Source organism: Acrocarpospora corrugata, from assembly GCF_009687845.1.
Lineage (GTDB): Bacteria > Actinomycetota > Actinomycetes > Streptosporangiales > Streptosporangiaceae > Acrocarpospora > Acrocarpospora corrugata.
Map to the genome: position 1 here is coordinate 1 of NZ_BLAD01000096.1, position 48841 is coordinate 48841.

The following is a 48841-nucleotide window of genomic DNA, read 5'->3' on the forward strand; positions in this document are numbered from 1 at the left end:
CTGAGCCGACGTACATCGAGATCATCCGTGCTCAAGGTGCCTACGCGGACCCGACAATCGCGGTAGAGGTCAGGATTGCGAATGCCACTGCGGCTGCTGCACTTCAAGTCGGCGACCGGAACATTTAATGGGGTTTGTGGTTTCGTGGCCGATCGGCTGCCCTTCGCCAGGGTTGTTGCGAACGTCAAAACTGTGCTGCCGGAGCAGATCCCGGTCGGTAGCGTCGGTGAGGCGAAGAGGCGAGCCGAGCAGATGAACGCGGCACACGAGGAGCATGTGCCCTGGTCGCGGCGAGATCCCTACACCGATGTTCATGCCTTCGTTGAGCATGGCCTCGGGATTCGGTCCTACTGAACGGACCTGCGGGCTCGTAGGGTTCTCTAAGCGCGGGCGGCGATGACGTCGTCGGCGTCGCTGGAGAAGGCCAGTTCCTGCTGGGATTCGACGGCGGCGAGGCGTTCGGTCAGGGCCGCGTGCACGTTGGCGTAGGCGTCGCTGCCCAGCAGCAGCCGCTTGGGCGCCGGGGTTTGGTCGGTGGAGTCGATGATCGCCTGGGCGATCTTGATCGGGTCGCCTGGCCAGGCGGTGACGCCGGCGAGGGTCATGAACTGGCGCATCTGCCCGACCACGCCCTCGGTGTAAGCGTCGCTGGGCGGGGCGACGGCGAGGCTGGTGCCGGCGAACTGGGTACGGGCGCCGCCCGGCTCGACGAGGGTCACCTCGATCCCGAATGCGGCGATCTCGGGAATGACCGACTCGAAGAAGCCTTCGATGCCCCACTTGGTGGCGTGGTAGAGGCTCGCGCCGGGGAAGGCGATCTGGCCGCCCATGCTGGACAGCTGGACGATCCGGCCGCCGCCGTGGGCGCGCAGGTGCGGGATGACCGCGCGCGCGAGCTGGATCGAGCCGACGAGGTTGGTGTCGATCTGGCGGCTGATCTGCTCGTCGGAGAGCTCTTCGGCGGCGCCGAACAGGCCGTATCCGGCGTTGGAGACGATCGCGTCGATGCGGCCGAGGTCGGTGAACGCGGCGGCGACCACCTCCCGGACCTGCGCGGTGTCGGTGACGTCGAGGGCGCGCACCCACAGCTGCGCGCCGTACTGGTCCGCCAGGTCCTTGATCGCTTCGGGTTTGCGCAGCGTCGCGGCGACCCGATCGCCACGCTCCAGAAGCAGCTGCGTCAGTTGGCGGCCGAAGCCGCTGGAGGTGCCGGTGATGAACCAGGTCTTGGTGGCCATGGCCTGCCGCCTTCGTAGGTAACTATCTGGATAGATTCAGTCCCACAGTAGAGACGGGACCTCCGCTAGTCAATATCCAGATAGTTACCTACGATGTGGCAATGCCGCCCGACGCCACCGCGACCAAGACCCGCATCCTCGACGCGGCCTTCGCCGAGTTCGCCGAGTACGGCCTGGCCGGCGCCCGAATGGACCGGATCGCGGAAAAGGCCGACGCCAACAAGCGCTCCATCTACGTCCATTTCGGCCACAAGGAAGAGCTCTTCGACCTCGTGGTGGCCCGCACCCTCGCCGCCGTGTCCGAGGCGGTGCCATTCAACCCCGCCGACCTTCCCGGCTACGCCGGCGCCCTGTTCGACTACATCCTCACCAGCCCCGACCTGGTACGGCTGGCCACCTGGGCCCAGTTCGAACGCCCGGAAGCAACCACCGCCGAAATCAACGCGTACCGGAAAAAGGTCGAGGCCCTGGCGCAGCACGACGGCCGGGCGACCACCCACACGAACCCGGTCGACGTCCTCGCCCTGGTGCACGCCCTGATCTTCGCCTGGTTCACCACTTCCCCCGCTCTGCGCGGGCTCGCCCCCGAAGAACAGTGGTCCCCCGAACGACTCGCCGCTCATCGCGCGGCAGTGATCGCGGCAGTCCAAGCCTTGGTCGATCGCTGAGACATCAGCGCTGGCAGGGCACAGCTCACCACGGTCGGCCAGCCGCGGCTGATGTTCGCACGAAGCTCCTGGCTCCGACGGGCCTGGAGGTGACGATCAAACGGTCGGCGGTCAGAAAGGAAATGTTCGGGGGGTGGAGCGGAGGGTGGCCCATTGGAGTTCGGTGAAGTCCTCGGTGGCGAAATTCAGGCCGAATCGGCCCCAGCCGCTGTCCTTGAGGCCGCCGAAGGGCATGTGGGGTTCGTCGTTGACGGGCTGGTCGTTGACGTGGACGATGCCGACTTCCAGTCGGCGGGCCAGGTCGAGGCCGCGGTAGACGTCGTCGGTGATGATGCCGGCCGTGAGGCCGTAGCGGGATGCGTTGGAGCGTTGGACGGCGTGGTCGCGGTTCTCGACGATTTCCAGCAGCGCGACCGGTCCGAAAGTCTCCTCGAAGGCGAGTTCGGCCTCTTCGGGGACGTCGGTGAGGACCGTCGCGGGGTAACACGGCGGCTGGGGGGTTCCGCCGATCAGGACGCGGGCACCCAACGCGACGGCCTCTTCGACCCGGCGGGTGATCAGCGAAAGCGCCCACTGATTGATGAGCGGGCCGAGAACCGTGGCCGGGTCACGCGGATCGCCGACCGGCAACTGGGAAACCTTCGCGATGAATCGCTCGGTGAACTCTTCGGCGATCGGGCGTTCGACGAGGATGCGGCGGGCGCACATGCACACTTCGCCCTGATGCAGGAACGCGCCATACGCGGCGGCGTTGACGGCGTATTCCAGGTCCGCGTCCGCGAGCACGATCAGTGAGTTGTGGCCGCTCAACTGCAGGACAGGCCGCTTCAGATGTCTGGCGGCGAGTTCCGCGAGCCGCCTGCCGGTGACGGTGGAACCGGTGAAGTTGATTCGCCGCACCCGCGGATGGGTGACGCATTCCTCGACGATTGCTCCGGCGTCGCCGGGCGCGTGGGTGACCACGTTGAGAACACCCGGCGGGAGACCCGCCTCAGCGAATAGCTCCGCCCACACCGTGCCCCCGGTGATCGGCGCCTCCTCGGACGGTTTGAGCACGACGGTGTTCCCCAACGCCATCGGCCCCACAATCGCCCGTCCGGCCAGAACCAGCGCGGCATTCCACGCCGAAATCGCGGCCACCACTCCGACCGGCCGCCGTAGCGCCAATGCCCGGGTTCCCTGCACATCCGACGGCAGCACCTGCCCGGTCGCCGCGAACGCCAGCCCGGCGGCCTGCCGCAGCAGCGACAGGCAGAACTGGAGCTGAATTTCGGCGAAGTGGGCCCCGCACCCGGTCTCCCCGGCCAGCAGTCCAATGATCTCGGTCTTCCGGCGCGAAAGAACATCGGCGGCGCGGAGAAAGATGAGCTGCCGTTCCGTCGGAGCCAGTTCCGCCCAGGCGGGAAACGCGGCATGCGCCGCTTCCACCGCGTCCCGCGCGTCGTCCGCGTCCCCCGAAGCGACCTCCGCGATGACCTCACCCGTCCACGGATCGTGATCGGGGTGCCTGCGCCCGTTGACCGAATCGCGCCACCGCCCCCCGATGAAGTGCCGCACGACTTCGCTCACTGCGTTCAGGTCTCCTTGCTGGACTGGCCGTGCAGATGGTAGCCGATGGGCAACAACCGCAGGTGGAACCTGTCGGCGACCACACTCCACAGCCCGCGCGGCAGGAACAGCGCGAAGCCGACCGCGACGACCCCCAGCCCGATGAGGTACCACGCGCCCTGTTCGGCGAACTGGTTCTGCAGCGTGAAATAGAGAATGGCCCCGATGATCGGCCCTTCGAAGGTCCCCAGCCCGCCCACCAGCACCATGAACAGCATGAACGCCGTCCACTGCACCCCGAAAATCGACTGCGGCTGAATGAACAGCGTATTGGTCAACGTGAGGGCGCCGGCGGCCCCGCACCCGAATCCGGCCAGCACGAACAACCCGAACTTCAACGGCCCAGTCCGTACGCCAAGGGACGCCGCCGCCTCCTCGTCATCCCGAATGGCCTGCAACGCCATCCCCGTCCGATGCCGAAGGATGACGAACACCACGACGAGCAGCACCAGCGTGAACGCCAGCGTCAACCAGAAGGTATAGGCCCGCCGCAGATCAGGCTCATACACGTTGAGCCCGCGCAGCGAAATCCCGGTCCCCCCGCCCAGCCCTTCATCCAACGCGATGAGCAGCGCCAGCGCCTCGGCGACCACCCAGGTCCCGACAGCGAACTGCCCGCCACGCAACCGCAGCAGCAACGGCGCCAGAACCACGGCCAGCAGAGCACTCGCGACCGCGGCCAGCACGACCGCCAGATACGGCGTCACCCCCCGCTGCGTGAAGAAAATCGTCGCGTACGCCCCGAACCCGATATACGCCTGCTGCCCCACCGACACCTGGGATACGGCGACGCTCATCGGTCAGTGCTCCGGGTGATGATGGACCGGCCACGAGGGCTGGCGAGAATGACGAGAAAGATCAGGTGCCCGGCGAGGATGGAGTACTGCGGGTCGATGGCCGCGCCGACGGTCTGCGCGATTCCGAGCACGATCCCGCCCACCAACGCCCCCCACAGCGAGCCGAGCCCGCCGATGACGACGGCTTCGAAGGCGAATATCAGCTGCGTGGGCCCGCTGGACGCTTCGAAAGTCGAGTGCACGGCCAGAAACGTCCCGGCGAGCGTGGCCGTCACCACGGCGATGGCGGTCGCCCGTCCGTAGACGGCGGCTGCGGGGATTCCGACGAGCGCCGCCGTGTCGGGATCCTGGGCGGTGGCGCGCATTTCCCGGCCGAATGGCGTGCGGCGCAGCAGCAGTTGCAGTCCGCCGAGCACGAGCACCGCCACCGCCAGGGTGAGAACCCCGATATAGGGAATGGACAGCTGCGACGTGATCTCCCAGCTGCCGGTGGACAGTGATCCGGCGGCGGCTCCCAGCGACCGTACGTCCGGTGAATAGCCTTCCAGGAGCGCGTTCTGAATCACGATGCTCAGCCCGAAAGTGGTGAGCAGAGGAATAGCGCCCCACCCCGCAGGCTGCGCGCGAGCACTGTGCGTTGGAGGAGATATCCGACGATCAGCATGATGGGCAACGCCGGCAGCAGCGCCAGGAATGGCGAGAGGTTCAGTTGGGTACTGATCGTCCACACCAGGAATGCGCCCAGGACAGCCAGGCCGCCGTGGGCCAGGTTGATGATTCGCATGACGCCGAACATGAGTGAGAGCCCGCAGGCGAACAGGGCGTACAGGCCGCCGAGGAGTAGGCCCTGGACGACCGCGTTGATCCAGGTCATGAGGGCTCCGAAAGGTCGAGTCCGAAGTAGGCCGCGGTGACCTGTTCGCGGGTGACGTCGTGGGTGCTCTCGTTCAGCACGATGCGTCCTTCCAGCACGCACAGGACGCGGTCGGCCACGGACAGCGCCCGGGCGAGGTCCTGCTCGACCAGCAACAATGTGCTCGACGCCGCGCGGAGCACCTGCACCGACTCGTAGACGGCGTCGACGGCTACGGGCGACAACCCCAGCGACACCTCATCGATCAGCAGGAGGCGCGGATTGCTCATCGGCGCCCGCGCGATGGCGGCCGCCTGCTGCTGCCCGCCCGACAGGCTGGACGCCCGCCGCCCGCGCAGCGGAGCCAGCATCGGGAAAGCGTCCAGGACGGTGGCCAGGTTCCACACCCCAGGCCGGGATCGCCGCCCGGCGACCAGCAGGTTCTCCTCGACGGTCAGTTCGCCGAACAGCTTTCGTCCTTCGGGGACCAGCGCGATGCCACGCCGTACCCGCAGATGGGCGGGAACCCCGGCGAGGTCGGCGCCGTCGAACCGGACCGCGCCCTGCGCGGTCGGGTGGGCCCCGGCGATGGTGCGGAGCATCGTCGACTTGCCCGCGCCGTTCGCGCCGACGACCGCGAGGACCTCACCTTCGTCCACCCCGAACGACACCCCGCGTACGGCCTGCAGCAACCCATACCGGGACACCAGGTCCTCGATTTCGAGCAGCCTCACGACCCCGCCTTCCCCGGGTAGACGTCGACCACGACGGCGTCCCGCAGCACGGCCTCCGGCGGGCCGTCCGCGATGACCTTCCCGGCGTCCATGCAGACCAGCCGATCGATCACCTGAATCAGGACATGCACGATGTGCTCGATCCACACGATGGCGACGCCCCGCTCGCGCACCAGCTTGATCGTGGTGACGAGTTCGGCGGCTTCGGCGTCCGTGAGGCCGCCGCCGATCTCGTCCAGCAGCAGCACCTGCGGATCGGTGGCCAGCGACCGGGCCAGTTCGAGGCGCTTGCGGTGCAGCAGCCCGAGAGTGTCGGCCCGCCGGTTCGCCAACCCGGTCAAACCACACAGTTCGAGCACCTCGATGCTGCGCGCGTACGCCGCTTCACGCCGCAACCCCGCGCCGTACGACGAACCGACCAGGACGTTCTCCAGCACGGTCATGCCCGCGAACGGCCGCGGAATCTAGTACGCCCGCCCGAGCCCGCGACGGCACCGAAGCTCGGGCCGCAACCGCGTGATGTCCCTGCCGTGGAACTCGATCGTCCCCGCCGTCGGCCGGATCGACCCGGCCAGCGCGTTCAGCAGCGTCGTCTTGCCGGCACCGTTGGGGCCCACGATCCCGACGGCCTCCCTGTCGCCGACGCGGAAGTCCACCTCCGCCAGCACCTGAAGATCGCCGAACCGCATCGACAGCCCCCGCCCCGTCAGGACGGGGGCCTCGGTGGAACTCATGCCCCGTAAGCCTTCAGCTGCGCCGCGACCGGCACATTCGGGTCAGAGGAGTTGTCACACAGCACGAAGTCGAGCTTGTACTTGCCGCCAGGCTCGGCGGCGAGCCACTGCCCGCCCAGAATGGGGGTGACCACGACGTTCCCGTTGGGGCCTTTGCCCCACTCCAGCTTGCCCACCGGAGTGTCCACGCTGAGGGTGCCGATCGTCTTGGCCAGCCCGGCTCGGTCCTTGGGGTCGGCCGCGGCCTGGAACGCCGCCGCCGCGATGTCGAACAGCGCCAGGCTGGGGCCCAACTGCTGGGTCCACTGCTTGCCGACCGTGTTCTGGTAGCCGTCCGCCAGGTCCTTGGACGCGATCTTGGTGAGCGAGGACGCGTAGGGATAGGTCGGCGTCCAGTACGCGCCCCCCGCGATCCCCACCCCGATCTCCCCGAGCGCCTCCACCTGCGAAGGGAACAGCCCGGTCTTGGCCACCTGCACGATCTTCGGCTGGTAGCCCTGCTGCGTGGCCTGCCGCCAGAACGTCGCGAAATCCGGCGGAAGCGGGAACGAGTTGAAGATCTCGCAGTTCTCCGCCTTGAACATGGCGATCTGCGCGGAGTAGTCGTTGGTCCCATTCGTGTACGGACCAGGGTCGACGATCGTGTACCCCGCCTTCTCCAGCAGCGGCCCCAGCGCCGCCCGGACGGCGTTCCCGTCCGAGTCGTTGGGCCACATCACCCCGACCTTCTTGTTGGTCGGCACCTGCGGCCACTGATTCGTGTACGCGTTCTTGAACTGCTCAACCCCGAAACAGAAGTGGAAACTGTAGGAAGGCCGCATACCGCCCGTCAATCAGTCGTTCTAATAATTGGAACACTTCTGTTACGGTGCAGCATGAGCACTCAGCAGACGCCGCCCGACGACGAGGACGCCGGCGCGGGCGGCTCGGCGGCCTTCTCGCAGTCGCTGGAGCGCGGCCTGGGCATCCTCTCGGCGTTCAGCGAGACCGGCCCGGTGCTGGGCATCGCCGACATCGCCCGCGCGGTCGGCCTCAACCGCTCCACCACCCACCGGTACGTGGCCACCCTGGCCAAACTCGCCTACGTGCAGCAGGATCCGGACACCCGGAAATACTCCCTGGGCCCCCGCGTCATCGACCTGGGTTTCGCCGCGCTGAGCTCCATGGAGATGACCAGGGTCGCCTCCGAGCACCTGCAGGCCCTCTCCGACGAGACCGGGTTCGCGGCCAGCATGGCCGTGCTCGACGGCCCCGACATCGTCTACGTGGAACGCCGCCGCAGCCGCAGATCCACCGGCCTGGTCGTCGATCTGAACCTGCACGTCGGCTCCCGGCTGCCGGCCTACTGCACCTCGATGGGCAAGGTGCTGCTGGCCCACCGCGAACCGGCCGCGCTGCGCACCCTGCTGGACCGGACGAACCTGGCCCGCCGCGGCCCGAAGACCATCACCGCCCGCGAGCAGCTGATGAACGCCCTGGCCAAGGTCCGCCAGCAGGGGATCGCGGTCAACGACGAGGAGCTCGCGCCGGGCCTGCGCTCCATCGCGGCGCCGATCAGGGACCGGTCGGGGACGGTGGTCGCGGCCATCAACGTGGCCATCCACCTCACCACCTGGTCGACCTCGATCGACTCGCTGACCAGCCGCATCGACGCGCCGCTCCGCCGGGCCGCCGCGGTGATCTCGGAACGGCTGGGGTATCGGGCCGAGGCTTGATCATTTCCAGAAAGTGTTCGACTGGCTAGAACACGGAGTTGATTCATCGGAAAGGACCTGTCTACATTCGGCGCACTCGACCGGGTGAAGGGACTCCGTGGTGCTCCTCAACACGACGCTGTGGCAGGACAAGATTTTTGTTGGCGGCTCGTGGGAGCCGGGCTCCGGCGGCGGCATGGATGTGATCGAACCTGCCACCGGGGCGTCGCTCGGGCGGATCGGGGTGGCGGACGCGGGCGATCTGGCGCGGGCGGCGGAGAGTGCGGCGGTGGCCCAGCGGGAATGGGCCGCGACCCCGCATCCGGTGCGGGCGGCGGTGTTGCGGCGGGCGGCGCGGTTGTGGGCCGAGCATGCCGAGGAGATCTCCTGGTGGAACGTCCGGGAGGTCGGGGCGGTGCCGGGGATGGCGGGCTTTGCCGTACATGTCGCTGAGCAGGAGTGTTACGAGGCGTCGGCCCTGCCGAGCCGGCCGTACGGTGAGTTGGTCCCCAGTGAGGAGCCTCGGCTGTCGATGGCGACCCGGGTTCCCGCCGGTGTGGTCGGTGTGATCTCGCCGTTCAACGTGCCGATCATCCTGGGCATCCGGTCGGTCGCGCCCGCTCTGGCCCTGGGCAATGCGGTGATCCTCAAACCGGACCCGCGTACGGCCGTCACCGGCGGTGTCACCATCGCCCGGATCTTCGAGGAGGCCGGACTTCCGCCCGGCGTCCTGCAGATGCTCCCCGGGGGCGTCGACGTCGGCGAAGCGCTGATCACGCACCCGCTGGTCCGGGTCATCTCCTTCACCGGCTCCACCCAGGCGGGTCGCAAAGTCGGTGAACTCGCCGGCCGTCACCTCAAACGCGCCCACCTGGAACTCGGCGGCAACTCCGCCCTGATCGTCCTCCCCGACGCCGACCTGGACGCGGCCGTCAACCTGGCCGCCTGGGGCAGTTTCTTCCACCAGGGCCAGATCTGCATGACCACCGGCCGCCACCTCGTCCACGAAGCCCTGTACGACGACTTCGTCGAACGCCTCGCCGCCAAAGCCGACAAACTCCCCGTCGGCGACCCCGCCTCCGGCCAGGTCGCCCTCGGCCCCGTCATCGACGCCGCCCAACGCGACAAAATCCACGGCCTCGTCCGCGACAGCGTCGACCAGGGCGCCACCCTCGCCGCCGGCGGCCTCTACGACGACCTGTTCTACGCCCCCACCGTCTTGTCCGGCACCACCCCCGCTACCCCCGCCTTCGCCCAGGAAGTCTTCGGCCCCGTCGCCCCCGTCGCCCGCTTCACCACCCTCGAAGAAGCCGTCCACCTCGCGACCGTCTCCGAATTCGCCCTCTCCCTCGGCATCGTCACCCGCGACGCCATGAAGGGCCTCGCCCTCGCCCAGAAAATCCCCACCGGCATCGTCCACATCAACGACCAAACCGTGAACGACGAAGCCAACGCCCCCTTCGGCGGCCTCGCCGCCTCCGGCACCGGCTCCCGCTTCGGCGGCGCCACAGCCAACATCGAAGCCTTCACCGAAACCCGCTGGATCACCATGCGCGCCGACACCCCCACGTACCCGTTCTGACGGCGAGAAACGTGGCGTCCCCTCACCCTGACGCAACGCCTGGATGCCTCGCGTTCCCGGCGTTTCTGGGTGCGCGGGGAGCTGACGAGGTCGGCTTCTATCCCGAAACCCCTGCCTGACCATGGAACTTGCGTAAACTGAAAGCTATGTTTCAGTTTATGAAACAACCGCCTTCAGTGCTGCTCCCCCTGGTCAGAACGGCCTTCCAAGGGGAGCTGTTGGCTTGGCTCTATCTGCACCCGGAGGACGAGTATCCGTTGGTCGTCCTGGCGCAGCAGTTCCGGGTATCGCCCGCGTCCGTGACCAGGGAAGTCGATCGCCTGTCCGCGGCGGGCCTCATCAAGGTGCGCCGGGTCGGAAATCTCCGTCTGGTCAGCGCGGACGAAGAAACCATCATCGCCAGGCCGCTGACCGAGCTGTTGGCTCTCACCTATGGCCCGATTGTCGTATTGCCCGAGCTCCTGAGTGGTGTGCCAGGGGTGGAGGAGGCGTACATCTATGGCTCGTGGGCGGCACGGTACGAAGGCGAGCCTGGCCGGGTGCCGAGAGACGTCGATGTGCTGGTCGTGGGCGAGCCGGGCGAGGATGACCTCTATCTTGTCGCGAGGCGGGCGGAGCAGCAGCTCGGGCGCGAAGTGAACCTTCGCAGGATGAGTCGCGGAACCTGGGAGTCCACGGACGAGGACCCCTTCCTTGAGTCGCTGCGGTCGCGTCCATTGGTAGGTCTGGAAATCGAGGGAACGGGAGTCGCATGAGGTGGGAGCAGGGGCGGCAGGCGATCGACGGCATGATCGGCCGTGGCGAGGTGGAGCGGGTCCCGGCGAGTCGTTCCCAAGCGGACAGCCTGCTCGATCAGGTCAACCGGCACCTGGCCACGGTCCGATTGGCCAAAGAGTCCGATCCTGTCGGCGCATATCAGCTGCTGTACGACGCCGCGCGTAAGGCCCTCTGCGCCGTCCTGGAGAACCAAGGCCTGCGGGCGACCTCACGCGGCGGCCACATCGCCGTCTATGAAGCGGTTAGCGCGCAGTTGGATCCGCCGCTCGGGCAGAGGCCTGCGGCCGTTCGACCGGATGCGGCGACGCCGGAATGACGCGGAATATCCGCGACGCGACTCGGACGGCTTCAACGCAGGGGACGTGGATCGGGACATTCCCAAGGTCGAAGAGATCATCCAGATAGCGGTAAAGGTCGTAGACCAGATGCAGCCCTACTGAATTCTGGCCCGCCTGAAGCCTCCGGCAGCTGTGAAGAGCCGCGTGCGGGCTCGCAGGCGCTCCCGGCGCGTTAGGGGCGATCAGGGACGGATATGTGTGAAGGCACGGCGAGGTTGGGGGGTAGCAGCAGAGGGTCGGGGATGGGGGTGCCGTAGGTGGTGGTTATGGGGATTACGCCGGCCCATAGGCCGAGCTGGGAGTCGGGGCTGTCTCCGTCGTCGGGTGGGCCGGTGCGGATTTTGACGGAGGCTTCGTTGAGGGGGAGGGCCAGGAGGGTGGTGGCGGCCAGTTCTTTGCGGGTGGGGCGGCGGGCGTAGTTCCATTGGCCGGGGGCGCATTGGTCGGTGACTATTTGGAGGCCGTGTAGTTTTTCGGGTTCTTCGGTGACCTGGCGGGGGGTGCCGTAGATCATCGCGCAGCGGTAGTTGATGCCGTGTTCGAAGACGGAGCGGGCCAGGACCAGGCCGTCGAGGTGGGTGACGGTGACGCATACCGTCTGCTGGGGGGCGCCGACGAGGCTCCGGCTGGCGACTGAGCCGTGGAAGTAGAGGGTGTCGGCGGTGGCGCCGTACACGGTCGGGAGGACCATGACCGTGCCGTCGACCACTACGCCCAGGTGGCAGACGAAACCGGCGGCCAGGATGGCGTCGAGGTCGGCGCGGTCGTAGCTGCCTTTTTCCTTCATGCGGCGGAGGCTCGTACGGTCGGTGCGGCCCAGGCTGCTGACGGGCGGTGGGATGACATTGTCCACGGAGGCAGGATATGGCCGCTCAAAACGGGGGCGGCTCTTGGCCGGGGTTACGGTGGTGGGAGGGGGTGAGACATGACGCTCAGGTGGGAGCCGAGTCGGCGCTGGGTTCGCTGTTACCGAGGGGACCTCCTCGTCGTGGACAGCCGGGCGCCGGTGCTGGTGTGGGAGTCGGGTCGTAACGTCCCCCGTTACGCGTTTCCGGCCGGCGATGTCCGTGGTGATCTGCTCAAGGCCGCCGCCGACCCGCCCAGTGGACGTCACGAGTGCTACGACCTGGTCGTGGACGGCGAGATCGTGTCCAACGTGGCCTACTCCTACCCGGAGCTGCCCGGTTATCTCGCTTTTGAGTGGGCGCCCGTGTTCGACAGGTGGCTGGAAGAGGAGGAGGAGATCTTCGTGCATCCGCGTGATCCGCACAGTCGAGTTGATGCGATACCCAGTTCCCGGCATGTCCGGGTTGAGATCAATGGCCGGGTCGTCGCTGATACCAGGGAGCCGGTGCTGCTGTTTGAGACCGGGCTGCCGACGCGCTACTACATTCCGGCCAAGGATGTGGATTTCGACCAGCTTGTCGCGACCGACAGTCATACCCGGTGTCCGTACAAGGGGGAGGCGTCGTACTGGTCGTTGCGTGAGCCTGTTGAGGGGGTTCCGGCTGATGTGGCCTGGGCTTACCCGGAGCCGATTCAGGCTGTCGCGAACATCAAGGACTATGTCTCGTTCTACAACGAGGTCGTGGACATCGTCGTCGACGGGGAGCGCGAGGAGCGCCCGGTGACCAAGTTTCATTAGTCGGCGGGCGCTCGTGCGTGGCTAGTCGGTGACCTTGATTGCGCCGGTCGGGCAGTTGTTTTCGGCCTGCCGGGCGGCGCGGTCGCGTTCGGGCGGTGGTTCGGGTTGAAGTACGACCACCAGTCCTTCGTCGTCGTCCTGGTCGAAGAGGTCGGGTGCGATGCGGACGCAGTTTCCGGAGCCGGCGCACACGCTCCGGTCGCCCTCGACGCGGCTCACCACGTCACCGGCAGGCGCTGCGCGCCGAAGATGACCGCGTCCCGGAACTCGACCTCGGCGGGATCTATTGCCAGGGCGAGGTTCGGCAGCCGGGTCAGGAGTTCCTCCAGCGCGATCCGTAGTTCGGCGCGGGCCAGCGGCTGTCCGATGCACTGGTGCACGCCGAACCCGAAGGCCACGTGCGAGTGGCTGCCCCGGCTCAGGTCCAGGGCGTCGGGGTCGGTGAAGACCGTTTCGTCATGGTTGGCGCCGGCCAGCCACGCGATCACGCCCTCGCCCGCCTTGATGACCTGGCCGCCGACCTCGGTGTCGGCCGTCGCGACCCGGGGCAGACCGGTTCTGACGATGGTCAGGAAGCGCAGCAGTTCCTCCACCGCGTCCTCGATCGCCTCAGGCTTGTCCGCCAGCCGCCGTACCTCCTCGGGGTGTTGCAGGAGCATCAGGGTGCTCAGCCCGATCATGTTGGATGTCGTCTCATGTCCGGCGACGAGCAGCAGCATGGACATGCCGATCAGCTCGTCGGCGGTCATCTCGCCGGTGGCCACCCGCTCGGCGGCGAGCCGGCTGACCAGGTCCTCGCCGCCCTCCCGCTGCTTGGCCGCGACCAGTTTGGCCAGGTAGCCGAGAAGATCGTCGCGGGCCGCCCGCGCCGCCTCGATGGGGGTCGCCCAGGCCAGCATGGTCCGGCTGCGCTCCTGGAAAAACCCATGATCGGTGTACGGCACCCCGAGCAGATGGCAGATCACCATCGACGGCACCGGCAGCGCGAACCACTTGATCAGATCCGCGGGCGCCCCGGACGCCCGCATGGCGTCGAGCGCGCCGACCACCGTGTCCCTGATCAGCGGCTCCAGCAACCGGACATGCCTGATCATGAACTCGGGCGTGAGCATGCGCCGGAAATGGGCGTGGTCGGCCCCGTCCATCCGGATGAACATGCCCGGCAGCGGGCTGACCTCCGACGGCGGGATAGGCCGGATCGCCGGAAAGCCCGGCTTGGTGAGGTTGCTGGAGAAGTCGGCGCTGCGCAGCACCTGCCGGACGTCCTCGTGCCGGGTGACCAGCCAGGCGACCTGCCCGGTGGGGAGCTCGACCTGGCCGATCCCGTCCGGGAACGGGAACCTGGGCGGGATCAGCGGGTCCCGGTCCTGCGGGCGGAACGGAAACCGCGGCATGTCGTTCATAGATCCTCCGATGTGGATGTACTCGGGGGGTCTTGAGTTCCACGGTCTCATGGGCCGCCCGGGGGTATGCAAGCGAGGTCGCCCGGGAATCTGATCATCGTGCCCGACCGGATGCTGAAGTCTGCGATCTTGACGCTCACGGTGGTGAGCGGGCTGGTCGACGCGGTCAGTTTTCTGGGGCTGGGCAGCGTGTTCTGTTCGGCGATCACCGGCAACATCGTGCTGCTGGGCCTGGCGCTGGGGGGCGCGTCCGGGTTCGCGGTCTGGCCGCATTTCGTGGCGCTGGCGGCGTATGTGGCCGGGGCGGTGGCGGGCGCGTTCCTCGGGCGGGCCGGGCCGGGGTGGCTGCGGGCCGCGCTGGCTGTGGAGGCGGTGCTGCTGGCTTCGGCCACGGTGATGGCGTTCGCGGGCGTCTCCGCGTACGCGTTGATCGTGGTGCTGGCGTTCGCGATGGGCATCCGGAATCTGACGACCCGCCGCCTCGGCGTACCCAACCTGACCAGCACCACGGTGATGACCACGACGGTGACCTCCATGATCGCGGGGCTGCCGCTGATGGGCGGGCATGATCCGCATGTCGGGCGGCTGGCGGCGTCCGTGGTCGCGCTGATCTGCGGCGTGGTCGCGGGCGGCTGGCTGGTCGTCCATCACGGGATCGCCTGGCCGCTGGCGATCGGCACGGTTCCGGTGGTCCTGCTGGCGGTCATTGCGATCAAGTAGTTCAGCTGGCTTCCTGGAAGGCCTTTCCGGACTCCGTGGCCGAGCCGTCCTCGTGGAACAGGCCGCTGCCGGGTTTCGACTTCGAGGCCGGCAGGCCGAACCAGGCGTAGCGGTGCACGTAGGGGAGGGTGGCCAGCATTTTCGTGGAGGCGGTCAGGAAGGCGGCCTGCTCGGCGTCGGACGCGTACGTGGCGCCGTTGCTGAAGTCGATCAGTGCGTATTCGGTCAGCCAGATGGGCTTGCCGTAGCGTTTGTGGACCGCCGCCAGGTAGGACTTCAGGTGCGAGACCGCCGGCTGGGTCCGGAAGTCCGACCCGTACCAGTGCAGCGTGATGAAATCGACCCGGTAGTCCCTGGCCTGCGCGCCCTTCATGAAACGGTCGAGCCAGCTCCCCGGCTGGTCCCCGCCGAACGCGACACCGGGACTGCCGAGAACGCGACCGGCCTCCATCAGCTTCGGCCAGTGCGACAGCGCCTCCTCGACCGTCATGTTCGCCTGCGCGGCCAGGTCGGGTTCGTTGAAACTCAGCAGATAGGGCCCGGCGCTCTTGGCCTCGGCCAGCGCCTGCGGGGTGACGTTCTCGGCGGCCCTGATCATCGGAATGAACCGGGTGTTCTTCGGGGTGTCGATCCCGTGGTGATGGCTGGCCCACGTGTAGTACCAGCTGGCCTTGGCCTGGGCCAGGCCCTGGCTGACGTTGGGCGCGTTCCAGACCGCCACCCCCTTCTTGTCCGACGCCGCGACCACCACCGGATCGGGTTCGGGCACCGGCGCCACCCGGTCGAGGGTGGGGGACGGCCGGGTCGGGACGAACGTGGGCGCGGCCGAGGTGGTGATGGCCTGCGCCGGCGGTGACTCCTTCGGCGGCGGGGGCATGAGCTGGGTGATCACCAGCGTGCTGATCGCGATGGTGGCGACCCCGGCGGCGCCGGCGATGGCGGCCTTGCCCCCCGCGCTCAGGGTGTGCGCGGCGACGGTGGCGATCTCGATCGACGGCGGCGAGGTGAGCAGGGCGTAACCGATTGGAATCGGGATGAGCGGCAGCCCGATGAGCAGCCGATCCAGCGGGATGAGTCCCTTCGTGTGCGGGGTGCAGTTCCGGCAGTCGCGGATATGCCGGGCGAAGCGCTTTCGCCACAGCGGCGTCGGAAGCGCGTCCCACTCCCAGGTGATCTCCCGCAGTTCCGCGCAGGTCGCCGCGTTCTGCAACGCCCGGACGACCATGTGCGCGGTCTGCACCTGCTCCTTCATCCGCTGCACCCGCACGGCCGCGTGCCGTGGCGACAACCCCAGCGCCCCCGCCAGGTCGGCCCGCCCGAGTTCGCCGGTCTCCTCCAGCCACCACAGCGCCAGCAGCGCCCGGTCGTCGTTGTCCAGCCACCGGGTGGCCTCGGCGACCTCACGCCGCTGGTCGGTGAGGCCGAGCTGGAGGATCGTCACCATGGCGAAATCGGAGGCCGGGTCCGGCATCTCCGTCGCGGTGTCCAGGTCGGCCGTGCGGTGGTTCTCCGACCGCCGGTCCTGCTCGTGGTCCCGCACCTGCCGTACCGCGATGGCCACCAGCCACGACCGGTACGCCGAAAGGTCGCGAAGCCCCGGCAACCCGCGGACCACCCGGATCAGGGTCTCCTGCACCACATCGTCCACGTCCGTGTGCCCGTTCAGGGCCCGCCCGACGATGTTGTAGAGCAGGGGCAGCGAGTCGGCGACCAGGGCGTCCAGGGCGCGCTGGTCCCCGTTCCGGGCGGCGGCCACCAGCGCCGTGTCCGGCCCGCTCCTGAGTTGACTCGCCATCAGCCCCCGCCCTCGTCGGCTTCCGTCATCCAGGAGACCGTCCCGGAACAGCCCAGATAACAAATTTTCGGAATTTTTGTTGTCCGGCGCTCCCGCCGGGGTCTCCCAGTACAAGGGGCGAAGGCCTCATACCCCAACATCCCTCAACTCCCTCGTACAAAGGACCTCATCAGTAATGAGAGAGACCAGTACCAGAGTTTCCCGCCTCGCGCTGGGGGCTGTCCTCGGCGCCTGCCTGATGAACGGGGTCAGCCCGGCCAACGCGGCCGAAGTGCCACTGTCCCAGCAGCGCCTCGTCGCTGCCTCGTCGGCCGAGCGTGGCGACCTCTCGCCCTCGGCGGCGGTGGACGGCAAGACCAGCACGCGCTGGTCCAGCAAGTTCAGCGACCCCCAGTGGCTCCAGGTGGATCTCGGCTCGGTACGGGCGATCAAGAAGATCGTGATCAACTGGGAGCACGCGTACGCCAGCGCGTACACGATCCAGGTCTCTGACGGCAGCGGCGAGTGGGAGACCGTGCGGAGCGCCGCCGGCATCGACGGCGTGCAGACCCTGAACCTCTCCACCAGCGGCCGCTACGTCCGGCTGCACGCCACCAAGCGCGCCACCCAGTGGGGCGTCTCGCTCTGGGAGTTCCAGGTCTTCGGCACCGCGGGGACGACCACCCCCAGCCCGACCCCGAGCCCCAAGCCCAGCGCCACCCCCACCCCGACGAAGCCGGCGACCACCCCGACCCCCACCCCCACCGCGCCCAAGCCGACCCCGACGCCGACCACGTCCAACCCGACGGGTGGCGACCTGCCGCGCGGTCCGGTTCCGCCGGGCGCGGTGCGCGTCGCGGAGTTCGTCGCGGAGTGCCCGTTCACGCACCGCCTGCCCGACGACCCGATCGTGATGCCGGGCCTGCCGGGCGGCTCGCACATGCACAGCTTCATGGGCAACAAGACCACCAACGCCGGCACCAACCTGGGCAGCCTGCTCAAGGGCGGCACCACCTGCGAGCCTGACGTCGACCTGTCCTCCTACTGGGTGCCGACCCTGTACAACGGCGACACTCCGGTCGAGCCCAGCAGCGGCACCTTCTACTACCTGGGCGAAGGCGTACGCGAAGAGCTGGCCGCGCAGACCCGCTCGTTCCCGCTCGGCCTGCGGGTCGTGGCGGGCAACGCCAAGGCCACCGGCGCCGACAGCACGAGCAGCGCGCGCTGGTCCTGCCTGCACGCCGGGCACGTGGGCGCGTCCAAGAACTTCGTGAACTGCCCGGCCGGCACCAAGCTGGAGACCTACCTGGACTTCCCGCACTGCTGGAACGGCAAGGACCTGGACTCGCCCGACCACAAGAGCCACATGTCCTACCCGTCCGGCAACGGCTGCCCGGCGACCCACCCCGTCGTCGTGCCGAAGCTGCGCATGGTGCTCCGCTACACGATCAACGGGGACCCGGCCGCGTTCCGGCTCTCCTCCGGACCCGGATACACGATGCACGGCGACTTCTTCAATGCCTGGCCCGAGGCTGAGCTGGAGCGACGCGTTCGCGACTGCATCCGGCCGAAGGTCAAATGCGGCCCGGACGGAACAGCCTGACCCGTCCGCGTGCGGCGGGACCCGGGCGCCGCCGGGTCTCGCCGCCGGCCTTATCAACAGGGGTGTAGATGAGAGTCGCAGCCATCGGATTGATCACCGCCATGCTGGTGGCGGGCTGCGCGCGGCCGGAAACGCCGCCCGCGGTGGCGGAACCGGTCGCCGCGAGCACGTTCAACGCGACCGACGTCGCCTGGTTGCAGCTGCTCATCCCGATGACCGAGCAGGCCCTGGTGCTGATCGAGTCAGTGCCGGAGCACACCGCGAACCCGCAGGTCATCCAGCTCGCGACGGCGATGAACGGCGAACACCGGGAGCAGCTGACCCGGCTGCGCGCCCTGCTCGGCCGGGCCGGAGTGCCCGAGACCGATATCCACGACGGTCACGACATTCCCGGCATCGTCACTCCGGACGACCTGCTCATCCTCACCAAGACCAGAGACGCCACCTTCGACCGCCTCTTCGCCGAACACGTCGGGGACTACCTCCGGCAGTCCGTCCTGGTGGCCAAGGGCGAGCAGGACTCCGGCGCCGACCGGGAGACCAAGGCCTTCGCGCAGACCATGTCGCAGGCCCGCACCGGCGAACTGACCCGGCTCGGCGCACGATGACCCTCACCGAGCCCAAGATCTCCGCGCCGACGAAGCGAAAGCGCCGCCCGACACCCCCTCGCCCGGTCTTCCCCTGGCAGGCGAACCCCGGTGTCGTGCTGACGCTGATCTCCGTCGGCGCGGTTGCCGCGACCGCCCGGTGCTGGGCAGACCTTTCGTCCGTCGTGGGGGCGGTCGACTGGTTCGCCTGGGCCGGGCGGCTCTCGGGCCTGCTGGCCGGGTACGCGTGCGCCATCCTGCTCGGCCTGATGGCCAGGATGCCCTTCCTCGACCGGGGCGTCGGCACCGACCGGCTGGCCCGCTGGCACGCGCTCGGCGGACGCTGGACGATCATCCTCTCGGTCGCCCACATGGTGTTCGTCGTCGCCGCGCACAGCGCGGAAGCCGGTCTGCTCACCGGCACGGCGCGCCTGCTGACCGACGGCGAGGGCATCTGGGAGGCGACACTCGGGCTGGCCCTGCTGATCGGCGTGGGCGTCGTGTCGGCGCGCGGCATCAGACGGCTGATGCGCTACGAGATCTGGCACTACCTGCATTTCTTCACCTATGTCGCGGTGTTCGCGGCCTTCTCCCACCAGCTCACCGGCCCCGACTTCGCCGGCGGCGGCCTGGCCCGCCTGCTCTGGCTGGCCCTCTACCTGAGCGTCAGCGCGGCCCTGCTCTGGTGCCGCTTCCTCAGCCCGGTACGGCAGGCCCTCCGCCACCGCCTCCGCATCGTCGAGACCCGATGGGAGTCCGCCAGTGTGATCTCGGTCTACCTGTCCGGGACACACCTCGACGACCTGCGCGCGGAACCCGGGCAGTTCTTCCGCTGGCGCTTCCTCGCGCCCGGAATGTGGTGGACGGCGAACCCGTACTCGCTGTCGGCGCCCGTCAACCCGCGCTACCTCCGGATCACCGTCAAGGTCATCGGCGACCACAGCCGCGCGCTCTCCCGGCTACGCCCGGGCACCCGGGTCGTGGCCGAAGGCCCGTACGGCGCGCTCACGGCCGCCCGCAGACGCAACGCCCGAGTCCTGCTGATCGGCGGCGGAGTCGGCATAAGCCCGCTGCGCACACTCTTCGAGACCCTGCCGGGACACCTCACCCTCGTCTACATGGCCCGCCGCGACGAGGACCTCGTGCTGCGCGACGAACTCGACGCCATCGCCGCCCGCCGCGGCGCCACCGTCCTCTACACGGTCGACGAGGCCCGCGTGGTCCCGCTCACCGGCCGGGCACTCCGGGTGCTCGTCCCCGGCCTGGCCGACCACGACGTCTACATCTGCGGCCCGACCGGCATGACCACGGCCGCCAGGAACGCCCTGCGCCGCGCCGGAGTACCGGCCCGCCGGATCCACGTCGAGTGCTTCGACTTCTGAACGACCTATTGACTCAAGGTTCTCTTATGCCTCCCTTGAGCCGCATTTAATGTCACAAACACGTCAAGCCAGCTAACGTACGGAAATCGCAGGCCATCGCCCCTGGCAGCCACGATCTGCCGGTCCCGTCACCTGGGCGATGCGAAAGCACGAAATTTCCGGACTTGACTGGTGCCTTGACCTGCGCAGGGCCGACACCCCGCGCGGCCGACGCCGCCGGAAAGGCGTGATTACGTGACGAGACAACGGATCATGGCGTGGTTCGCCGCCCTGCTGATGGCGGGCGCACTGGCGACGATCCTGCCATCCTCCCCAGCCGCCGCCGCGGCCTGCGCGACGGCCTGGAACTCCTCCTCGATCTACACCGGCGGCATGACGGTCTCCCACAACGGCCGCAACTGGCTGGCCAAGTGGTGGACTCAGAACGAGGCGCCCCCCGGCACCACCGGCGTCTGGGCCGACCAGGGCACCTGCGGCGGCACGAACCCGCCCCCCACCAACCCGCCCCCGAGCGGCTGCAACCACCCGAACTGGCAGGCCGGCACCTGGTACCCGGCGGGCAGCATCGTCCGCTACACCAACGGCCAGTACTACCGCGCCGAGCACGACAACCCGGGCTACGACCCGATCATCAGCACCTGGTACTGGGACCCGTACACCTGCGGCACCACCCCGCCGCCCACCAACCCGCCCCCGACCGGTGGATTCGTGGTCAGCGAAGCCCAGTTCAACCAGATGTTCCCGGGCCGGAACTCCTTCTACACCTACAGCGGCCTGGTGGCGGCGCTCAGCGCGTACCCCGGCTTCGCCAAGACCGGCAGTGACACGGTCCGCCGGCAGGAGGCGGCCGCGTTCCTGGCCAACGTGAGCCACGAGACCGGCGGCCTGGTGCACATCGTCGAGCAGAACACCGCGAACTACCCGCACTACTGCGACGCCGGCCAGCCGTACGGGTGCCCGGCCGGGCAGGCCGCCTACTACGGGCGTGGCCCGATCCAGCTGAGCTGGAACTTCAACTACAAGGCGGCCGGGGACGCGCTCGGCATCAACCTGCTCGCCAACCCCTACCTGGTGCAGAACGACGCCGCCGTGGCGTGGAAGACCGCGCTCTGGTACTGGAACACCCAGAACGGCCCCGGCACGATGACCGCGCACAACGCGATGGTCAACGGCGCGGGCTTCGGGCAGACCATCCGGAGCATCAACGGCAGCCTGGAGTGCGACGGCCGCAACCCCGCCCAGGTCCAGAGCAGGGTGGCCAAGTACCAGAGCTTCGTCCAGATCCTGGGGACGACGCCGGGCGCCAACCTGACCTGCTGAAGTCTCCTCTTGCGCCTTCCTGGGGGCTCATGGATAGTTAATTCTTAGGAAGGTTTCCTTTTAATAGAGCTGAAGCTGGCGGCGTCACCCCGCTCGGCAAAGGCGAACCTTCGTCATCGGGCATTCCCCCCCAATGCCCGCGTACCCGGAAGACCTCCCAAGGAGGAAGTCAGGTGTACTTACGAACTCGGGTGGCGTCCGCCGCCGCCGGTCTGCTGATCGGCTCGATCCTGGTGGTGCTGCCGTCCACGCCGGCCAGCGCCCACGGAACCATGTCCAATCCCCCCAGCCGCGTCTACACGTGCAAGAACGAAGGCCCGGAGAACCCGCAGTCCGCCGCCTGCAAGGCGGCCGTCGCCGCGGGCGGAACCCAGGCGTTCTACGACTGGAACGAGGTCTCCCTGCTGGAGGTCGGCGGCCAGCACCAGGCGTTCGTGCCGAACGGCAAGCTGTGCAGCGCCGGCCGCGACAAGTACCGCGGCCTGGACCTGGCCCGCTCGGACTGGCCGGCGACCTCGTTCTCGGCCGGGCCGCGGACGATCACCTACCACGCGACCGCGCCCCACTCCAACAGCAACTTCTCCTTCTACATCACCCGTAACGGGTGGAACCCCACGATGCCGTTGAACTGGTCGGACCTGGTCCACATCCAGACCTTCAACAACTTCAACCCGACCACGTTCACCAACTGGACGATCAACATCCCGGCGCGGACCGGTCGGCACATCCTGTACTCGATCTGGCAGCGCGTGGTCGGCAGCAACGAGGCCTTCTACACCTGCTCCGACGTGAACTTCGGCGGCAGCAACCCGCCCCCGACGAGCCCGCCTCCGACGACCCCGACCCCCACGCCTCCGCCGCCGAGCCCGACCCCGACCCAGAACCCGGGCGGAACCTGGGCCGCCGGCGTCTTCTACGCCGTCGGCGCGCAGGTCACCTACGGCGGCCTCCGCTACCAGTGCCTCCAGCAGCACACCTCGCTGACCGGCTGGGAGCCGCCGAACGTGCCCGCCCTCTGGCGCAGGCTCTAGAAAAGCAGCTCTGAGATGAGTGGTCCGCGCCCGGGTTCACAACCCGGGCGCGGTCCCGCTTGGGAGGAAAGCATGAGGCGGTACGTCCTGCTCGCGGCCCTACTCCTCACGGGCTGCGGCGCGATCGACACCCCGCCGGCCGTGAACGCGTCCGACGTGATGTTCCTGCAGATGATGGTGGCCCACAACCAGCAAGGCGTCAGCCTCGCCAAACTCGCCGAAGGCCGCGAGGTCCGCCCCGAAGTGCGCACCCTCGCCGCCGCGATCGGCTCCACCCAGAGCACCGAGGTCCAGCGGATGTCCGGCTGGCTGATCGAATGGGACCAGCCGCTCACCGCCGCGCCGGACGAGCACGCGCACCACGGCGGCATGCCCCAGACCAGCAAGGCCGAACTCGCCCGCCTCCGCAAAACCCCCGACGCCGAGTTCGAGCGCCGCCTGCTCAACACGATGATCGCCCACCAGGACGACGCCATCCAGTTGGCCCGCTATGAGACCGGCGGCGGCGCCAACCCCGGCGCGCTGGAGCTGGCCCGCCAGATCGACATCTCCCGGACGGCCCAGATCACCTACATGCTCGACCTGCTGAAGGCCCCGCCGCCGTAGGTCAGACCGACACCCCGACGCCGCCTCGGGTCTCCGCGCCGAAGCGGGCCTTCTCGCGGGCGATGTCGAGGGGCCTGATGCTGGTCTTGGCCTTGATGACGTCCTCGCTGAGCAGGCTGAGCGGGACCAGCCAGGACACCTCGAACTCCAGGCCGTCGGGGTCCTTGGCGTACAGGGCCTTGGTGGTGGAGTGGTCGGAGGCGCCGACCAGGGCGCCCAGTTCGGTGAGCTTGGCGGCGACGCGTTCGAGTTCGGACAGGGTGTCGACCTCCCAGGCCAGGTGGTAGAGGCCGACCGAGGTGCGGCCCGCGCCGGAGGCGGCGGCGTCGGGGCCGATCTGGAACAGGCCCAGGTCGTGGTCGTTGCTGGAGCCCTCGGCCTGGAGGAAGGCCGCGCCGGGCATCCCCATGACCACCCGGAACCCGAGGGCCTCCTGGTAGAAGGCGACGCTGCGGTCGACGTCACGCACGTAGAGCACGGCGTGGTTCAGGCGCTGGACTGGCATGTTCCCTCCCAGGAATCTTCTCGGTTCTCTTCAGCGAAATCCCCCGGCGAAGTTGTTCCCGCCCCGGCGGGGGCGGCGATCCCGGAAACTGTCGGTGGCACGGCGTACGGTGGCGGGCGGACCAGAGGGGGACAAGATGATCTTTGACCGGGTGTCGCACGAGCGCGAGGCCAACCGGCTGCTTTTCCGGATCGTCCATCACGTGGCCAGGCAGCATGCCGGGCGTCCGCTGGACGAGATCGTCACCGTCCTCCAGCGCGACCTCCCGCCCGCGCCCACGCTGGCCGAGGAGGAGATCCGCCGGATCGCCGAGCAGATCAGCGTCGGCCGGGATCCGTCGGGGTTCTGACCTCACGGCTGAAGCGGCTGAAGCGGCTGTGACGGCTGAAGCGGCTGGAACAGCGCGGCCGGGTCGGCGATCACGCGTTCGATCACCTGGCCCGCCGCGCCGAGCGCCGCCGCCTCGAAGCCGAGGCGGGACACCACGATCGGCGGCACCGACAGCCGCATCTGGCCGAGCCTGGACTGCAGGGTCTCGGTGACGATGCCGTCGATCCACGGGAACAGCGGGGCGAACACGCCGCCCAGCACGATCGTGTCCGGGTCGACCAGGTTGACCGTGGAGGAGAGCGCGACGCCGAGCGCCCAGCCGGCCTGCCGGCAGGCGGCCACCGCTTCGGGGTCCTGGTCCTTCACCCGGGACACCAGCGTCATCAGGCCGACGGAGCCGGCCTGACCGGTGGAGCGGAGCAGGGCGTCCTGGCCCGCGTACTGTTCGAGGCAGCCCTGGCCGCCGCACCGGCAGGGCGGGCCGTCGGGCGCGACCACGACGTGCCCGAGTTCCCCGGCGAAGCCGCGCGCCCCCCGGAACAGCGAGCCCGCGACGACCAGGCCGGCGCCGATGCCGATCTCGCCGGAGACGTAGAGGAAGTCGGTCGGCCCCGAGCCGAACCAGAGCTCGCCCAAAGCGGCCAGATTGGCCTCGTTCTCGACGTGCAGGGGGAGCCCGAGGTCGAGCAGGGAGAGCACCGGAACGTCCCGCCAGCCGAGGTTGGGGGCGTTGTGGACGACGCCGCTCCCGAGGTCCACGGGACCGGGCACGGCCAGTGCTCCGCCGACGATCCGCAGACCGTTACCCACAGCTTCATCCACAGCCGAAAGGGCCAGATCCCTCAGCCTGGCGATGACATCCACAGGCTGTGCGGAACGGTTATCCACAGCCTGTGTACGACGGAGTCGTACCGACCGGGAGAGATCGACCACCCGGACCGCCAGATAGTCGACATTGATCTCCAGGCCGAGCGCGGCCACCCGATCCCCCCGGATCCGCACCTCGACCCCCGGCCGGCCCCGCTCGCCGCCGCGCACCGCCCCGGTCTCCACCACCAGGCCGGTCTCGATCAGGTCCGCCACCAGCTTGGACACCGTGGTCTTGGTCAGTCCGGTCACCTCGGCCAGGGCCGCCCTGGTCAGCGAGCCGCGCGCGCTGACCTCTCCGAGCACCAATGCCAGGTTGCCGGCCCGCATCGCATCGTGCCGTACGGCCTGGGCCATCCACCCCTCCGCGCACCTGTGAGAAAACTGATTGGTGAAATCCTAGACATGAACCCTTGACCCACGCCCAGCGACCGCCGATATTTAGTCCACAACGTAGACTAATTGGAGGCGCCAATGTACACCCCCACTCCCGAGGACCGCTTCACGTTCGGGCTGTGGACGGTCGGATGGCAGGCTCGGGACCCGTTCGGCGACGCGACCCGCGCCGCGCTCGACCCGGTGGAGAGCGTGCACCGGCTCGCTGAGCTGGGCGCTTACGGCGTCACGTTCCACGACGACGATCTCCTCGCGGTCGAGTCCGACCGCACCAAGGCGATCGAGAGCTTCAAGAAGGCCCTCGCCGAGACCGGCTTGAAAGTCCCGATGGCCACCACCAACCTGTTCACCCACCCGGTGTTCAAGGACGGCGGCTTCACCAGCAACGACCGCGAGGTCCGGCGGTACGCGATCCGCAAGGTCATCCGCAACATCGACCTGGCGGCCGAGCTCGGCGCCAAGACCTACGTCTGCTGGGGCGGCAGGGAAGGCTCCGAGTCCGGCGCGGCCAAGGACGTGCAGGCGGCCATGGCCCGCTACAAGGAAGGCCTGGACCTGCTCTGCGAGTACGTGATCGACAAGGGCTACGACATCAGGTTCGCCCTGGAGCCCAAGCCGAACGAGCCGCGCGGCGACATCCTGCTGCCGACCATCGGTCACGCGCTCGCGCTCATCAACGAGCTGGAGCACCCGGAGATGGTGGGCCTCAACCCGGAGGTCGGCCACGAGCAGATGGCCGGGCTCAACTTCGCGCACGGCATCGCCCAGGCGCTCTGGCACGGCAAGCTCTTCCACCTTGACCTCAACGGCCAGCACGGCACCCGCTACGACCAGGACCTGGTGTTCGGGCACGGTGACGTGAAGGACGCGTTCTTCCTGGTGGACCTGCTGGAGAACGGCGGCTACGACGGCCCCCGGCACTTCGACTACAAGCCGCTGCGCACCGACGACGCCTCGGACGTCTGGGTGTCGGCCGCCGCCAACATGCGGACGTACCTGATCCTCAGGGACAAGGTCGCGGCCTTCAACGCCGACCCCGAGGTGCAGGCGGCGAAGGCGGCCAGCCTGGTCCCCGACCTGGCGCTGCCCACGCTCGGCGCGGGCGAGAGCATCGACCAGCTGCTGGCCGACGAGCGGGACCCGGAGGAGCTGGCCAAGCGCGGCTTCCACTTCACCCACCTCAACCAGCTCGCGCTTGAGCACCTGCTGGGGGTGCGATGACCGCAGACCCCGTGTTGGTGGCGGGGATCGACTCCTCGACCCAGAGCTGCAAGGTGATGATCAGGGAGGCGGCCACCGGCGTGCTGGTCCGCGAGGGCCGGGCGTCCCATCCGGACGGCACCGAGGTGCACCCCGATCACTGGTGGACCGCGCTCCAGCGGGCGCTGACGCAGGCCGGCGGTCTCGACGACGTCGCCGCGGTGTCGGTGGCCGGGCAGCAGCACGGCATGGTCTGCCTGGACGCCGACGGCGAGGTCGTCAGGCCCGCCCTGCTCTGGAACGACACCCGTTCCGCCCAGGCGGCGCGGGATCTGATCGAGGAGCTGGGCGGCCCGGAGAAGTGGTCGGAGGCGGTCGGCAGCGTCCCGGTCGCCTCGTTCACGGTCACCAAGCTCCGCTGGCTGGCCGAGCACGAGCCGGAGAACGCCAAGCGGGTCGCCAGGGTCTGCCTTCCGCACGACTGGCTGACCTGGCGGCTGGCCGGCCGTCCTGAGGTGATCACCACCGATCGTGGGGACGCCTCGGGGACCGGCTACTGGTCGCCGACCACCGGGACGTACCGGACCGATCTGCTCGCGCTGGCGCTGGGTTCCAGCCCGGGGCTGCCGCGGGTGCTCGGGCCGGCGGAGCGGGCCGGGCAGACGCCCGGCGGCGCGCTGCTCGCGCCCGGCACCGGCGACAACATGGCGGCCGCGCTCGGTGTGGGCGCGCAGCCCGGCGACGTGGTGGTCTCCATTGGCACCTCCGGTACGGCTTTCGCGGTCGCCGACCGCGCGGCGAACGACCCGTCCGGGGGGGTCGCCGGTTTCGCGGACGCCACCGGCCGGTTCCTGCCGCTGGTGGCCACGCTGAACGCGGCCAGGGTGCTGGACGCCGCGGGCAGGATGCTCGGCGTCGGTCCGGACGAGTTGAGCGCGCTGGCCCTGTCGGCTCCGCCGGGGGCCGACGGGCTGGTGCTGGTGCCGTACCTGGAAGGGGAGCGCACGCCGAACCGGCCGGACGCGACCGGTTCCGTGCACGGGCTGCGGCTGGCCAACGCGACGCCCGCGCATCTGGCGCGGGCGGCCGTGGAGGGCATGCTGTGCGGGCTGGCCGACGCGCTGGACGCGCTCGGGATCGCGCCGAACCGGGTGCTGCTGATCGGCGGCGGCGCGCGCTCCGAGGCGGTCCGGCGGATCGCGCCGAGCGTGTTCGGCTGCCCGGTCCAGGTGCCGCCGCCGGGCGAGTACGTGGCCGACGGCGCGGCCCGGCAGGCGGCCTGGCTGGTCGCGGGAACGCCGGAGGCGCCGGAGTGGACCGCGGGGGAGGCGGTCGGTTACGAGGCCGACCCGACCCCCGGTCTGCGTGATCGGTATCACGCGGCAACTGGCTGACCTGGGATGTTCGCGGTGGGGTGTGGTTTGCCCCACCGCGGACCCTGATGCGACCCTGATGCCGCCTCGGGGGTGGGCATCAGGGGCATATCGGTATTTAGCCCGATGGTAAGTAAAGGTGTCATCCATCAGGCTTGAAGCATGGTCAAGAGGTTCGCTCCCCTGGTCGCCTGCGCGGGCGTGGTCACCGCGCTGGCCGCGCTCGTGCCGGATCGCATCGATCCGCTGAACACGAGCATCGGCGCCGCGCTGGAGCACGGCGGCGCCACCCAGCTGGCGCTGGCCGCGCTGGGGCTGGCGGCCTTCGCGCTGTGGGCCGGGCTGCGGGCGCAGCGGGCGCCGGTGGGCGGCTGGCCGGAGCGGCTGATCCTGGTGTGGGGCGTGGCGATGGTCGCGGCCCCGGTGCTGCCGGAGATGGTGTGGCGGCTGGTGGTCTTCACCACACTGCCCGCCGCGGCGGCGCAGCTGGTCGGCCGGTTCGCCGACGACGAGCGGTGGCGGGTGGTGGCCCGGCCGGTGGAGTGGCTGGCGCTGACCGCCGGGCTCGGGCTGGCCGCGCTCACCTATGTCGCGCTGCCGGGCGAAGGCGTCATGATCGGCTTGGTGGAGCGGTCGCTGCTGGGCGTCGAGGTTGCCATGTTGGCGGTGCTGGCCGCCCGCCTCACCCACCTCAGCTGGGCACATCTGTTTACGAATTTGCCGAGTCCGACATTTCGTAACATGTCCTTAACTAGATCCAAATAGCAAGCAGCAAACTGCTACTCTCATCGGCTACGTACGGCCATTGAGGGTGTCATGAAGGCAAGCAGATCAGTCCGGTTCAAGATTTCTACGTTGCTGGTCATTCCGCTGATCTCACTCGTGGCACTCTGGGGATTCGCCGCCACGATCACGACGAGCGAGTCCCTCAACCTGCTGAGCGTCTCGGTGCTCTACGAGACGATCGGCGTCCCCGGTGACAAGCTGGCCCGCTCGGTCCAGCGCGAGCACCTGCTCTCCGCCGAATACCTGTCCACCGGCTCGGCCGAGACCAAGAGCCTCCTGGCCGACCAGCGCAGACTCACCGACGACGACCGTCAGGCGATGCGCACCGAGACCAGGACCGACCAGGCCCAGAACGCGATGAGCCCGCCGATGAAGGCCCGCTACAACGACGTGATGGCCGCGGTGGAGGAGATCGACGACCTGCGGCAGGACGTGGACGGCCGCAGGATCGACCTGGTCACCCTGGGGCAGCGGTACGGCTGGCTGCCCAGCGCCATGATCGCGCTGATCAACAGCATGACCCTCACCAACAACGTCGAGCTCTACCAGCAGTCCCGCAGCCTCACCTCGATCGGCCTGGCCGAGGACCACATGACCAGGGAGTTCGCGCTCGCCGCCGGGCTGCTGGTGGTCAACAGCCGGTGGGAGGAGCCGGAGCGGCGGGCGTTCACCCAGCTCGCAGCCAAGCGGGAGTTCCTGTTCGAGCAGGGCATGCTGGAACTGGAGCCGGAGCTGCGCGCGCCGTTCGAGAAACTGATCGTCTCGGACGCGTACCGGCAGTTCCAGCGGATGGAGAGCCGGATCATCAGCGGCAACCTCGGCCAGGACATCACCCACGCCGTGTGGCGGCAGGTGTCCGAGGACGTGGACAGGGCGTACCGGGCCGCGATCGACAACGGCGGCGTGGCGCTGGCCTCCCGCGGCGAACCGGTGGCGATCGCCACCTTCGTCCGGGCCGGGGTGGCCGGCGTGCTGGGCCTGGTCGCGGTCATCCTGTCCCTGGTGCTCTCGCTGCGGGCCGCCCGCGCCCTCTCCCGCGAGCTGGGCGGCCTGCGCTCGGCCGCCCAGGAGCTGGCCGAGGTACGGCTGCCGCGCGTGGTCGAACGCCTCCGCCGGGGCGACAAGGTCGACGTCGCCACCGAGGCCCCCGAGCTGGAGCCCCCCGGCAACACCGCCGAGGTGCGGGACGTGGCGTACGCGTTCAGCGCCGTGCAGCACACGGCCGTGGACGCCGCGGTCGACCAGGCCAGGCTGCGCGAGAGCGTCGGCCAGGCCCTGCGCAACCTGGCCCGCCGCAGCCAGGGCCTGCTGCAGCGGCAGCTCAAGCTGCTGGACGCGATGCAGCGGCAGACCGAGGATTCCACCGCGCTGGAGGATCTGTTCCGTTTGGACCATCTCACCACCCGGATGCGCCGCCACGCCGAAGGCCTGATCGTGCTGTCCGGCGGCTCACCAGGCCGTACCCACCGCAACCCGGTTCCGGTGGCGGACACGCTGCAGGGCGCGGTCGCCGAGGTCGAGGACTACCCCCGGGTCCGGGTGTACCCGATGCCGGAGGCCGCCCTGAACGGCTCGGCCGTCACCGACCTGATCCACCTGTTCGCCGAGCTGATCGAGAACGCCACCGCGTACTCGCCGCCGCACACCGAGGTCTCGGTCCGCGGCGAGGCCGTCGCCAAGGGCTTCGCTGTCGAGGTCGAGGACCGCGGGCTGGGCATGTCAGCCGCCGACATCGACGCGATCAACCGCAGGCTCGCCAGCCCGCCGGAGTTCAACCTGGCCGACACCGACCGGCTCGGCCTGGTCGTCGTCGGCCGGCTCGCCACCCGCCACGGCGTCAAGGTCGAACTCCGGCCCTCGCCCTTCGGAGGAACCACCGCTATCGTGCTCATTCCCTCAGCCGTACTGGCACCGGAGGCCGTCCTGGAAGGGGCAGGCGCATGAGCCACTACGAGGAGTGGGTGGACGACGGCCCCGTGGTCCGCTCGTACGCCCTGACCCGGGGCCGCGCCAGCACGACGGCTCCGCTCGACCTGATGTCGGTGGTGGCCGCCACCGGCGCGCTCATCCCGCCCAACGCGGATCTGGGCCGCGAGCACCGCCGCCTGCTGGAGCTGATCCCGCGCTCCCGCCAGGTGGCCGACGTCGCCTCCGAGGCCGACCTGCCGCTCGGCGTGGTCCGGGTCCTGCTCGGCGACCTTCTCGACCACGGCCTGATCCTGGTCCGGCCGCCGGCCGGGGGCGCGTACGTGCCCGGCGCCACCCAGTCGGCCACCCCGCCGGCGTCGGAGAGCATCCTGCGCGAGGTGATCAGCGGCCTGCGCGCGCTCTAGGGGCCTTCGCGGGGGATGCCGTAGCGGTCGGAGTAGAAGGCGAAGCGTTCGCGCAGCGCGTGCACGTTCAGGCCGAAGTCGGCGGCTTCGTAGGTGTGCACGCCGTGGCGGCCGCGCCGGTGGCGCGGGTACCAGACGGTCATCAGGCGTTCGGTCTCCGGGGTGAGCTCGGCATCGGCGGCGGCGTAGATGCGGCGGATCGTGGCCATCGGGTCGGCGTTGAGCTGGGCGAAGTGCACATCCACGAAACGGCGGTCGGCGGCCCCCCGGTCCCGTACGGACGCCTGGAGCAGGCGTTCGGTCAGGTCGGCGACGTGGCGGCCGATCAGGTGCGGGTTCGGGTGCGGGTAGCTCTGGCGCAGCCCGTAGGACAGCATCGCGGCCAGCGAGAGCACGCTGCGGACGGGGTCGCGGTGGGTCTGCACGATGGTGGCGTCGGGGAACGTGCCGGTGAGCGGGCCGAAGCGTTCCAGATGCTGCGGGGATCGCAGCAGCCAGCGCGGGCCGCCGGGGCGGATCCACTGCATGGCCTGGAGGGCGCGGTGGAGGTAGGCGTAGTCGGCGGTGGCGTACCGGGCGAGCCGGCCGGGCACGAGGTGCTCGAAGAACAGCGACGAGAAGCCCATCGCGAGCGGCATCAGCTCCTCGTCGGGGGAGTCGTTCTCCAGGTCGGCCATCTTGATCATCTCGGGGGAGCCCCAGTTGAGGAACGAGAGCACCCGCGCCCCTGCTTTGATCCGCGGATCCGGTGAGGCCGCCCGCGCGGTCGCCTCCTCGAACGGCAGCGGATTGACCGCCTCCCAGAAAGGCAGGGAACGGAAGCGTGGATCCCGGGCGAGCAGCCGGTGCAGGAACATCATTCCGCTCCGGTGCAACCCCGTGATGACGACCGGATCGGTCACCGGACGCGAGAAGATCTCCGGTCTGCGCCGGGCCAGCTCCTCCAGCCTCAGCCGGTTGCGCAGGGCCGCCAGCAGCGTCGTGTGCGCGCCCAGCCGCCCGAGCGCGTGCAGTTCGGCTGTGTCGAGAGCCCCGCAGATCCGCTCCAGCGGCTCGTCCAGCGGTGCCAGCGTGCCGAAGTCCTCCAGCCGCGTCCGCCGTCGCGCTTTGGCTTTCAGCGCCGCCGCGTCCAGCGGCCACCACATCCGGGCGAACGGCAGCAGCGCGGCGAGCCGCATGGGAATCGGCAGCCGCGGATTCTGGTACGCCAGCGCACGCGCGGTCAGGTCGGCGCGCCGGGGCTGAGGGATGCCCTTCAGCATGGGGAGCTCCGCATCCGGGAACCACTGCCCCACGAGGTTTCCGGCGAACCTCGGGAACCGTGGATCCCACCTATGCCGAGTGTCGCAGCGCGGCTCCCGGTCCCGCTAGCGCTGGCTGGCGGTGAGTGTCTTGAGCGCGTGCTCCACCAGAGTGACCAGGACGACCTTCGCGGACGCGCGCCGCCGTACGTCACACAGGAGCACCGGAACCTCGGGGTCCAGGTCCAGCGCGATCCTGACGTCGTCCGGCTCGTACCGTTCCGCGCCGTCGAAGCAGTTGACGGCGACGATGAACGGGGTGCCGCGCTGCTCGAAGTAGTCGATGGACGGGAAGCAGTCGGTCAGCCGGCGGGTGTCGGCGATGACGACCGCGCCCAGCGCGCCGTACGAGAGTTCGTCCCACATGAACCAGAAACGTTCCTGTCCGGGGGTGCCGAACAGGTAGACGACCAGGCCTTCGCGGATGGTGATGCGGCCGAAGTCCATCGCGACGGTGGTCGTCGTCTTGGTTTCGACTCCGCCCACGTCGTCGACGCCGACCCCCCGGTCGGAGAGGACTTCCTCGGTGCGCAACGGGCGGATCTCGCTGATCGCTCCGACCAGCGTGGTCTTGCCGACGCCGAAGCCGCCGGCGACGAGGATCTTGAGAGCGACCGGCTCGTCAGAGGGCGCGAAGGCCATTGATCACTTCCTTGAGAATGCGCTCGCTGGGGAGCGGCGCGACCTGGGCCGGTGGCCGTACCCGGATCAGCCCTTGGTCCTGTAAGTCACCGAGGAGGACCCGGACCACGCCGAGGGCGAGGTCCAGCTCCGAGGCGAGGTCCACCACGGAGGTGGCTCTGGCGGTGATGTCCAGGATGCGCCACTGTTCCGGCCCGATGTCCGCGGGGTCACGCGGGGTCTTTCCGACGGCCGTCACCATGGCGATCAGGTCCATGTCGTCGGCCGAGGAATGGGCACGCCCCCGGGTCAGGGCGTACGGCCGGACGACCGGCCCGGCCTCCTCGTCCATCCACTCGGGCGTCACGGGGAGTTCCGCCGCGGGTTCGTCGATATGTGCTGGCCGACCCGCTTGACCAGCATCGCCATCTCGTACGCGATATGACCGACATCAGCATCCGAGGCGGCCAACACGGCGAGACAGGTGCCCTGACCGGCGGCGGTGACAAAAAGGAACGCGGCTTCCATCTCGACGATGGTCTGGCGCACCTCCCCGCCGGCGAAATGGCGTCCCGCGCCGCGCGCCAGGCTCTGGAATCCGGCGGCCACGGCGGACAGGTGCTCGGCGTCCTCGCGGGAGAGCCCTTGGGAGGCCCCGACGACCAGGCCGTCGGTGGACAGGATCACCGCTTGGCGGACGGCTCCGACCCGGCTGATCAGGTCGTCCAGCAACCAGTTCAGCTCGCCGGATGCAGTCACTTTCCCGGTCATTCCTCACCCTTCTCGCCATTATTGGTATCTGCGTAGTCTGCATCCTCACGTCCCCGCCGCGCTCCCTGTTGGAAGGCGGAGAACATGGCGCGCGCCTCCTCGGGCGTACGCTCCTGGGCGGGGGTCGTGGGCGCGGACAGCGGCTGCGCCCGCTCCGGCTCGGTGATGAGCTGGGGGGCGATATGCGACTGGCGAACGCGGCGGGGCAGGCCCGCGTGGGTCCCGCTGGCGACCGACGAGCCAGGTTTCTGGCTGGGCGGCCCCGAGGACGAGGACGGCGGTGCGGACGGGGTCGACGCCGGCTCCGCCGAACGGGTGGAACGCCGCCTGGCCGGCAGCGCGGGCGGGCCGCCGTTCGACTGGGCGGACTGCGGGACCACCGAGAGCCCGGCGTCGTTGCGCGGCGCGGCCGGGACCGGCTCGGTCCGCAGCGACGCGGGCGTGAAGAACGGCGAGGTCTCCGGGCCGGACCGCTCGGGGTCGGTCAGGTCCGCCGGCGGCTCCGGCGGCTGCGCGGACGTGATCGCGGGCTGCGGCACCACTTCGGCCTGCACGGGCGGCGGGATCGAGCCGGGCGAACCGTCCTCGGCGACCAGCGCCCTGGGCACCAGCACGATGGCCGTGGTGCCGCCGTACGGGGAGGAGCGCAGCACCACGCCGATGCTGTAGCGGGCGGCCAGCTGGCCGACCACGAACAGGCCGAGCCGGTCGCTGTCGGCCAGGTCGAACTCGGGCGGCGCGGCCAGCTTGTCGTTGATCGCCTGGTACTCCTCGGGGGCCAGCCCGAGACCGCGGTCCTCGACCTCCAGCACCAGGCCGTTGGCGACCATCTCGGCCCGCACCTGCACCTTGGTCTGCGGCGGCGAGAAGACGGTGGCGTTCTCGATCAGCTCGGCGACCAGGTGGATGAGGTCGGCCACCGACGCCCCGGCCACCGAGGACGGCGGCATCGGCAGCACGGTCACCCGGGTGAAGTCCTCCACCTCGGCGACGGCCGCGCGGACCACGTCGATGATCGGCACCGGCTTGCGCCAGGACCGGCCGGGCGTCGCGCCGGACAGAATGATCAGACCTTCGGCGTGCCGGCGCATCCGGGTGGTCAGGTGGTCGAGCCGGAACAGGTCCTCCAGCGTCTCCGGGTTGTTCGCCCGGCGCTGCATCGAGTCCAGCAGGGTGAGCTGGCGGTGCAGCAGGCTCTGCTTGCGGCGGGCCAGGTTGAGGAAGACGTGGTTGACGCCGCGGCGCAGGTTGGCCTGGCCGACGGCGGCCTCGACCGCGGTGCGCTGCACCGAGCTGAACGCCGCCGCCACGTCCTCGACCTCGGTGGAACCGCCGGCCACGATCGGGGGCGCCTCGGTCTCGACGTCCACCTCCTCGCCCTTCTTGAGGCGGTCGACCACGCGGGGGAGCCGGACGTCGGCGAGTTCGAGCGCGGCCACGCGCAGCCCGGCCAGGTCGCGGACCAGGCGGCGGCCGAACCGGACCGAGAAGATGATCGTGGCCACCACGGCGATCAGGCCGAGCCCGCCCGCGATGGCGATCCTGGCCATGATCCCGGTGGCCACCGCGGTGGCGGCGTCGGTGAGCGCGCTGGAGGAGCGGATCCGGGCGTCGTCCAAGCGGGCGACCAGGCTGTCCACGGTGGACTTCCACCGGGCGGCCTCGGAAGGGAGCGGCCCGCCGGAGCGCACCTGGTCGACGATCTGGCTTTCCAGCACCTGGAACTGGGTGAACAGATCCGAGGTCAGCACGGTCTCGTACGGCCCGCGCATGCTGCCTTCGAGCACCGGGAGATTCTTCGCGTACAGGAACTGCCGGGTGGCCACCCACTCGCTGAAGGCGTTGTGCTCCTCGGCGCTCAGCCGGCCCTTGGACAGCGCGCCCCGGATCAGGGCGTCCTCCCGCGCGATCATCTCGTGCGCGTTGCCCATCGCCTGCATGGCGCTGGCCTGCTGGAAGATGCCCAGGTCCGGCACCGAGACGAGCCGGTCGTAGACCCGGAACAGCTCGTCCATGATCTGGTTGTACGACTTGATCGCGTCCAGCCGGGTGGCGTTGCCGAGCGCCACCGAGTCCCGGATCCGCGGCAGGTTCTCCAGGCCGGCGACGAGGCTGTTGAGCGGCGCCTGCAGCTCCTCGCTCATCGCACCGGTGGTGGCCGGGTCGCGGGCGGCCTTGGTGAAGGCGTCGACGGCCGTGCTGGTCTTGGCCTGGGTGCTGGTGAGCGTGGCCGAACTGGTCTGGCCACTGCTGAGCACGTCGGCGGTGAGCGCGCGCTCTTCCTGGATCCGCAGCCCGAGGTCGGTGGAGGTTACGCCGATCGTTTCGTACAGCGCGTTGGCCCGCAGAAGCGCGAGGCCGTCGCCGACGGTCAGATTGAGGACGAATCCCCACAAAGCACTCAGGGTCAGCAGAGGTAAGAGCAGCAACAAAAAGATCTTGAACCGAATCGACCGGTTTTTTGAACCCATGGCCACTCCTGCAGTGCGTGGAGGCTCGCGCCGCATTTGGGGGGAAATGCACCTCCGGAAGATCGCACAGGAGACTAGCACCGATACTGTTCTGGCGCAGTGGAGGAACTGATGATTACTGTGATCACTGGGGCGAGCGCGGGAATCGGCGCAGCTGCCGCCCTTGATCTCGCCCAAAAGGGACACCAACTTGTCCTGCTGGGCCGGAGCCGGACCAAGCTCGATGCGGTCGCCGAGCGTGTGACCGCGATTTCGGACAGTCATCCGAAGATCATTACGGTGGACTACGCGTCCTTCGCGTCGGTACGGCAGGCCGCCGACGAGATCCGCGCCCACTGCGACCGGATCGACGTGCTGGCCAACAACGCGGGGGTCATGGTCCCGCACCGGGAGCTGACCCCGGACGGCCACGAGCTCATGATCCAGGTGAACCACCTGGCGCCCTTCCTGCTGACCAACCTGCTGCTGGACCGGGTGGCCCGGGTGGTGACCACCTCCTCCCGGGCCGCCGGCACCGGCAAACTCGACATTTCGGATTTATCCCGAAATGGGCGGAGATGGAATGGTTGGTTGCAATATGGCGATTCCAAACAGGCGAATATTCTGTTCACCGTGGCGCTCGCCTCCCGGGGAGCTCTGGCCACCTGCTTCCACCCCGGCGTGCTCCGCACCGGATTCGCCGCTGGAACTTTCATGATGCGCCTGCTCACCCTTCCCGGCATGGCCGAGTCCGCGGAGACCGGCGCCGGCCGCCTGGTTCACCTCGTCACCCACCCCGACGGCACCGACCACCCGGGCCGCTACTTCGTCAAGAACCGCCCCCAGGCCGTCTCCGCCGCCAGCGGCGACCTGGCCCGAGCCGAGGCGCTGTGGGCGGCCAGCGCCGAGACGGTCGGACTGACCGGGTAGCGACGCGTCAGGCAGTGTTCCGGCGGGGTTCCACCGGCGTTCCGGTGGTGTTGGCCGGCGGCTAGAAAGAGGTCGTTAGGGTCCGGCGCGTGACAGCGCCGTCCCCTGCTCCCCCCGCCGCCACGGCCGATCCGGTCGCGCCCGCCGTGCGCCGTGATCCCTTCCTGGACAACGCCAAGTTCCTGGCGATCGTGCTGGTCGTGGCCGGCCACCTCGTCGAGGACCTGCGCGATGTGGACTCGGCCCACGCGCTCTATTTCTTCGTCTACCTTTTCCACATGCCACTGTTCATCGTCATCAGCGGCTACTTATCACGAAATTTCACCGCTCTTAGGACGCGGAAGCTGATCACCAGCTTGGCCGTACCTTATGTCATCTTTGAACTGGCCTATTCACTGCCACGCTATTTCCTGTACGGCAAGCTGGACATCACGCTGCTCGACCCCTATTACCTGACCTGGTTTCTCATGTCGCTGTTCCTCTGGCGGCTGTCCACCCCGCTCTGGTTCCAGTTGCGCTGGCCGCTGGCGGTCGCCGTCGGGATCTCGGTGCTGTCGGGGATGAGCCCGCTCCCGGACGAGCTGTCGATGAACCGCACGATGGGCCTGCTGCCGTTCTACGTGCTCGGCCTGATGCTCAAGCCGGAACACTTCCAGCTGCTCAAGCGGAAGTGGGTTCGGATTACGGGCGCGGTGGTGCTGGTGGCCGGGGTGGGGATCGCGTTCGTGGTGCACCGGGGGGTGCCGACCGAGTGGATCCGCTGGCGGCACGCCTATGGGCAGATCGGCGTGGACAACCTGACCGGCAGCGCGATCCGGCTGGCCATGCTGGTGGTCGGGGCCCTGCTGGTGGCCGCGTTCCTGGCGGTGACGACGTCCCGCCGGACCTGGTTCACCGCGCTGGGGGCGGTCACCATCTACGCGTATCTGTTGCACGGATTCGTGGCGAAGGTCCTCGAACGTTTCCACGATTATCTGGTCAATCCGCTGGGCGTGGCCGCCATGGTCGTGGTCGCGGTACTGCTCACCGCCGTGCTGTGTACCGCGCCGGTACGACGCCTGACCAAATGGGCTGTAGAACCAGATATGTCGTGGGCTTTTCGCCGGGGCAGGCGGGCCAGGACCTGAATTCTTGGTGCCGCCTTTGCCGGAACAGGTAGCCTGCTCGAATTCTGATCGAGATATTCGGGGGCCCTGAATGCGAAAAGCGAATTACCTCGCTTTAGTCGTACTGCTGGCGGGATGTAGCGCACAGGTGACGTCGCCGCCGGCCCCGACGACCGGCGGCGCGGCCAGTCTGGCCGAGGTGCTGCTCACGCACGTGGACGGCATGCGCCGCGTCTACGGCCCGGAATCGGGGGCCTTCGGCGGCCTGCACGCCACCCAGGCCGGTATGCACGCGCTCGGCCAGGCGAAGCTGGACAAACCCCAGTGCCGCTTCGCCGGCCAGCTGGACGCCCGCGCGGTCGCCGACGCCCCGGGCGCCGTCGTCGCCTTCGCCACCCCCGCGGCCGGAACCACCGGCCCGGCCCGTACGGTCACCGAGGCGGTCGTGATGGCCGGCTGGTTCCCCGAGACACCCCCGATGGAGTGCGCGCGCTTCACGGCCACGGTGGCCGGCCAGGAGATCGTCTACGTCACGGCCCCGGTGCGGGGCCCCGGCTGGGGAGATGACACCCAGGGCTTCCTCACGACCGCCGAAACCGACGGACAGCACACCAACATCGGCACGGTTGTCATGAAATATCGTGGCGTGCTGATGAGCCTGCTCGTCGTCGGCGCGAAAGTGAACCACGCCGACGTGATCCGCCAGAGCGAACTCGCCCTGGCGAACCTCCGCCGGGTTCTCGTCTAGATCATGACGTGCTGTTCGGGATGCCCGACGAAGCTGAACTGGGCGTTGCGGGTGAGCTTGTAGTCCGCCGCCTGCCAGGTGTGCGCGGACGCGTCCGATCCGCGCATGTAGACGAAGTTGAAGCGGTCCGCGGAGTAGATGCGGATCCCGTCCTCCTTCAGCCGCCGTACCAGCCGGGTGTCCTCGCCCGCGTTGACCGGTTCGAAGGGGATCGAGCGGAGCAGGTCGGCCTTGGCCAGGATGGTGGCGCCCTGGACCAGGTGCGCGTACCGGTGCTCCAGGCCGGGCAGCCGGTACACCGTCACGTTCTTGTCGGGGAAGTAGGTGTAGTGCGCGCCCTTTCCGACCATCTCCGCTTCCGAGTAGTCGAAGGTGCGGACCAGGTCGGACAGGTAGTGCTCGCCGTAGAGGTTGTCGTCGTCCATCTTGGCGATGAGTTCGCCCTCGGCCTGCGCGATGCCGTGGTTGAGCACCTCACCGAGGGTGAACGAGGGCGGCGCGGTGAGGACCTTGACGGCGGGGATCCCGGCGGCCAGCGCCTTGTCCCGGATCACGCCGGGGTCCTCGGAGAGGCCGTGCAGCACCAGGACCAGTTCGAGGTTGCGGTGCTTCTGGCGGGCGACCTGGCTGATCGCGTGCTCCAGCTGCCCGGCGCGGTTGGTGGGCAGCACGACCGAGACCGCGTACGAGCGCGGCACGACCGGCCGCCCGAGCGCCCCGAGGATCTGGTCGACCCGATGCGAGAACAGATGTTTGTCGAACACCTCACGCATGGCCAGATGCCCCTGCCGGGCCCGCAGCTCCGGGCTGTTGATCAGGTAGAGGGCGCGGTTGTACGCCTCCTCCTGGGAGTGCGCGACCGGGATGAGATCCCCGAAGGTCTCCTCGATCGCCCGGGACCACCCGGACAGCACGGTCGTCGACGAGGCCGACAGTTCGAACACCCGGCGCGCGCACATGGTCGGCGAGTCGATCACCGAGTTCACGTTCAGGAAGACCTTGTACATCTTGTACGCGGCCAGCATCTGCTCATATGGCAGCTCGCCCACGATGTGCGGCCGGTACTCCTCCGGCCACGCGTACTTGTCGGCCACCGTCCCGTTACGGGCGAAGATGTGCAGCCCGAGCTCCCGGGCCGGCGCCAGGATCGTCTCCATCTGCTCGCGACGCTCCGGGTGCTTGTCCCGGAAGTACATGCCGCCGAACACGATGTCGTACAGCCGGCCCTGCTTGGTCTGGATCGGATTGTGGATCCGAGGCTGCGCCGCGAACTGCAGCACATCCACCCGATCATGTCCCAATATTTCGCGATACTTGGGGATCATGTCGCCGTCGCACGTGTAGACGTGGTCGAACAGCTTCGCCGTGTCGATGAAGAAGTCGAAGTTCGGCGGGTCCTCCTTGTTCCAGAAGACCGACGGGATCCCCTCCGCCCGGCACCACGCCAGCAGGTCGCGAAGCTCCTGCTTCGGGGCGTTGGTGCCGGTCATCTGGTAGCGCCAGCGGCCCTGGTTCCCGTGCCAGGCCGACTCGCAGAACAGCACGTCGGGCCGCTTCTCGGCGAAGATCTCCGGCCAGTCGGCCAGCCCGAACTCGATCTGGTCCCACTCGTACTGGAAGGCCATCCGGGAGAAGTCGTCCAGGATGACGGCCACCTTGAGATCCGGGCGGCTCTGCATCCCTTCCGGCCACTGCAACGTCGGGATCTTGACCTCGGGGCCCTTCAGCTCGGCCTGCGCCGCCGCGTCGACCACCGAGATCGGCGCCTTGGGGCTCTTGCGGCCCTTCATCGCCTTGGACAGATCCCGCGGCAGCCGGACGAACTTGGCCGGCTTGGCCGCCCCGGTGAGCGCCTGGGCGACCCGGAACGGCCGCTGCGTCTGGGTGGCCTTGAGCTTCCAGATGGCGTACTCGGCGCGCGCCTCCTGGGTGGCGAGCTTCTTCTCCAGCTCCCTGATCCGCTGCTCGTAGCGCTCGACGACCTTGCGCTCCTCGGGCAGCCAGTTCACCGGCCCGAGCCGCTGGAACCGAGGCTCGTCGAAGGTCTCGTCGCTTTCAGCCATGTTCAGCCCTTGCTAGGTCGTCCGGATCAGCCATGCTACGGCGGAAGCCGTGGTCATTTGTGCGTTTTGTACGGCTTAGCCGACTGTTCCCCGCGCGGCCGGAGACAGATTGTCCCCACGCAGCCAGGCTGCGATCACGCGCGCGATCCGCGGCCCGGACTTGCCGTCCCACAGCGGCGGCAGCTCCGCGCTCGGCGTCGTCGCCCCCTCGGCGAGCGCCACGCCCGCGGCGGCCGGCAGCTGCGCCGGGGTCACCAGCCGGTTGGTCCCGTGCGTCACCGTGATCGGCCGCTCGGTGTTCGGCCGGATGGTCAGGCAGGGCACGCCCAGCATGGTCGTCTCCTCCTGCACGCCGCCGGAGTCGGTCAGCACCAGCGCCGCACCCCGGACCAGCGACAGGAACTCCACATACCCGAGCGGCTCGATGATCTGCAGGCTCGGCCCGTCCACCAGCCCGGCCTCGGCCAGCCGCTGCCGCCCGCGCGGATGCAGCGGCACGATCACCGGCACCTGCTCGGCCACCCCGAGCACCGCGTCCACCAGCTCCTTGGCGGAGGCCGGATCGTCCACGTTCGCCGGCCGGTGCAACGTTCCCACCGCGTACTTCCCGGACAGCCCGAGGCGCTCCTGCACCGGCACGGGGTCCAGCTTCGGCAGCGCGGAGAAGAGGCTGTCGATCATCGGGTTGCCCACCAGGTGCACCTTCGCGGCGGGCACGCCCTCGCGGGCCAGGTGGGACAGCGCGTCCGGCGAGGTGCAGAACAGGATGTCGGAGAGCGCGTCGGTGACGATCCGGTTGACCTCCTCCGGCATGCTCCGGTCGAAGGAGCGCAGGCCCGCCTCCACGTGCGCGGTCGGCACGCCCAGCTTGGCGCAGACCAGGATCGCGGCCAGGGTGGAGTTCACGTCGCCGTAGACGACCACCAGGCTGGGCTGCTCACGCTGGACGACCTCCTCCAGGCCGGTCAGCAGCAGCGCGGTCTGCTGCGCGTGCGAACCTGACCCGACGGCCAGATTCGCGAGCGGTTCCGGCAGGTTCAGGTCGACGAAGAAGACGTCCGACATGAGGGCGTCATAGTGCTGTCCGGTGTGGATGATGCCCTGCCGTACCCCCAGCTCGGCCAGACCGGCGACCACCGGCGCTGCCTTGACGAAGTTGGGGCGAGCGCCCAGAACATGCAGCACGAGGGTGTCTTGAAGCCGTGAATCCCTCAATGACCTTGCCTTTCTTCTGGGACTGGGGCAAACGTTGCCTATGGTACGGTCACGCCGTGGTAAGCGAGGCCAACAAGCCAACGAAGGTGTCCGCCAAGACCGCGAGGGCCGGGGTGGGTGGACTTCTGCGGGGATTCGTGAAGAATCCCGTGATCGTGTCGCGCATCGTGGTGGGCAAGGTCAAGTCGGATCCCATGCGGGTGGCCCAGGCCGCCGCTGACGCCATGCCGGCCCGGATGCGGCCCCTGGTGGGCCGGGTGGCCTGGCCGGTGGCGCGGTACGCGCGGGTCACGATCCGGAAGATCGTTCGCCGGATGGCCGACGGACCGCTCGAAGCGGCCAAGGCGCACTGGGAGGCCGGGCGGATCAGCAAGGCCGTGGAGGTGCTCCAGCCGCACACCCGGTGGCCGTTCATCCGCCGGCGGATCGCCTACTACGAGGGCGAACTGGCCGCGATCGGCAAGGATCCGATTCCGCCCAAGGCCAAAGTGATCATGGGCGATCGGGTGCCGGGGCGGGTGCTGCACATGGTGACCAACGCCCTGCCGTACACGCAGGCGGGGTATACGGTGCGGACCCACCGGATCGTCACCGCGCAGCTGGCGGCCGGGCTCGATCCGCACGTGGTGACCAGCTGGGGCTGGCCGATGCTGCAGGGCCACACCGACGCGACGCCGTTCGACGAGATCGACGGGATCCCCTACCGGCGGCTGCTGCCCAGCGGCGACGTGCCGTACGAGAGCCGCGGCCGCATGATCCGCGGCGCGGCGGACGTGACCGAACTGGTCAGGCAGCTGCGCCCGCAGGTCCTGCACGCCGCCACCGACCACCGCAACGGCTCGGTCGCGCTGGCCGTCCGGGAGCGGACCAGCACCCCGTTCGTCTACGAGGTGCGCGGCTTCCTGGAAGAGACCTGGACCTCGCGGGATCCCAGGCGGATCGGCAGCGAGCGGCACCTGCTCCAGAAGGAGCGCGAGGCGCACATCATGCGCTCCGCGGACGCCGTGGTCACGCTGGCCGAGACCATGGTCACCGAGATCCTGGAGCGCGGCGTGCCCCGGGAGCGGATCTTTCTGGCCCCGAACGCGGTGGACGACAGCCTGCTGACTGCGGCCTATGACGGTTACACGCTGCGCCGGGAGTACGGCATCCGGGACGACGAGATCGTGGTCGGGTCGGTGTCCAGCATCGTCGGCTACGAGGGCTTCGCCACGCTGCTGAGCGCCGCCGCGATCCTGAAGGCTCAGGGCACGCCGGTCCGGGTGCTGATCGTCGGCGACGGCGCCGAACGCCCCGCGTTGCTCCAGCAGGTGGACAAACTCGGTATAGGTGACATCTGTTTGCTGCCGGGACGCGTCGGGCCTGAGGAGGCCCTACAGGCCCAAGCGGCCATCGACATCTTCATCTGCCCTCGCGACGATCTGCGCGTCACCCGTCTGGTGACGCCGCTGAAGCCGGTCGAGGCGATGGCGCTGGGCAAACCGGTCGTGCTGAGTGACCTGCCCGCACTGTCGGAACTGGTCGGCTCCGACGGCGCCGGTCTGCTGGTGAAGCCGGAGAGCCCGGAGGAGCTCGCCAAGGCCATCGCCGAGCTCCGGGAGGACCCGGAGCGGCGGCGGATCATGGGCGAAGCCGGACGCGCAGAAGTTGCCGCAAAAAGGACCTGGAGCAGTCTCGCCAAGACCTATCGTGAAATTTACGAATCGATCGCCAGCAAGTGAGTTCCACCGAAGAGGCCGGATGTGGTGCATCAGGCATCCTTGGTGCCGAGTTGAGATAGCCTTTGCGACCATGAAGTGTTGTTCCCGCTCCCAGGTCTCATCGTGACCCGCTTCGATCTCACGATCATCGGATTGGGCTACGTGGGCATGCCGCTGGCCAAGGAGGCCATCGCGGCCGGCTTGACCGTGGCCGGGCTCGACGTCGACCCCCGCAAGGTGGACGCGCTCAACGCGGGCAGGTCGTACATCGACGACCTGACGGACGCCGACCTCGACGGCATGCTCGGCAACGGCTTCACGGCCACGCTGGACCCGACGGTGCTGGCCGAGTCCTCGACGATCGTGATCTGCGTGCCGACGCCGCTGGACGAGGACCATCGTCCGGACCTGTCCGCCGTCGAAGGAGCCACCGCCACCGTCGCCGCGCACCTGCGCGCCGGCACCCTGGTCGTGCTCGAATCGACGACCTGGCCGGGCACCACCGACGAGGTGGCCCGCCCGATCCTGGAACAGTCGGGGCTGGTCGCCGGCACCGACTTCCACCTGGCGTTCTCGCCGGAGCGGATCGACCCGGGCAACACCAAATTCGGCCTGCGGAACACTCCCAAGGTGGTGGGCGGATTCACGCGCCCCTGCCGGGACCGCGCCGAATCCTTCTACTCGCGGTTCATCGAGCGGGTCGTCACGGTCAGCGGCACCCGCGAGGCCGAGATGGCCAAGCTGCTGGAGAACACCTACCGGCACGTCAACATCGCGCTCGTGAACGAGATGGCGATCTTCTGTGACGAGCTCGGGGTGGATCTCTGGGAGTCCATCGAGGCGGCGGCCACCAAGCCGTTCGGATTCCAGAAGTTCCTGCCGGGGCCGGGTGTCGGCGGGCACTGTATTCCGGTAGATCCGTCCTATCTGTCGTATACGGTGCGCAAGCTCGGGTATCCGTTCCGGTTCGTGGAGCTGGCGCAGGAGATCAACGAGCGGATGCCGTCGTATGTGGTCGCGCGGGTGCAGCGGCTGCTGAACCGGCATCGCAAGCCTGTCAACGGGTCGAAGGTGCTGCTGCTCGGGGTGACGTACAAGCCGGACATCGCCGACGAGCGGGAGACGCCCGCCATCCCGGTCGCCGAGGCGCTGCTGGAACTCGGCGCCGAGCTCTCGTTCTGCGACCCGCACGTGCCCGCGTGGTCGGTGGAGGGCACGCAGATCCCCCGCGAAGAGGATCTGGGCGCGGCCATCGCGGCCGCGGACGTGACCGTGCTGCTGCAGCAGCACGCCGCGTTCGACCTGGACCTGGTCGAACGCCAGGGGCGTCTGGTGCTCGACACTCGTGGCGTGCTCGCCACGAGCGAACGCGTCGAGCGGCTGTAGGGAGGCCTGACGCGTGCACGTGCTCGTCATGACGGTGGTCCATCACCCCGAGGACGCCCGGATCCTGCACCGGCAGATTCGGGCCCTCGTCGACGCCGGTCATGAGGTCACGTACGCGGCGCCGTACACGGCGCGCGGGGTCGTGCCCCGGCCGTGGGTGACCGGCGTGGACCTGCCGCGCGCGGCCGAGCGGCGGCGGGTGACGGCCGTGCGGGCCGCCCGGCAGCTGTTCAAGAGCATGCGCGGCAAGGTCGACCTGTGCCTGGTGCACGACCCGGAGCTGCTGTTCGCGGTGGCGGGCGTGCGCAACCGGCCGCCGGTCGTCTGGGACGTGCACGAGGACACCCCCGCGACGCTGTCGCTGAAGCCCTGGCTGCCCGCGTTCCTGCGCCCGCCGACCCGGTTCCTGGCCCGGCTGCTTGAGGGTACGGCGGAGCGCCACCTGCACCTGTTGCTGGCCGAGACCGCCTACGCGGGCCGGTTCCGGCAGGCGCACCTGGTCGTGCCGAACGAGACCTGGGTGCCGGACAGCGTCAGCACCCCCGGCGACGACCGGGTGGTCTACCTGGGCTGGCTGTCGGAGGCGCGCGGCGTCCGCGAGGCCGTCGAGGTGGCGCGGCTGCTGCGCCCGCACCGGGTGGCGGTCGAGCTGATCGGATACGCCGATCCGCAGAGTCGCCCGCTGCTGGCCGGCGCGGTCGAGGACGGCCTGCTCGAATGGCGGGACTTCATGCCGAACGACGAGGCGCTCAAGCGGCTCGACGGCGCGCTCGCCGGACTCTCCCTGCTGCACGACGAACCCAACTACCGGCACTCCATGCCCACGAAGATCGTGGAGTACATGGCGCACGGAATACCAGTGATCACGACGCCTTCCCCCCGGGCGGTGGAACTGGTGGAGCGTTACCAGAGCGGCATGGTCGTGCCCTGGCAGGACCCGCAGGCGGTCGCGAAGGCGGTGCTGTCCCTCCGCGACAACACCGACGAGCGGCGCGGCGCGGGTGCCCGTGGGTACGCCGCGGCCCGAGCCAACCATCACTGGCCCAACTCGGCCCGCCGGTTCGTGGCCCAGCTCGAAGCATGGGCAGGCGTCAGGCCTTAGTGTCTTAAATGCCGAATATGTCAGGGGTGACGGTTTGCGTTGGCTGGCTCTGATCCTGGGCGTCGCGATTCTCGGCGGTGTCGCGTCCGTCGTGTTCGCGCTCAACGAGCCGGAGACCCGGGCCGCGAACGTGGGCAACACCGCGCCGTCCTCGCCGAAGCCGAGCGCGTCGGTTGAGACGAACGAATTCACCGATCCGTGTGGAACGTTCGACACCAATGTGACGACGCCGTACTCGATCACCGGGTACTGGATCCTGCCCACCGCGGACCGGTGCAACTGGCGGCGGCAGCTGGAGGCCATCCACCACGTGGGCGGCGACACCGTGGTCCGGATCGGCTTCGGGCTATCGCCGCGCCAGGTCAACGCCGACGGCAACATCCTCGACCAGGTCACCGCCGAGGGTAAGGACCCGCTGCCCGACAAGCGGTACGCGTTCTGCGTGGAGAACGGGATCCCCTGTGCGAAAGCCGCCGAGAACGATCTGAAGGCCGCGAACCCCGGTAACCGGATCACTTGGAACTTCGTCTACCGGACCGATGAGCAGTACGGGCCCGGGGTGTTCCGGTGCCCGTCGATGGAACGCAAGATCGTGATCGGCGACAAGGTGTTCTACCGCCTGATCGCCTCCGAGGACGGCTCCGACGACTCGACCTGCGACTTCTCCTCGAAGGGTTCGGGCTATCACCTGATCCTGGTGTCGGCCGGGGCCACCGACAGCCTGACCGAGCTGCTCGACCTGGGCGACCGCTTCGGGATCCGGGTCTTCCCCGCGTTACCGCTGGCGCCGCGGGATCCGGCCGGGGCGACCCGGGCGAATCCGCGGCATGTCGGGACGCTGACCACGCTGACGCGGCGGATTCTGCAGGACTACGGTGACCGGCACGCGCGGCGGGAGTCGCTCGGGGGTGTGTACCAGCCATTCGAGTTACAGATCCGGGACTGGGCCGAACCGGAGAACGTGCCGACCCTTCAGGTGTACGCGGAGCAGCATCGGATCGTGGAGCAGGAGCTGCCGGGCAAACCCATCCTGGTGAGTCCCTACCTGGACGCGCGGCGGCGGGTGGAGTACACCTCCACGCCGAAGCAGGTGGCCAGTGGGTTCAAGGCGCTGGCCAGGACCGGGGTCGGGATCATCGCGCCGCAGGACAGCCGGGGGACCGGCAAGGTCGGGCTGTTCTGGCCGAACTGGAAGAACAAGCCGGTGGATGAGCGGTTGAAGCCAGTGGTGGGGGAGAGCACGTACAACACCGCCTACTACGGCGGAACCCGCGACTACTACCGCGAGATGTCCGAAGCCCGGAAGGAACTCCTGGACGAGGGCATCAAGGTCCAGCTGTGGGCGAACGTGGAATCCTTCGAGCCGTCGGCGACCGAACGGTGTGGCACGCAGGGGTCGCGGGGGCGCACGGACAAGCCCCGGATGGACACGGCGGTCACGCTCGCCGGGCCCTACGTGTCGAAGATCATTTCCTATATGTGGACCGACTTCTACACCTGTGGGTCGCCGTCGCTGTCGGAGGAGATCGCGAAGGACTGGGATCGGCCGGTCGCCATCCAGGCGGTGCGGGTGCAGCGGCAGATCCAGGATGGGCTGGAGATCCGGGGCTACCACGTGCAGGACGCCAAGGTCACGCTGAGCTGGGAAGGGCTGGAGACGCCCCGGGTGGTGGACGCGGCGACGGTCGGCTGGTTCGACGGCAGTCCGATGCCGGATCTGCCCAAGGCCGTCGGGCGGATCTGGATTCCCGTCGACTGGGAATCCGTGCCCGACGACACGTGGGTCCGGGTCGAGGTCACCTCGGCGGACGGGCGTAAGGCGGCCGAGCCTGTCTACTATAGGCACGAGTGATCCACTCAGCGTGTAACGTGCCTGCCATGGTCCCGCGTATTCCCGTCAGCGTGGATCTCGTGGTGCTCACCGTGCGGTTCCAGCAGCTGAGCGCACTGGTGTGGCGCCGGGATCGTGCGCCTTATGACGATTTGTGGGCTTTGTCGGGTGGGTTTATTCAGCTGGAGGAGGACCTTCCCGCGGCCGCCGCCCGAGTGCTGGCCGAACGGGCCGGGCTGCCCGGGGCGCCGGTGCATCTGGAGCAGCTCCAGACTTATGGGTATCCGGATCGGGATCCTCGGCAGCGAGTGGTGAGCGTCGCCTACCTCGGCCTGGCCCCCGACCTGCCGGCCTCGACCGAGGCCCACATGAGCTGGCAGGCGGTCGCGTCCCTGACGGCGATGGCCTTCGACCACCGGCGGATCGTCCTCGACGGGATCGAGCGCGCCCGAGCCAAACTGGAGTACACCTCACTGGGAGCCGCATTCTGCCCCGAGGAGTTCACCGTGGCCGAACTCCGCCGCGTCTACGAAATCGTCTGGGGCCGCCCACTCGACCCCCGTAACTTCCACCGCAAGGTCACCAAAACCGAGGGCTTCCTAATCCCCACCGGCCGAACCACAACCCGAGACGGCGGCCGCCCCGCAATGCTCTACCGCCGCGGCCCAGCAGTCCTACTCCACCCCCCGATGCTCCGCGTCTAGGTGGCTCTCCCACCCACCCACCCTTGTTG

48 protein-coding genes and 1 pseudogene are annotated in these 48841 nt (G+C 69.0%); 28 read left to right on the forward strand and 21 right to left on the reverse strand.

Annotated features, from left to right (window positions below):
- Positions 1-81: 81 nt before the first annotated feature.
- Positions 82-354 carry a hypothetical protein gene (locus tag Acor_RS36040; RefSeq protein WP_155341260.1) on the forward strand — a complete coding sequence of 91 codons (273 nt, stop codon included), beginning with the start codon at positions 82-84 and terminating at the stop codon, positions 352-354.
- Between the two features lie 26 nt (positions 355-380).
- Here the strand turns inward: Acor_RS36040 and Acor_RS36045 are convergent, their stop codons facing one another.
- On the reverse strand, positions 381-1238 hold the full coding sequence (locus Acor_RS36045) for an SDR family oxidoreductase (RefSeq protein WP_155341261.1): 858 nt from the start codon (positions 1236-1238) through the stop codon (positions 381-383).
- A 101-nt stretch (positions 1239-1339) separates the two neighbouring features.
- Between Acor_RS36045 and Acor_RS36050 the strand changes: the two genes are divergently transcribed.
- Positions 1340-1906 (forward strand): TetR/AcrR family transcriptional regulator, encoded by a 567-nt coding sequence (locus tag Acor_RS36050; RefSeq protein WP_155341262.1) that lies wholly within the window; start codon positions 1340-1342, stop codon positions 1904-1906.
- 111 nt (positions 1907-2017) lie between these two features.
- Here Acor_RS36050 and Acor_RS36055 read toward each other — a convergent pair whose 3' ends face one another.
- From Acor_RS36055 to Acor_RS36080, 7 genes and pseudogenes are all read right to left on the reverse strand, one after another.
- Complete coding sequence (locus Acor_RS36055) at positions 2018-3475, reverse strand: aldehyde dehydrogenase family protein (protein ID WP_155341263.1); 1458 nt, start codon at positions 3473-3475, stop codon at positions 2018-2020.
- Between the two features lie 5 nt (positions 3476-3480).
- Positions 3481-4311 carry a branched-chain amino acid ABC transporter permease gene (locus tag Acor_RS36060; RefSeq protein ID WP_155341264.1) on the reverse strand — a complete coding sequence of 277 codons (831 nt, stop codon included), beginning with the start codon at positions 4309-4311 and terminating at the stop codon, positions 3481-3483.
- On the reverse strand, positions 4308-4877 hold the full coding sequence (locus Acor_RS43670; RefSeq protein WP_218034695.1) for a branched-chain amino acid ABC transporter permease: 570 nt from the start codon (positions 4875-4877) through the stop codon (positions 4308-4310). The genes Acor_RS36060 and Acor_RS43670 overlap by 4 nt, the downstream gene beginning before the upstream one ends.
- 5 nt (positions 4878-4882) lie before the next feature.
- Entirely contained in the window at positions 4883-5185 is a 303-nt protein-coding gene (locus Acor_RS45735) for an ABC transporter permease subunit (RefSeq protein WP_218034696.1), read from the reverse strand.
- Positions 5182-5898 (reverse strand): ABC transporter ATP-binding protein, encoded by a 717-nt coding sequence (locus tag Acor_RS36070; RefSeq protein ID WP_155341265.1) that lies wholly within the window; start codon positions 5896-5898, stop codon positions 5182-5184. Before Acor_RS36070 ends, Acor_RS45735 begins: the two co-directional genes overlap by 4 nt.
- Positions 5895-6632 (reverse strand): annotated as a pseudogene (locus tag Acor_RS46060) (ABC transporter ATP-binding protein). Before Acor_RS46060 ends, Acor_RS36070 begins: the two are co-directional and overlap by 4 nt.
- A complete protein-coding gene (locus tag Acor_RS36080; protein WP_155341266.1) occupies positions 6629-7453 on the reverse strand; it encodes an ABC transporter substrate-binding protein in 825 nt (274 codons plus the stop codon). The pseudogene Acor_RS46060 and the gene Acor_RS36080 overlap by 4 nt, the downstream one beginning before the upstream one ends.
- A 54-nt stretch (positions 7454-7507) precedes the next feature.
- Between Acor_RS36080 and Acor_RS36085 the strand changes: the two genes are divergently transcribed.
- From Acor_RS36085 to Acor_RS36100, 4 genes are all read left to right on the forward strand, one after another.
- Entirely contained in the window at positions 7508-8347 is an 840-nt protein-coding gene (locus Acor_RS36085; RefSeq protein ID WP_170317250.1) for an IclR family transcriptional regulator, read from the forward strand.
- 97 nt (positions 8348-8444) lie between these two features.
- Positions 8445-9908: a benzaldehyde dehydrogenase gene (locus tag Acor_RS36090; RefSeq protein ID WP_155341267.1), complete on the forward strand. Its 1464-nt coding sequence runs from the start codon at positions 8445-8447 to the stop codon at positions 9906-9908.
- A 146-nt stretch (positions 9909-10054) separates the two neighbouring features.
- The gene (locus Acor_RS36095) at positions 10055-10663 is read left to right on the forward strand and encodes a MarR family transcriptional regulator (RefSeq protein ID WP_218034698.1); all 609 of its coding nucleotides are present in this window, start codon (positions 10055-10057) and stop codon (positions 10661-10663) included.
- Positions 10660-11001 carry a hypothetical protein gene (locus tag Acor_RS36100; RefSeq protein ID WP_218034699.1) on the forward strand — a complete coding sequence of 114 codons (342 nt, stop codon included), beginning with the start codon at positions 10660-10662 and terminating at the stop codon, positions 10999-11001. Before Acor_RS36095 ends, Acor_RS36100 begins: the two co-directional genes overlap by 4 nt.
- Before the next feature lie 194 nt (positions 11002-11195).
- Here Acor_RS36100 and Acor_RS36105 read toward each other — a convergent pair whose 3' ends face one another.
- Positions 11196-11876: a pyridoxamine 5'-phosphate oxidase family protein gene (locus tag Acor_RS36105; protein WP_308805710.1), complete on the reverse strand. Its 681-nt coding sequence runs from the start codon at positions 11874-11876 to the stop codon at positions 11196-11198.
- 72 nt (positions 11877-11948) lie between these two features.
- On the opposite strand from Acor_RS36105, the gene Acor_RS36110 reads away from it, so the two are divergent.
- Positions 11949-12668: a DUF427 domain-containing protein gene (locus Acor_RS36110; protein WP_155341268.1), complete on the forward strand. Its 720-nt coding sequence runs from the start codon at positions 11949-11951 to the stop codon at positions 12666-12668.
- Positions 12669-12689: 21 nt separating this feature from the next.
- Here the strand turns inward: Acor_RS36110 and Acor_RS36115 are convergent, their stop codons facing one another.
- Complete coding sequence (locus tag Acor_RS36115) at positions 12690-12887, reverse strand: ferredoxin (RefSeq protein ID WP_246239594.1); 198 nt, start codon at positions 12885-12887, stop codon at positions 12690-12692.
- Positions 12884-14071 (reverse strand): cytochrome P450, encoded by a 1188-nt coding sequence (locus tag Acor_RS36120; protein WP_218034701.1) that lies wholly within the window; start codon positions 14069-14071, stop codon positions 12884-12886. Before Acor_RS36120 ends, Acor_RS36115 begins: the two co-directional genes overlap by 4 nt.
- Positions 14072-14182: 111 nt before the next feature.
- Here Acor_RS36120 and Acor_RS36125 point away from each other — a divergent pair, with 111 nt between their 5' ends.
- Positions 14183-14791 (forward strand): YoaK family protein, encoded by a 609-nt coding sequence (locus tag Acor_RS36125; protein WP_218034702.1) that lies wholly within the window; start codon positions 14183-14185, stop codon positions 14789-14791.
- A gap of 1 nt (position 14792) precedes the next feature.
- On the opposite strand, the gene Acor_RS36130 is transcribed toward Acor_RS36125, so the two are convergent.
- Positions 14793-16586: a sigma-70 family RNA polymerase sigma factor gene (locus Acor_RS36130; RefSeq protein WP_155341272.1), complete on the reverse strand. Its 1794-nt coding sequence runs from the start codon at positions 16584-16586 to the stop codon at positions 14793-14795.
- Between the two features lie 175 nt (positions 16587-16761).
- Here Acor_RS36130 and Acor_RS43680 point away from each other — a divergent pair, with 175 nt between their 5' ends.
- The 6 genes from Acor_RS43680 (at position 16762) to Acor_RS36160 (ending at position 23094) form a co-directional block, all read left to right on the forward strand.
- The gene (locus Acor_RS43680) at positions 16762-18168 is read left to right on the forward strand and encodes a DUF1996 domain-containing protein (protein ID WP_155341273.1); all 1407 of its coding nucleotides are present in this window, start codon (positions 16762-16764) and stop codon (positions 18166-18168) included.
- A gap of 68 nt (positions 18169-18236) precedes the next feature.
- Positions 18237-18776 (forward strand): DUF305 domain-containing protein, encoded by a 540-nt coding sequence (locus tag Acor_RS36140; RefSeq protein WP_155341274.1) that lies wholly within the window; start codon positions 18237-18239, stop codon positions 18774-18776.
- Positions 18773-20137 (forward strand): ferredoxin reductase family protein, encoded by a 1365-nt coding sequence (locus Acor_RS36145; RefSeq protein ID WP_155341275.1) that lies wholly within the window; start codon positions 18773-18775, stop codon positions 20135-20137. The genes Acor_RS36140 and Acor_RS36145 overlap by 4 nt, the downstream gene beginning before the upstream one ends.
- A gap of 252 nt (positions 20138-20389) precedes the next feature.
- Entirely contained in the window at positions 20390-21457 is a 1068-nt protein-coding gene (locus Acor_RS36150) for a glycoside hydrolase family 19 protein (protein ID WP_422664857.1), read from the forward strand.
- Positions 21458-21630: 173 nt separating this feature from the next.
- On the forward strand, positions 21631-22488 hold the full coding sequence (locus Acor_RS36155) for a lytic polysaccharide monooxygenase auxiliary activity family 9 protein (RefSeq protein WP_218034703.1): 858 nt from the start codon (positions 21631-21633) through the stop codon (positions 22486-22488).
- A 72-nt stretch (positions 22489-22560) separates the two neighbouring features.
- Positions 22561-23094 carry a DUF305 domain-containing protein gene (locus Acor_RS36160; RefSeq protein ID WP_155341277.1) on the forward strand — a complete coding sequence of 178 codons (534 nt, stop codon included), beginning with the start codon at positions 22561-22563 and terminating at the stop codon, positions 23092-23094.
- Between the two features lies 1 nt (position 23095).
- On the opposite strand, the gene Acor_RS36165 is transcribed toward Acor_RS36160, so the two are convergent.
- Complete coding sequence (locus tag Acor_RS36165; RefSeq protein WP_155341278.1) at positions 23096-23599, reverse strand: VOC family protein; 504 nt, start codon at positions 23597-23599, stop codon at positions 23096-23098.
- A 136-nt stretch (positions 23600-23735) separates the two neighbouring features.
- Here Acor_RS36165 and Acor_RS36170 point away from each other — a divergent pair, with 136 nt between their 5' ends.
- Positions 23736-23948 (forward strand): hypothetical protein, encoded by a 213-nt coding sequence (locus Acor_RS36170; RefSeq protein WP_155341279.1) that lies wholly within the window; start codon positions 23736-23738, stop codon positions 23946-23948.
- A 2-nt stretch (positions 23949-23950) separates the two neighbouring features.
- On the opposite strand, the gene Acor_RS36175 is transcribed toward Acor_RS36170, so the two are convergent.
- The gene (locus Acor_RS36175; RefSeq protein ID WP_155341280.1) at positions 23951-25153 is read right to left on the reverse strand and encodes an ROK family transcriptional regulator; all 1203 of its coding nucleotides are present in this window, start codon (positions 25151-25153) and stop codon (positions 23951-23953) included.
- A gap of 117 nt (positions 25154-25270) precedes the next feature.
- Here Acor_RS36175 and xylA point away from each other — a divergent pair, with 117 nt between their 5' ends.
- The 5 genes from xylA to Acor_RS36200 all read left to right on the forward strand — a co-directional run bounded on the left by xylA (position 25271) and on the right by Acor_RS36200 (position 30884).
- Positions 25271-26413, forward strand: a complete 1143-nt coding sequence (xylA, locus tag Acor_RS36180; RefSeq protein ID WP_155341281.1) for a xylose isomerase — start codon at positions 25271-25273, stop codon at positions 26411-26413.
- Positions 26410-27786, forward strand: coding sequence for a xylulokinase (xylB, locus tag Acor_RS36185; RefSeq protein WP_155341282.1), 1377 nt, complete (start codon positions 26410-26412; stop codon positions 27784-27786). Before xylA ends, xylB begins: the two co-directional genes overlap by 4 nt.
- A gap of 141 nt (positions 27787-27927) precedes the next feature.
- The gene (locus Acor_RS36190; protein WP_174876243.1) at positions 27928-28530 is read left to right on the forward strand and encodes a DUF998 domain-containing protein; all 603 of its coding nucleotides are present in this window, start codon (positions 27928-27930) and stop codon (positions 28528-28530) included.
- A gap of 90 nt (positions 28531-28620) precedes the next feature.
- Positions 28621-30495, forward strand: coding sequence for a sensor histidine kinase (locus tag Acor_RS36195; RefSeq protein ID WP_170317251.1), 1875 nt, complete (start codon positions 28621-28623; stop codon positions 30493-30495).
- The gene (locus tag Acor_RS36200; protein WP_155341284.1) at positions 30492-30884 is read left to right on the forward strand and encodes a DUF742 domain-containing protein; all 393 of its coding nucleotides are present in this window, start codon (positions 30492-30494) and stop codon (positions 30882-30884) included. The genes Acor_RS36195 and Acor_RS36200 overlap by 4 nt, the downstream gene beginning before the upstream one ends.
- Here the strand turns inward: Acor_RS36200 and Acor_RS36205 are convergent.
- From Acor_RS36205 to Acor_RS36225, 5 genes are all read right to left on the reverse strand, one after another.
- Entirely contained in the window at positions 30881-32146 is a 1266-nt protein-coding gene (locus Acor_RS36205; protein ID WP_155341285.1) for a sulfotransferase family protein, read from the reverse strand. The genes Acor_RS36200 and Acor_RS36205 overlap by 4 nt on opposite strands.
- A 105-nt stretch (positions 32147-32251) precedes the next feature.
- Complete coding sequence (locus Acor_RS36210; RefSeq protein ID WP_155341286.1) at positions 32252-32827, reverse strand: GTP-binding protein; 576 nt, start codon at positions 32825-32827, stop codon at positions 32252-32254.
- Positions 32808-33173 carry a DUF742 domain-containing protein gene (locus Acor_RS36215; protein ID WP_308805711.1) on the reverse strand — a complete coding sequence of 122 codons (366 nt, stop codon included), beginning with the start codon at positions 33171-33173 and terminating at the stop codon, positions 32808-32810. Before Acor_RS36215 ends, Acor_RS36210 begins: the two co-directional genes overlap by 20 nt.
- Complete coding sequence (locus Acor_RS36220) at positions 33170-33577, reverse strand: roadblock/LC7 domain-containing protein (protein WP_155341287.1); 408 nt, start codon at positions 33575-33577, stop codon at positions 33170-33172. Before Acor_RS36220 ends, Acor_RS36215 begins: the two co-directional genes overlap by 4 nt.
- Positions 33574-36006, reverse strand: coding sequence for a sensor histidine kinase (locus Acor_RS36225; protein ID WP_170317252.1), 2433 nt, complete (start codon positions 36004-36006; stop codon positions 33574-33576). The genes Acor_RS36220 and Acor_RS36225 overlap by 4 nt, the downstream gene beginning before the upstream one ends.
- A gap of 153 nt (positions 36007-36159) precedes the next feature.
- On the opposite strand from Acor_RS36225, the gene Acor_RS36230 reads away from it, so the two are divergent.
- From Acor_RS36230 to Acor_RS36240, 3 genes are all read left to right on the forward strand, one after another.
- Positions 36160-36957, forward strand: coding sequence for an SDR family NAD(P)-dependent oxidoreductase (locus tag Acor_RS36230; RefSeq protein ID WP_155341289.1), 798 nt, complete (start codon positions 36160-36162; stop codon positions 36955-36957).
- Between the two features lie 89 nt (positions 36958-37046).
- Positions 37047-38084 (forward strand): acyltransferase family protein, encoded by a 1038-nt coding sequence (locus tag Acor_RS36235; protein WP_246239596.1) that lies wholly within the window; start codon positions 37047-37049, stop codon positions 38082-38084.
- Between the two features lie 127 nt (positions 38085-38211).
- Positions 38212-38811, forward strand: coding sequence for a hypothetical protein (locus Acor_RS36240; RefSeq protein WP_155341290.1), 600 nt, complete (start codon positions 38212-38214; stop codon positions 38809-38811).
- On the opposite strand, the gene Acor_RS36245 is transcribed toward Acor_RS36240, so the two are convergent.
- Both Acor_RS36245 and wecB read right to left on the reverse strand, forming a co-directional pair.
- Complete coding sequence (locus tag Acor_RS36245) at positions 38808-40874, reverse strand: glycosyltransferase family protein (protein ID WP_155341291.1); 2067 nt, start codon at positions 40872-40874, stop codon at positions 38808-38810. The two genes, Acor_RS36240 and Acor_RS36245, sit on opposite strands and share 4 nt — an antisense overlap.
- A gap of 75 nt (positions 40875-40949) precedes the next feature.
- Positions 40950-42059, reverse strand: a complete 1110-nt coding sequence (gene wecB / locus Acor_RS36250) for a non-hydrolyzing UDP-N-acetylglucosamine 2-epimerase (RefSeq protein ID WP_174876244.1) — start codon at positions 42057-42059, stop codon at positions 40950-40952.
- Positions 42060-42226: 167 nt separating this feature from the next.
- Here wecB and Acor_RS36255 point away from each other — a divergent pair, with 167 nt between their 5' ends.
- From Acor_RS36255 to Acor_RS36275, 5 genes are all read left to right on the forward strand, one after another.
- A complete protein-coding gene (locus Acor_RS36255) occupies positions 42227-43810 on the forward strand; it encodes a glycosyltransferase family 4 protein (RefSeq protein WP_246239598.1) in 1584 nt (527 codons plus the stop codon).
- Positions 43811-43912: 102 nt separating this feature from the next.
- Complete coding sequence (locus Acor_RS36260; protein WP_155341294.1) at positions 43913-45175, forward strand: nucleotide sugar dehydrogenase; 1263 nt, start codon at positions 43913-43915, stop codon at positions 45173-45175.
- Between the two features lie 13 nt (positions 45176-45188).
- A complete protein-coding gene (locus Acor_RS36265) occupies positions 45189-46277 on the forward strand; it encodes a glycosyltransferase (RefSeq protein WP_174876245.1) in 1089 nt (362 codons plus the stop codon).
- 34 nt (positions 46278-46311) lie between these two features.
- Positions 46312-48129, forward strand: coding sequence for a DUF4434 domain-containing protein (locus Acor_RS36270; RefSeq protein WP_155341295.1), 1818 nt, complete (start codon positions 46312-46314; stop codon positions 48127-48129).
- Positions 48130-48155: 26 nt separating this feature from the next.
- A complete protein-coding gene (locus tag Acor_RS36275; protein WP_155341296.1) occupies positions 48156-48812 on the forward strand; it encodes an NUDIX hydrolase in 657 nt (218 codons plus the stop codon).
- Positions 48813-48841 lie beyond the last annotated feature (29 nt).

Bases quoted from the DNA above. Each gene is read 5' to 3' on its own strand.
- Acor_RS36120 (WP_218034701.1), bottom strand. From the start codon at position 14,071: ATGAACGACATGCCGCGGTTTCCGTTCCGCCCGCAGGACCGGGACCCG.
- Acor_RS36095 (WP_218034698.1), top strand. From the start codon at position 10,055: ATGTTTCAGTTTATGAAACAACCGCCTTCAGTGCTGCTCCCCCTGGTC.
- Acor_RS36085 (WP_170317250.1), top strand. From the start codon at position 7,508: ATGAGCACTCAGCAGACGCCGCCCGACGACGAGGACGCCGGCGCGGGC.
- Acor_RS36170 (WP_155341279.1), top strand. From the start codon at position 23,736: ATGATCTTTGACCGGGTGTCGCACGAGCGCGAGGCCAACCGGCTGCTT.
- Acor_RS36110 (WP_155341268.1), top strand. From the start codon at position 11,949: ATGACGCTCAGGTGGGAGCCGAGTCGGCGCTGGGTTCGCTGTTACCGA.
- Acor_RS36040 (WP_155341260.1), top strand. From the start codon at position 82: ATGCCACTGCGGCTGCTGCACTTCAAGTCGGCGACCGGAACATTTAAT.
- Acor_RS36275 (WP_155341296.1), top strand. From the start codon at position 48,156: ATGGTCCCGCGTATTCCCGTCAGCGTGGATCTCGTGGTGCTCACCGTG.
- Acor_RS36045 (WP_155341261.1), bottom strand. From the start codon at position 1,238: ATGGCCACCAAGACCTGGTTCATCACCGGCACCTCCAGCGGCTTCGGC.
- Acor_RS36125 (WP_218034702.1), top strand. From the start codon at position 14,183: ATGCTGAAGTCTGCGATCTTGACGCTCACGGTGGTGAGCGGGCTGGTC.
- Acor_RS36100 (WP_218034699.1), top strand. From the start codon at position 10,660: ATGAGGTGGGAGCAGGGGCGGCAGGCGATCGACGGCATGATCGGCCGT.
- Acor_RS36130 (WP_155341272.1), bottom strand. From the start codon at position 16,586: ATGGCGAGTCAACTCAGGAGCGGGCCGGACACGGCGCTGGTGGCCGCC.
- Acor_RS36200 (WP_155341284.1), top strand. From the start codon at position 30,492: ATGAGCCACTACGAGGAGTGGGTGGACGACGGCCCCGTGGTCCGCTCG.
- Acor_RS36150 (WP_422664857.1), top strand. From the start codon at position 20,390: ATGGCGTGGTTCGCCGCCCTGCTGATGGCGGGCGCACTGGCGACGATC.
- Acor_RS36060 (WP_155341264.1), bottom strand. From the start codon at position 4,311: ATGAGCGTCGCCGTATCCCAGGTGTCGGTGGGGCAGCAGGCGTATATC.
- Acor_RS45735 (WP_218034696.1), bottom strand. From the start codon at position 5,185: ATGACCTGGATCAACGCGGTCGTCCAGGGCCTACTCCTCGGCGGCCTG.
- Acor_RS43680 (WP_155341273.1), top strand. From the start codon at position 16,762: ATGAGAGAGACCAGTACCAGAGTTTCCCGCCTCGCGCTGGGGGCTGTC.
- xylA (WP_155341281.1), top strand. From the start codon at position 25,271: ATGTACACCCCCACTCCCGAGGACCGCTTCACGTTCGGGCTGTGGACG.
- Acor_RS36190 (WP_174876243.1), top strand. From the start codon at position 27,928: ATGGTCAAGAGGTTCGCTCCCCTGGTCGCCTGCGCGGGCGTGGTCACC.
- Acor_RS36080 (WP_155341266.1), bottom strand. From the start codon at position 7,453: ATGCGGCCTTCCTACAGTTTCCACTTCTGTTTCGGGGTTGAGCAGTTC.
- Acor_RS36165 (WP_155341278.1), bottom strand. From the start codon at position 23,599: ATGCCAGTCCAGCGCCTGAACCACGCCGTGCTCTACGTGCGTGACGTC.
- Acor_RS36145 (WP_155341275.1), top strand. From the start codon at position 18,773: ATGACCCTCACCGAGCCCAAGATCTCCGCGCCGACGAAGCGAAAGCGC.
- xylB (WP_155341282.1), top strand. From the start codon at position 26,410: ATGACCGCAGACCCCGTGTTGGTGGCGGGGATCGACTCCTCGACCCAG.
- Acor_RS36050 (WP_155341262.1), top strand. From the start codon at position 1,340: ATGCCGCCCGACGCCACCGCGACCAAGACCCGCATCCTCGACGCGGCC.
- Acor_RS36230 (WP_155341289.1), top strand. From the start codon at position 36,160: ATGATTACTGTGATCACTGGGGCGAGCGCGGGAATCGGCGCAGCTGCC.
- Acor_RS36140 (WP_155341274.1), top strand. From the start codon at position 18,237: ATGAGAGTCGCAGCCATCGGATTGATCACCGCCATGCTGGTGGCGGGC.
- Acor_RS36205 (WP_155341285.1), bottom strand. From the start codon at position 32,146: ATGCTGAAGGGCATCCCTCAGCCCCGGCGCGCCGACCTGACCGCGCGT.
- Acor_RS36245 (WP_155341291.1), bottom strand. From the start codon at position 40,874: ATGGCTGAAAGCGACGAGACCTTCGACGAGCCTCGGTTCCAGCGGCTC.
- Acor_RS36160 (WP_155341277.1), top strand. From the start codon at position 22,561: ATGAGGCGGTACGTCCTGCTCGCGGCCCTACTCCTCACGGGCTGCGGC.
- Acor_RS36220 (WP_155341287.1), bottom strand. From the start codon at position 33,577: ATGACCGGGAAAGTGACTGCATCCGGCGAGCTGAACTGGTTGCTGGAC.
- Acor_RS36175 (WP_155341280.1), bottom strand. From the start codon at position 25,153: ATGGCCCAGGCCGTACGGCACGATGCGATGCGGGCCGGCAACCTGGCA.
- Acor_RS36210 (WP_155341286.1), bottom strand. From the start codon at position 32,827: ATGGCCTTCGCGCCCTCTGACGAGCCGGTCGCTCTCAAGATCCTCGTC.